This is a genomic window from Paenibacillus diazotrophicus (assembly GCF_042610465.1).
The window spans coordinates 1-57,671 of the sequence record NZ_JBGJZN010000002.1 but is presented as its reverse complement, the minus strand read 5'-3'; the positions used below and the strand labels follow the sequence as shown (position 1 = coordinate 57,671).

Sequence of the window (57,671 nt, the reverse complement as noted above, 5' to 3'; positions counted from 1 at the left end):
CCATGATGGCAATCACTCTTGTGGGCGTCACTATTGCTTATCTTCGTTACAATAAAGCTCCGGCCAAAATTTTCATGGGTGACGCAGGCGCCACCTTTCTCGGCTATATCCTGGCTGTAATTGCGCTGGACGGTGCATTCAAGCAGGCGACGGTCCTGTCGCTATTCATCCCGATTCTCGCGCTGGGCGTGCCAATCTTCGATAATTTGTTTGTCGTCATCAAACGGTTCGTGCAAGGCAAGTCGATCTATCAGGCCGATGCGACCCAGGTCCATTACCGCCTGCTCAAAGCCGGCCTGAACCAGAAGCAGGTCGTTGCCGTGCTGTATCTGGCCAGCGTCTGCCTGTCGCTGTCCTCGATTATTCTGCTGCTGATCCAGACCTGAGACGGCGGGGGTTAGGGCTGGCACAGGTTGGCGGACCTAGTAATAAGAAGGCAAAAACACCCTTGATGTTTGTTCAAGGGTGTTTTTGCAGCTCATGCAGCACGTTTCCGGTCAGAGGGCCGGAATTACGTATTTTCATGAATATACTCATACAACCTGCGGTAAATAGCTACGATCTCCGGCATTGGCATTCGTACCAAGCCGCTGGACGAAGGAGCGACGAATTCCCTCACGCCATCCACGATCGGGGGCTGTTCCTCCTGAAACCCCCAATCCGCCTTTGCTCTGCGGGTGAATTCCGTATAGACTCCCTTGCCTACAAAGCAGGCGATCTCAGGACGGTAACGGGTAAGCTTGTCCCGAAGAATCTGCCGTCCCTCTGCATATTCCTCACGGGTAATGTCCTCCGCTCCACGTGTCGGGCGGGCGACAATATTGGTGAAGCCTAGGCCTAGCCGGAGCAATTCACCGTCCTCTGAAGCATCATAGAGGCGGGGTGTCAGGTCGGAGCGTTCCAGAATGCGCCAGAAATGATTGCGCGGATTGGCGTAATGATGCCCCAGCTCACCGGAACGGGGGCTGGGATTGAAGCCGATAAATACAATCTGCAAGCCGTGGTCAAGGTGATCCGGCACTTCTTCCATGGGATATCCCTCCTGTAAGCTGGAAGCTGGTGGTACCCTTCTACGATTCTTCCCGCAAGGCAATACAAGCAGGTGGAACCGGCTCCGCCAGCCACACTTCATTACCCGCATAATAAAAGGTTACTCCCATATGCGCAGCCTTAACCGTATCCACAGTCAGGAGAACCAGCTTGCCCCTGCGACTCCCGGCCAAGCTGGCAAAATGGAGCCCCTCTGACAAGTGTACATACTGCCGCCCCATCGGCTGTAGTCCTTCTTTTAGGATCGCGGACATTGCGGTTGTATGTGTCCCATGATATAACACTTCCGGCGGGGTTCCCGGCTCATATGCAAGCTTCGCATGGCTATGGCCGTACCGCGCTTTAATACGCTCACCTTCAATGGAGAAACGCTGCTTCTCGCTGTTTCGGACAACTTGACGGATGTCCTCTTCAGAGATTTCCGTCCACTTCGGGGCTGCGGTGATGACACTCAGCAGATCGTCCAGCAGACAAGAGCCGTCCTCAGGATCAAGCAGCAGGCCATACTCTGCCGGGGTATGCCGAAGCAGCTTGGTCATAAATTTGCTGAGTGAAACCTCAGCAGCTTGGTTCAACATTTGTTACACCTCATTTGTCATCTCTACAAGCAAGCAGGTTCAGCTATAAGCCATCCTGATATAGACAACGTTACTTTATTGTCTCTCTACGGGGTCCAGCGGCTTTCCCCGCCCCACACCTCAAGCAGTGCGGAACGGAACAGTTCATCCAGCACGTTGTCCTCTACCCCGTTCCCAGAACCAAACCGGGCCGCAACCTCTTCAAAATGGCTGATCTGCTGCTCAAGATACTTGTTAATAACCTCAAGACGCGGCTCCAGATTCAGTTCCTCTCCTGACATTTTGCGGACCAGCAGCCGGTCAACCGTTTCTCTTAGCTCCGTTCCTTCCGGGATGAGATCTTTCACCAGTACAGTGAATTCCAGAGGCGGTACCTCCTGATACTTCTCAATCCAGGCACACGCAAGCATTGGACGGAGCACGTAGAAGTACTTCTTGATCTTGACCTCGCTGCCCTGCAGGTAAGTCCGGTAATTCCCCCGGGCCATATTCAGATAATGATAAATACAGGATTTGGGCGAGAACCCAAGCGGCGACAAGCTGCGGATACTCTCTGCTACGGTATAGTTCTCTTCATAACGGACCCCTGATTGGAGCCACTCCAGGAGCGGAGGATTCGATTTGCGGAAAAGGGTAAGTCCCTTTTTCAGATCCCATCCGTTAATATCCAGCAAGTCACTGATCGGACGCTCGATGACATCCCGTTGGTCGAAGATCGAGAGATAAGCTTCTGGCCGGCGCAGGTAAAGGAACCGCACATCATAGTCGCTGTCTTTGGAGGGGAAGCCCCAGGCCCTGCTGCCGGACTCACAAGCGTACAGGATACGGACATTCTCTTCAGATTCGATGGCGCGAAGCTCGCGGATAATGGATTTGTGAATTTCAGACATTATGTATCTCTCCCTTCCTTATCCAAAATAATCACAAAAAAGGCCATGGACTCCATCGTCCATGGCCAGGCCGTAGCCTTGTGCATATTCAGGAAGATGATTACCGCATCACCACATTGTGTGATGCTGCCGGCTATCATTTCACCGCTGCTGGGGCTAACCTACCGAACGAGGCAGACAGATAAATTGGAAACAAATTAATATGATTCGGGTACGAAAGTTTTCCTTGTTCATTCATCTGTACTGACCTCCTAAAAGTTTTGTGGGCTATGCTTCATTGAGTTACTACAACAAAACTGGCTTCGAAAGCATCCGCTTAGTTTTGTGGGCATCATAATATTTCCAAAAGCATAATCCATGCTTCCAGGCTCTGTCAAGACGTCCTATGGAAGCAGAGCTAGAAGACCCGGTGTTACATCTTTTTCGCTGAGCGCAGCATAATCTATCGATCCGTCTTTATAGGTCAGCTTCACAAGGTAATCGCCATTCTTCCCCGAGAAGTTACGCTGGCGGCTCAAGATATCATTAATCAGTACCGCGTCCTTAACCATAGCAGAGCGGTTCTTACTGCGTGCCAGCTTCATATGTTGTTCAGCATCAAACCTCGCCCCGTCAGGAAGCTTACCGGCATAATCATCTTTGATCAGTTCAGCGGACTTTACATCCTGTGCTGCAGGACGGACCCTATCGGCATAGCCCTTCTGAACGAGCCAGCTCTCCAGTTCATGAAAGGAAGGCTTCCAGTCGAATGAATAATTGAAACCATAACCTCTTTTGTCCGGCTTACTGTTCATCTGAATGGAAGCAACGGATTTCTGATCACCCGTCTGGTCTTCATAGCTCATATTCAGAATTTCTTTTCTTAATAGTCCTGTAAATTCCTTAACCTCTTGGGGATCAGAGATGCTAACGGCCTTAGATGTGTAATTGGAGCCAAGGCGTATGCTTTCTATGTCCTCGTCTAGCTGATACAGCGTATATTCATTCTGTTTGAAGCCCTGACTTTCCATCACAGATTTCATTTCAGGCTCAAGGCCCTCACCCGGGATCCAGTACTGCCGCACCAGCTTGTGCCCGTTGTCCAGTTGATAGGCAAGAGTGAACATATGGGCTCCAGGAGAATAGTGTCCCGATGAATCCTGGTTCATCGGCTGCATCGTTACAAGGGTATGGTGAAGTCTGCGAACCGCTTCGATGTATTGTTTATCGGAAGTGTAGAAATCCGGCTTGGCCGGAGAAGCATCCTGTTCCGCAGAGGAATGAGAAAAATCCGCATTTGCACTGAAGCTATACACCCTTGGGAATGAATCATCCGTATACATCCGGTAATTACTTCCCGCATACACTCCCGTGACGCGTTCCCCCGCTGGCACCCGGCTCTCATAACCGGTTAATCCGGATACCGGAATGTAGATCAGCAGACCTAGCAGAATTCCATACAGCGTAAACTACAGCGGTACTCTGCGCGTTAGGATCTGCCAGGTTTTACGGATAATCATCTCGGCTGCGATATAACCCAGTATGGCCCCGGTAATATAGCCGCAGACCATCCAGCCTATCTGATGAGGTTTCACAGCTGTAAAATAGGTTCCCGACAGGAGCATGGCACAGAGCATGACACCCGCTTTGAACAGTGGATTGAAATAGGTGAAGGCAATGGCCTGCCCTGTCTTTTCTCCATGGCGTTTGCGGTACAGCACAAAGGATAAGGCAACGAACAAAACCGACAGTACCGAGTAAATCCATAGCTCAACTACGCTGAAGACATCATTGGTATACGTGACCAAACGCAGCAGCGGTGACCACATTAACTGACTGTCGCTGGATCCGGACCCTTCCGGGTAACCATATAAATACGTGCCCAAATGATAATTGACAAGTTGAAACAATACTGCTGGAAGAATGAGCAGAATATATACGATTATTCCCTGGAGCACCGTCTGCCCCGTGCATATGCCAACAAAGGTGCTGAATACAAAAAGAAACAAACTAATAATACTGACGATCAGGCACCAATTCCAAATATCAGCACCAGAATAAATATACATATTGCCGCCCAGCGGAGTTACGATTGCGGTGACCGCTGCCGTCAGCCAGACCGGAAGCAGCAAAAGGCAGAGTCCGCTCGCCATATGGGCAGTAAGCAGCTGCTCCCGGCGCAGCGGCAGACTATGCCACAAATCCGAGGACCTTTTAGACTGCAGATAGCGGAACACGAATAAGCCTGCAGCTACAGGAAATACGATGATGAACAACACCTGCATATCTCCTCCGACGCTGAACAAGCCGTCCACCTTCTGGGGCTCCGTACCAGAATAGCCGCTCATGAACAACTGCAACGGGAGCGAAAATAACAGGCCAAGCGTATAGATGATACCAATCCAGCCGTGCTGGCGCACATTCTGGCGAATAACACCGCTGTTAAAGAAGTATCGGCTGCGCGTCATACCCGGCATCCCCCATTTCATAAATAAAGATTTCCTCAAGCGTCAAGGGAAGCAGATCGAACACATACGGCTCATAGACATGAAAGGCTTGCGAAATCCGCTCCCGTTCGCCTTTTACGATATACAGATTCACGCTGCCCCGCCGCTCTTGATGGAGAATCTGCAGCTTGGCCCCCAGAGCCGCCGCATGGCGCTCATCTCGGAAAGCGACCTGAACCTTGTGCGTGTCCGCCTTCAGATCATCAAGATCCTTCTCGACCAGCATCCGGCCGCCGTGCATAATACCGACATGATCACACAGATCCTCAATCTCCCGCAGATTGTGTGAAGAGATCAGCACAGTCAGCTCCCGCTCGGCGACCTCCTGGAACAGCAGGTTTTTGATCTGGCGGCGCATAACCGGGTCCAACCCGTCAATCGGTTCATCCATGATGAGTACATCCGGCTTACAGCTTAGCGCAAGCCAGAACGCTGCCTGGCGCTGCATCCCCTTCGAGAATCGGCTTAGCTTGCGTGCCGTATCCAACCGGAACACTGTAGCCAGCTCCTCAAAACGCTTGTCGCTCCACCCCGGATAAATCGAGCGGTAGAACGTGGCCATGTTAATGATTGATGCTTGAGGAAAAAAGTACGGGCTGTCCGGCATAAAGATCAGGCTTTGCTTCACCTCCGGGTTCTCAAACACGGGTTGGCCCCCAATGCGAACCGTTCCCTCTTCAGGCCGGTAGATTCCCGCGAGTGTCTTCAGCAGCGTGGTTTTACCAGCACCATTGGAGCCCAGCAGCCCGTAAATGGTTGCCTTATGTACCGTCAGCGACAGGCTGTCTACAGCCTTTTCACCTTGAAAGCTTTTGCTGACTCCGCGAATCTCGATCATAGTTTCTCCCCTCTCTCTCTTTGATCCAGCACCTGACGATACAGCGCTCCTATCTCGCTTTCTGTGAATCCGAGATAGACAGCTTCTGCCATCAGGCGCAGCAATTCCTCCCGAAGCTCCGCTCTTTTACTCTCGTTCTGCCCTTGCTGCGAAGGTGCTACAAAGCTTCCCTTGCCCTGCAAAGAATAGATATAGCCTTCCCGCTCCAGCTCCCGGTAGGCTTTTTGAATCGTATTGGGGTTCACAGTAAGCTGTGAGGATAAGGTTCTTACAGACGGAAGCTGGTCATCGGCCCGCAGAATTCCGTGCATGATCATCTCTTTGACCTTATCGGTCAACTGCTCATAGATCGGTTTGCGGCTGCGGACGTCCAATTCGAACATGACAGTCCTCCTTTCGTATGCTGTCTTCTGGCAAGCATCTCAGTGTATTAACTGTACTACTATTATTAATACAGTCAGGTATTGATGTCAACACAAAGAAACGGCCACAGGGCCGTCCGGTGTCTACCACGGTGAGCCGCTCAGTCGGAGGCCGAAATAACGGCATTCCTGCCGCTTACTTGCCTCCCAGAACTCCCCTTCGTTGACACAATAAAAGAGCAAGCTACGGAGTTCATTCAACTTTGCAGCTTGCTCTTTTTTATTAAATTAATAAGGCCATCAGTTGCCTTTCAAAGTTCCAACCCCAGAGATCGTCACCGTCTGTCCTTCCAGAAATTCACCGGCTCGACATCCTTCGTAATGATCTCGAACGTATAGCCTTCTTTCTTCAAAGTTTCCAGCAGGCGCGGCAGCACCTTGAGGGTTGCTTTCTGGTCATGCATCAGGATCACCGGATTGGTTCTGGATTGTTGCAGCTTATGCACCTGGTCCATGACCGTGTTGTAGATGGTGTCACTATCCTCTTTGTACTTCCAGTCATCCGAATCCACGTTCCAGTCCCACAGATGATAGCCTTCAGTGAGCACCTTGTCTCTGAATACCTTAGTGAAATAAGGCTTGCTGCCGTATGGCGGACGAATCAGCGTTGTGCCTTTGCCAGTGATCTTTCTCAGGATTGTATTGTCCCCGTTCATTTCGGCAAGCGCAGCAGAGGCTGATGCATAGAACTTCTCTTTGCGATGCGTCATGCCATGCAGGCCCAGACCATTGCCCGCCTCAACAATCCTTTTTACTTGGGAAGGATAACTGTTCATATGGGGTCCAAGCATGAAAAATGTAGCCTTGACCTCGTATTTATCCAGAATATCCAGTAGCTCTGAAGTGGTCGCTGACGGTCCATCATCAAAAGTCAGATACAAGGTAGTACCCGGTTTGGGTGCAGGAGCTTTTGCAGGTTCTTCTGGGGCGACAGGCGGCGCCAGTTCGCTCTTGTATTTGCTTAAGAACCCGGCGTCATCTAGTGTTGCCGATGCATCATAGACGCGCAGTAAATATTTCTCCGGTTCAAAGGAAATGATATATCCAAGGTAGGCGCTTATTTTCAGCGGAACCATTAATGATCCATTCTGAAGAAAGGTATCTGCCTTGGCAACTGTTCCATCCTGGAGCTCAGCTCCCCCATTATCCTTCAGCAGCCGGAGCGTACGTCCCCCGCCATCGACCTGAATACCCTCCGGAAGACCAGTAAGCGTCCATTTCAGTTCTGCCGCCAAAGCGCGGAGAGGAACATAATAGGTATCATGTTGCGCAACGGCTGTGATGCCGCTCAAGGTATCGCCCACTCCCAGCTTCAAAGAATGTTTGGCTTCCGTTGCACCCGCTGTTGCCTGCAGGACACCGAAGCACAGGAATAAAGAAATCATTAAGAGGATTACCTTTTTAGTAGTCACCGGCACAATCTCCAATCTATGTATATTTATCTATAACATTAGCATACAAAGATATAACGTAATTTGAGAGATTGTAACCGGAAGCAGAAAAGTTTGTAACCGTTCTGTTGTGATAAATGACATATCGTCATTGTTTTCAGAAAAGACTCAAATTCTGTCGAATGCTGTTATATCAAGCAAAATCCGCTCTTTACGAGCCATTTCCGGCTTTATTATATGTGACGAAAATAGTAACAATTGTGAATTAGTGAACAAATTTTGAACTTTCTTAAAATAACCTTAAGGCGCACCGTTACTGTGATCTTTATCATACGTTAAGGATGTTGTAACAAATTGATCACACATATTTAACTGAATGGACATTTTTAAGGGCGATTCTAGGTTTTATTACAAAATATGTATTTTGCATTATGGGTAAGTAATTCTTACTATAGATACAGGTTAATGTTTGCCCGTAACGTTCGGCGAATGAAAAGAACTATTGAAGGAAGGAGTTCTATATGAAAAAAAAGGGACCGTTATACGCTTTGTTTCTCAGCCTCATCCTCCTCCTGCCGGGATGCAGTTCACTCGCTGTTCTGAACCCGAAGGGGCCGTCTGCACGAACTTTGTCTGACACCATCATCCTCTCCATTCTCGTGATGCTCGGTGTTCTGGCCGTTGTCTACATCTTATATATCTTTGTACTGGTGAAATACCGGGCTAAGAAAAGCAATGAAGGATATATTCCGGAGCATGAGGAGGGCAATAAAGTGCTCGAGGCGATCTGGATTATTATCCCGATCATTATCGTGGCCTTCCTGTCAGTCGTAACGGTCAAAACGACCAACGCCGTCGAGAATCAGGCAGAGGATTATAAGGACCAGACTCCACTGGTCATCTATGCCTCATCTTCCAACTGGAAATGGCATTTTAGCTATCCGGAGGAAGGTATTGAGACTGTGAACTATGTCAATATGCCGGTTCACCGGGCGGTAGAGTTCAGAATGTATTCCTTCGGCACGATTACGAGCTTGTGGATTCCACAGCTTGCCGGACAAAAGTATGCAATGAGCGACATGCTCACTACGCTTCACCTTTCTGCTGATACAGAAGGCTCTTATATCGGTAAGAATGCCAACTTCAGCGGTAAAGGTTTCGCCCACATGGAATTCGAAGCACTTGTTATGAGCAGTAAGGATTATGATGAGTGGGTGAAAGAAGTCAAGGAAACGGCTCCGAAGCTTACGGAAAAGGAATTCAAGGGCCTGCTTGCTACCGATTTCCTTGGACGTAAAACGTATTCTTCCACCCATCTGGAATTCAGCCCTCCTCCGGGAGACCACAGTGAGCATATGAGCGGTAACGGCTCTGAGATGGATATGGATAACGGAAATATGGATCATCAGGATAATAAAGATGTCCATCCCTCACCGGAACCTTCCAGCGAGACCGAGTTCGACAGTAAACCAAATCCGGAAGTCGAACAGCCACTGCCAAGCTCACCTGTAGATGAACAAACGCACAACAGCAATTCTTAATGCATTGCTCGATGAAACAACCTGAAAGGAGCCACCCTAATGGATTTAGACAAATTTAAGGTTCACGGCGAACCCTTGATATACGGAGCCATGGTCAGTATCGCACTCGCTACTATCGGGATTCTCGTCGGACTTACCTATTTTAAAAAATGGGGCTACCTCTGGCGCGAATGGCTGACAACGGTTGACCATAAGAAGATCGGCGTAATGTACATTCTGGCCGCTCTGCTCATGCTGTTCCGCGGCGGCGTGGACGCGATGATGATGCGTCTGCAGACAGCAGCGCCGGAAATGAAATTCCTCGATGCCCAGCATTACAATGAGGTCTTTACCACCCACGGCCTAATCATGATTCTATTCATGGCCATGCCGTTCATTATCGGTCTGATGAATGTTATCGTACCGCTGCAGATTGGTGCCAGAGACGTGGCTTTCCCGCGTCTGAACGCCGTCAGCTTCTGGCTCTTCTTTATGGGAGCCATGCTGCTCAACATTTCATTCGTCATCGGCGGATCGCCGGATGCCGGATGGTCGGCCTACTTCCCGCTGGCAAGTCTGGAGTTCAGTCCGACGGTCGGCAACAACTACTACTCCTTGTCCCTGCAGATTGCTGGTCTCGGAACACTAATCACAGGCGTTAACTTTATCGTAACCATTCTCAAAATGCGCGCACCAGGCATGAAGCTGATGAAGATGCCGATGTTCACCTGGTCCGTATTGATCACTAACATCATTATCGTCTTCGCCTTCCCGGTTCTGACCGTGGCACTGGCACTGATGATGTTCGACCGTCTGTTCGGCTCCCAATTCTTCACTATGGCCAACGGCGGGATGGATATGCTCTGGGCAAACCTGTTCTGGGTATGGGGCCATCCGGAAGTATATATCGTTATTCTGCCGGCGTTCGGTATATATAGCGAAATTATCGCCACCTTCTCCAAAAAGAACCTGTACGGCTATACCTCCATGGTATTCAGTATGCTGATTATCTCGCTTCTGTCCTTCCTGGTATGGGCCCACCATTTCTACACGATGGGTCAAGGCGCAATGGTCAACAGCTTCTTCTCGATTACGACCATGGCGATTGCTGTTCCGACAGGGGTTAAAATATTCAACTGGCTGTTTACACTGCGTAAAGGCCGCATTACCTTCACAACACCAATGTTGTACACACTGGCCTTTATCCCGATCTTCACCATCGGCGGGGTAACGGGTGTCATGCTGGCAATGGCCAGTGCTGACTACCAGTATCACAACACGATGTTCCTGGTCGCGCATTTCCACTATGTACTGATTCCGGGTGCTGTCTTCGCTGTTATTGCCGGGTTCCACTACTGGTTCCCGAAAGTATTCGGCTTCCGTCTTAATGAACGTCTGGGTAAGCATTCCTTCTGGTGGATCGTGATTTCTTTCAACGTCACCTTCTTCCCGCTGTTCTTCCTTGGTCTGATGGGGATGACCCGCCGAATGTATACCTACTCCAAGGAAACCGGCTTTGGTCCGCTCAATATGCTGTCCTTTGTGGGTGCGATAGGATTGGCGATAGGCTTTGTACTGCTGGTCTACAATATCTACTGGAGTACACGCTACATGCCAAGAGATACTACAAGCGATCCTTGGGATGGACGCACACTGGAGTGGGCTACGCATAGCCCTATGCCAGTCTACAACTTTGCGGTTGTGCCCAAAGTACAGACACGCGATGCCTTTTGGTCTGCCAAGCAGGACAAAATGCCATTGTTCGAGGACAAAATTACTAAGATCCACATGCCAAGCAATACTGGCAAACCGTTTATCCTGGGTGTAATCTTCTTCTTCGCCGGATTCTTCCTGGTCTTCAGCATGTGGATTCCAGCGATTGTTGCCGGAGTGGGCATTCTGATTATGCTGGCAGCGATGTCCTTTGACCGGGATCACGGCTACTACATCCCAGTGGAAGAAGTTATTGCAACAGAAAAGAAATTGATGCGGGGTGAGACTGTATGAAAATAGATGCGTCCAAGCCGCTTGAATACTCAACAGAAGAGAACAGCAACAAAATCTTCGGATTCTGGGTGTTTCTCGGAGCTGAAATTCCATTGTTCGCAACCTTGTTTACCGTCTTCTTCGTCATGGTGGACCGCTTCGCCAGCGGTCCTAACGGAAGTGAGCTGTTTGAAATCGGCCCGGTGCTGATCGAAACCTTCCTTCTGCTGACCAGCTCCTTCACGATCGGTCTTGCAGTCCATGCCATGCGTCTCGGCTACAAGAAAGCAATGATGGTCTTCATGGCCCTCACGCTGCTGATGGGTCTGGGCTTTATCGGCATTGAAATCACTGAATTTGTTACCTACGTACATGAAGGAGCTACGCTGCAAACCAGCGGCTTCCTCTCCAGTCTGTTCGTCCTGCTGGGAACGCATGGTGCTCACGTGAGCTTCGGCTTCCTGTGGGGAACAGCGATCATGATCCAACTATGGCGTCAGGGCATTAACCCGGCTACAGCCAATAAAGCATTTATCTTCTCACTGTTCTGGCATTTCCTGGACGTTGTCTGGATCTTTATCTTCAGCTTCGTCTACCTGAAAGGACTGATGTGACATGATGAAGCAACTGTTTCCAATTCGCCATGTGATGGGTTATCTGGCCTCTCTGGTCCTTTCTGCCGCAGCGCTAATTGTTATCTATGGTGATCTGTCCAAGGGCTCTAATATGGCCGTACTGCTGGTTACAGCGATTATCCAGGCTTCCCTGCAGCTATTCGTGTTCATGCACATCGGGGAATCCGAAGATACCAAGAAAGAGCTGTACATTAATATTGCATACGCATTGTTTGTAGGTCTGTTCACCATCTTCGGCACCTTGTTCATCTTCGTATGGGGCTGGTACGCTTAAGACTTGAATTAAACTGATCTTTCAGCTCTGCACCTAAAGCGGTCTGTTCCGGTATTTACTGCCGGGCAGGCCGCTTTTTCGTCCATACAAAATAAAGCAGCCCCCGGGAGTGGCTCCCGGGGGGCTGTCTATTGATCATCCTAAAGTTTAAAACGCGACAATTCCATATGCAAATTCTCGGCCAGCCTGGCCAGATCCCGGGCTGACATGGACATTTCCCCCATAGCAGTCAATTGTTCTTCACTGGCTTCGCTGGTAGCCTGCACATCCCCCGTACCCTTACGCGAGACTTTACTTGCCTGCTCCATAGCCCTGGACACGGACAAGGCCTCAAGAGAAACATGCCCTATAGTCCTCAGGGTCTCCTCTGTCTGATGCGCTGCGGTTCTAAGAGATGCCTGAATCTCCACGAATGCCCGGGATACAGCCTCGCTCTGCAATACACTGCTGGAGATCATCCGTGAACCCAAATTCATCGATTGTATAGCATCCTCAGTCTGTTCCTGAATATGGGTAAGGATATCTGTGATCTGCAGCGTGCTTCTTTCCGTCGCTTCTGCGGTAATAATGTGATTGATCTCTGCCGACAGTCTGTCCAGATTACTGACTATGTCCCGGCTGGCTGAGACACTGGAATCCGCATGCTTCATTTGTGCAAGAATAGCTTCCACTGCACCGGCGCCATGATCGGCGGATGCTGAGGCATCCAGCAGGAGTCCGGAAATTTCATTGCTGCTCCGCTCGACAGCAGCAACATCCTCCACCATCACCTGCACGGATTGCGCAGTACGTTCAATGGTCTCCGTCTGCACCTCGAACCCGGCGGCAATACCACTGGAGGTTTCAGCGATGAATTGCGAAGCACGGGCAGTCTGCTCTGCACTGGCGCTCATTTGCTGCGAGGAGGCTGACAGCATTTCAGCACTCTCCGAAACCCCCTGCATCATCAGCTTCAGGCTTTCCAGCACCCTATTGAACGATCGATTAATTTGCCCGATCTCGTCTCTCGAGTCATAGGAGGCTGCTGCGGTAAGATCTCCTGTCTCTGTACGCTTCATCAGCATTTGTAATTCTCCCAGCGGCTTGGTAATCAGCCTTAAGAGAATGAAGCTGATGCCTGCACACAGAAGCACCGCTGTCATGATCAGAATAATACTCCTTGCCATGGAGCTTTTGGCATTCTGCAATGTCGTTTCATTATGGTCCTGAGCCTCTTGCACCAACAGAGCGGCTGCATCTTCAAGAAGACCTACCATGGTCTTCCGTGATTCATTGAAACTGGTACCCGAAAATATCTGATATCCCTCATTGTTGAAGTTCTTGCCGGCAAGCTTGATGATATTGTCACGCTGTGCCCGGTAATCCGGCAGCAGCGTCAGATATTCGTAGACTTTATTGGAAATTTCTTTATTACCAAAGGAGATGGCCTTCAACTGACTAATCAGCGTATTGTTTATATTAATCTTCTTTTGGATGGCTGCGGCAAGCTCTTGGTTACGGGTATCATTCCTGGTAAGCAGATTCTCCAGAAGGAACGACTCAATCGCACGGTTGTTTCCGCGTATTTCTGTAATCAGATAGAGCGGCTTCAGATTCTGAATGTAAGCTTCCTTCGATCTGTCAGCCATCTGATTGGTGGTAAGCATGCCGTTAGCTCCAATTGCAAAGAGCAGGATCACAAAAACCGTCACCAGCAAACCCATTTTATGTCTAACCTTAAGATGTTTCATATTTCCTGTTCCCGCCTTCTCCCAATCTTGCTGTACCTATTTTATCGGAGATTAAGGTCGAAGGTATGATATTTCGAGTGTGAAATTTGTCGAAAAAGATAACAATATAGAACGTCTTGTGACTATAGGACTAAACCGCTATCCCAAGCAGGGTGCACCTGAAAATCCGGGACTGGTACACCTATTACTCCAGTTTCATTCCTGGAGCAGCCCGTACTTTTTACGAAACCGCTTCAGCACTTTGGTCCAGCCTCCTGCGAGAATGGCCAGGAAAAAAACATTGGACAAGGCATGGGCCAGATCCAGATAAAAGCTGGATGCATATGCGGCAGTGACCAACGCCCAGCTGAATGCGTCAGGAAGACTGATCAGATACCAGATATTCATAATCCAGCCGAACAAGAAACCCCATATGAAACCAAAGGCGAGCATTCCGCCCTTTTTCTTCATCCACCAGGTATTCCGCAACCAGCCTGCCGTCAGGCCGACCATCCCCCAGGCGAACATTTGCCAGGGTGTCCATGGCCCCTGCCCGAAGTAGATATTGGACACCAGTGCAGCCACCGCGCCGATGATGAAGCCAGCTTCAGCACCGAAGACATACGCTGACAGAATGACAATGGCGGATACAGGCTTCACACTGGGCAACGCAGCAAAAGGAATCCGGCTGACCGCAGCGATCGCGGAGAGTACTGCCAGCAGCACAAGCTCTCTGGATTCAAGCGGACGGCGTTCCAGTCTAATGAACAGCGGCAGTAGAGTCACCGCCAGCAGTACAAGGCTTAGCAGCATATAATGGCGGTCTTTCAGCGCAGAGGTAAGCGCCAGCCCAGCCACAAACAATCCGAGTGCAATTAAGAGCGGGAAGCGAAAGCGGACCACGCTGTCATCACATCCTCTATCGTTAATGCCTGCGGCAGAAGATCACGCACCATTCGGTTGACCACTGTCGTATAGAAATAATTACTGCTGAAAAACTCCGCCGGGGCTCCCTCAGAGGTTATCCCCCCGTCGAACAGCATCGCGCAGCGCGAGGCATACCCTGCAGCAAATTCAACATCATGTGTCACCAGGACAATGCTGACTCCTTGACTGCGCAAGTTCCCAAGTAAGGCAGCCAGCCGTTCTTTGGCGCCGGGATCAAGTCCTTTCGTCGGCTCATCCAGCAGCAAAATGTCCGGCCCGAGCATCATAACCATGGCGAGCGCCAGCTTCTGCTGCTGACCGCCGCTGATATCATGCGGATGGCTGAGCAGAAGATTCTCCAGCAGAAAGATTTCGAGAAGCCGGGATATTTCCCGTTCTGCCTCTTCCTCGGACAGCCCGGCATACGCTGCCATATGCTCCAATTCCTCCTGAACCGTGTCATAGCTGAAATAAAGCAGCGGGTTCTGGGCCAGAAAGCCGCTGGTAATGCCTTTCTCCAGTGTGACCTTGCCGCGCTGGGGCTTAAGTAGACCGTTCAGGACATGCAGCAGCGTTGATTTTCCGGCCCCATTGCCGCCCATTACGGCCAGAAGCTCTCCCCGGTACAGTGATAAGGAGAGCTTTTTGAGCACCTCTGCCCCGTCTTTAGTATAGCGGAAGGTCACTTCACGGCAGCTGAGCAACGGCTCGGCCGGAGGAATCTGGATAGAGGCTGTAGATAGAGCCGCAACCTCGCCTTCCGTTATTCCGTCCAGAGCATGCAGCCAGCGCTTGCCTTCCCGCACGGTCAGCGGGGTCTTCTCCCGCGGTGTGTATACCGCCTCCGGTTCAAGCGCGAGGAAGAGACGTGAGGCGGCCGGTAAATAGGCCATATGTGCAGGGTCCGGTGCTTTGCCGGCCTGAAGCACGAAATCACGGGGCGTGCCTTGGAACCGAAGCTCCCCTTCTTCCAACAGCAGCACCCGGTCAGCCAGCGGCAGCACTTCCTCCAGGCGGTGCTCGCTGATGATTATCGTCACCGACAGCTCCTCATTCAACCGGTGAATCGTCTGGATGAATTCCCGTGCAGCCACCGGATCGAGCTGTGAGGTCGGCTCGTCCAGCAGCAGCAGCTTCGGCTGCAGCAGCAGGACAGAGGCCAGGTTCAGCAGCTGCTTTTGACCACCGGAGAGCTCATGTATGGGCCGGTACAGCAGCGGCTCCAGCCCGAACAAGCCAGCGATCTCCGCCAGCCTGCTGCGCATAACCGCAGGGGGATAGCCCATATTTTCCATCGAAAAAGCCAGCTCATGCCATACCGTGTCCATCACGATCTGGGCATCAGGATTCTGGAACACCATCCCGATCTCTCCTGCAGCCAGTTCCGCAGGCAGATCCGCGAGAGGCTGTCCTCTATAAGCGATTGACCCGCTAACCTTACCCACCGGAGCAAGCTCGCGCTTCAAATGGCGCAGGAGTGTGGTTTTGCCGCAGCCTGACGGGCCGAGCAGCACCACAAATTCCCCTTCCTCTACCGTAAATGAGAGCTCATGAAGCGAGTCCCTGCCTTCCTCGGGATAGCTGAAGGATAACCGTTCCGCTGCGAGGATCTCCATAACCATTTCTCCTTTCCTTCCAGGGCCGACGGGGTCAGCACGAACAAGCAGAAGCTGGCATACATGACTGCATCCTGCCAGCCATAATCCATCTTCTTCATGCGGGGATAAATCTCCAGTGTGCCGTAACCCTGCTGCCAGCAGAGTAGTGTAATGAAGCCGCTGATTGTCAGCACCAGCAGAACCAGCTTATCCTGCAAATCAAGCTTGAATATGCTGTACGTGCTGCGTTTGGCCGTACCATAGCCGCGCGCTTTCATGGAATCCGCCGTCTGGAGCGCCTCCTCCAGCGACCAGGTCAGCAGTACCTTCAGCAGCGTCATTCCATCCCTCATTCTGGAGCGCAGGCTGCCTTTGCCTGTATCTACTCCCCGGATCCGCTGGATCAGGGTGATCTGCCGCAACCGCCGCTGAAACAATGGCACGAAACGCATGGTCATGAGCGTAAGCAGAGTCGTCCGGGGTGCAGCCTTAGCGAACAGGTACATGAATTTATCAGTGGTAACCGTGTAATTGTAAGAGATGAACAGAATAAAGACAGCCAGCAGCACCATCATCATCATTAGCCCGTACAGCACGGCCTCCAGTGTAATCGGCTGATCCATAAAATAAAACAGAATATGCGCCCCCCTGTGTGAAAACAAGGGATTCAGTACCGCCACCGAACCGGCCATCAGCAGATAAAAAGGCAGGCCGCGCAGCAGCCCGCGACCCTGACCTTGCAGCACCAGCAACAGCGTTACTCCGGCAATCTCCGTTGCCAGGAACAAGGGATGGAACAGCAAGGTGGCGAATAAAAGCAGCCCTGCATAATAGACCAGCGCTACCGAAGGGTGCATCGAACGAAAGCCGCTGTTCATTGCACACCCGCTCCCACATCCTTGCCGAGATCAAGTGTATACAGCCACTCCACGGTATCGCCCGGCTTCAGTGTGTAACTACCTGCACCTTTGCCGGGAATTTCACCGTTGACCCTGTACATCCAGCCACTCTCCGGCCCATGGTCAAACTCATAAAGATTATCGATTCCTTCCACATACGCGAAGCTTTTGGCTCCCTGATATTCCATCTGAATTTTATTCTTACGGGTGATGCGCTTCAGCAGCTCTAGCGCACTCTCACCGTCCTTAACTTCGACATCGGCTGCTGCAAAAATCGTCCCGTGCTCCTTGTCTCCGACAATGGAGAGCGTCACCGCATTCACCGGCACGGCGGTAGCCGGCGGGGGCGTTGCAGCGGCCGATGGCGCTGCTGCGGCAGGCTGCTTCGTGCCTGCCGGAGTCGGCGCCGGCTTGCCGGCGGATGCTGGCGCGGCGGTGGCCGGCGGGCGCGTTGCAGCGACCGATGACGCCGCTGCGGCAGGCTGCTTCGTGCCTGCCGCAGCAGACGCCGGAGCGGGCGTAACCGTTACGCCCGCAGCATTTGACGGCGCGCGGTCTGTGCCCGCGCCGTCCGGGTCAGCGGGCGGCGTGGCATCCGCCGCCCCTGCCTCTGCTCCGGCGGATGCTGCGCCGGAGGTTGAAGCGGCCATGCCGTCCGCCGGAGCGGAGGGTATGGCCGTGCCCTCAGGCCGCGCAGACGCCGCGGCCGGGGAACCGGCGGTCGGCACAGGTCCGCCGCCTGCGGAATCCGGCTGCGCCTGGGAGCAGCCGGCAAGCAGCAGTGATGTCAGGAGCGGAAGCAGCAGATAGAGCTTCCGCCGCCCTGGTTTTGATAGACTGAACATTACCTTCTACACCTCCACAAAAAGGGAAAAGAACGGGGGCAGTCAGCCTGTTCCCCGTTCCGTCCATACACCTTATGATTTCTAAATCTATACAAGCGAATTGGGAGCATCAGACTCCCTGCTGCTGAACGTGCCCTTCCCCGGGCCTGCAGGAATTCTCCATCAGCTGGTCAGGCACCCGCAGCGTAATCTATCAGCTTCTCCATTCACCCATACCATCCTGCTGGTAAGCTTTCCAACTCCATTAAGGCAATCTGACAGCCACAACTGCAGCCATTTCTCTAGTTACAGCTGCGGAAGGATTGAATTCCCCGCCCGCTCCTGTCATAAGCCCAAGTCCGGTCACAGTGCGTACCGCAGTTACTGCGTATCCGCTAATCTGGTCTTCATCGGTGAATTTACCGGCTCCGGCCGCGGCAGAAGCAGCATCCAGCTTGAACGCTCTCATCATCATCACAGCCATATCCTGGCGGGTAACCAGGCCGTCCGGTTTGAAGGTTGTTCCTGTTACTCCGCTAATAATACCCAATTGCTTCGCTTTATTCACTGCTCCATAATACCATGCATTCGCTTTAACATCACTGAAAGCTTGGGCAGCAGATGCCGGGGACGGCTCATTGCCGGTCAGTCTCAGCAGCAGCGCCGCGAACTCAGCCCGGGTAATCTTCTGCTTCGGAGCAAATATAAGGCTGTTCTTACTGACACCGTCCATCAGCTTGCGGTCATAAGCCGTATACACGGACTCCAGGGCCCAAGGGGAGATCGATTTCACATCGGTAAAAGCAGCACGGTCCGCCGTAGCAGACGCCACGGTCAGCGGCTGCGAATAGCGGACTACCGCAGGTGTGCTGTTTTTGAGATACCCTGTAATGACAATCGTATATTTATTCGCTGGCAGACCGCCGGCAAAAATAGCATTACCCGCTGCATCCGTAACAGCCGTTTTACCGCCGATGGTTACCTGCACACCGGAGGCCGGTGATGTGACCGGATCGGAGGTGAAGGTCTTTTCATTCCACACCCACTGCTTTTGAGTCACTTTTACCGTGAGATCCTGTCCCGGCTTCGGCTGTGCCGGAGATACCGTCACGGATTCCACCACCTGTGTGTTATCCCCGCCATAATAGACGAGTACGCGGTCATTCGCCTCCAGGGTAAAATCGCCCATGCCTACGCTTGGATAAATCCACGCTCCGCCGCGGGCTACCACATACATCCAGCCGTCATAGCCGCCAAAAGCACCGGCAGTCACGCCGCCGATCCCCGTCACGTAATTGCCTGCTTCGTTAACCAGGGCCACACCCTTCTGCGCTGCCGCTTTCTCCAGCGCATTAAGCACATTGCCTGCATATACAGTGCCCTCTCCAAGGGTTCCACCCGGTCCTTCAATGGCAACGGACACGAGAACCTGAGGATTCTTCACAGGCGCACTGCTGAGATCATACAGTTTGCCGCCTGTGCTGTACAGGCTGTAAGCTACCAACGCTTCCAGCGCCTGTTCGGTTGAGAGCTGGTTGTAGCTTCCGCCAGCCGTATGGGTGAACCCGCCGCCGGCTGTGCTGAAGCTCAGCAGCTTACCGATCAGATTCACATTACCACGGGTATACTCCGCTCCCGTAGGGTCTACACCAAAGGAAGACAGTCCGATGATCGCCTGAGCAACACTTTCACTGCTGTCACCGTAGCCGCCATTCTTATCCTGTGCGGTAGCGAGCCAGGCTGCTGCCCGCTGTCCGGCGGTTTTCGCTGCCGGATCATCCTTATGTCCAGCCAGCACCGTCAGCACCATCGCCGTCATATCCGGATCACTTGCACCCGTAGTCAGGGTGAAGCCGCCGTCTGTATTCTGCTTAGCCAGAATCTCCGCCAGCAATTTGGCCGGTGTCCATTTGGCATCAGCAGGAATGTTATAGCTTCCGGAATCCAGAGCCAGCAGCACATAAGCTGCGTTGTTCAGCGTCTGGCCGGTGATTTTATCGTTATTGTACAGCTTCTCAATCAGGTTGTAGCCGCCAACATTAGCCGGATCGCCTCCAAGTGCCTTCACGGCAAGCGTAATCCGCGCATATTCCGTAGCTCTGGCGAATACGCCCTTGGCTGCGGTTACTTTGCTTTCAAGTGCTTTTAGATAGCTGTCCGGGACCTTGTAACCGGCTTGGGCAAGGCCGATGGCCTGCCAATCCGACTGTACCCCGTTCTTCAGCACAAACTCAGAAGTCGCATAGACCGCATCAGCTACGCTGGCTGCCTGTTTTGCAGTTATAGTTGAGGCGGCACTTCCGGAGTTCGCGGCAGCTGCAGTACCCGTCTCCGCAAAAGCTTGTCCTCCCGGAGCTACAGCCGCTCCCAGAACCGCGAACAGCATGATTACGATCAAACCTAGCCGTGTAAACCTGGATGATAGATTGTTCTTCATAGCTAACCTCTTTCTTTGGATAAAATGGATGAAGCCTTCGTCCTCCGCTAGGCGCGGCAACACAAGCAGATACGGCTGCGCCGTCCTTATAAGGACGGTATCCGTTTCTGCGGGAAATATAAGGATAATCAATGGCGTGATGCGTATAAATCCTTATATTCACATAAAAGACCGCCCTGTACAGGGCGGCCGGGGAAGGATACAAAATGCGCGGCGGCTATACGATATTACTCTTAAGCAGCCGTCTGCTTGTATTGCACCTGTTCCGCATTCTTACCCCCGAAGAATAGAAACAACAGCGAAAAAGGCAGGTCTCCTGGCTCATGCTTCATTGCTTCCCTTGCCTTCCCATCCTAACAGCAGACAGTGGCATTTCAAGAGTTGCTCCGCATTTACAGTGGCGGGACCGCGCCGGACTTACACCGGCCTTCCCTTTTAAGCAGATTACATACAAAGAAACCGCTTTGCCGCCATATAAAGGCAGAGCTCGTTTCTAAGAAAATCCGCACCTTTTTCTAAAGCTTATTAAATTTTAATATTCATAATCATATCTACTATTTCCCTGTATGTCTATAGACAAGCTGTTTCAATTCTGTGCCGCCCCTATCCCTTCACTTCAAAAAAAACTGAACAGCGTGATATACCGGGCTAGTACGGCATATCACGCAGTTCAGGATTGTAATTAGTTATTCTTAACTGCCAGTGAGAACCAGCATTTGCAGGTTGATTGTATTCTGTACAGCAGAATAGGAATAAAATTTCCGTGACTTCTTATACATAACAGAATCTAATCTGCTGTTTATTTCCCATCCGCCCCCGGGCTGGCTGAAGGAGTAGGCTCGATCCCAGTTGTAGCCTCTGGCGTACTATCTGGATTACTATCTGGAGTACTATCCAGAGTACTCTCCGAACTAGCCTGCAGCTTCAGCGTATAGCCTCCGGCGGTGATTACATCACCTTCCGCCAGCTTCGCTCCAGACTCCAGCTCCACCGTCACCTCATATACGGGCGCAGGAGTTCCCGCGCCCAAAGCTCCCGCTGTCGGGGAGGCGGCTGCCTCACCCATGCCGCCGCTGTTCCCTGCGGCAGCTTCACCCGTGCCGCCGCCGTCCCCTGAGGCTGCTTCACCAGCGCCGCCGCTGTTCCCTGCGGCTGCTTCCCCAGTCCCGCCGTCAGCTCCGGCGGCCAGGCAACTGCTCGCAGTTGCTACAACCTTGTAAGTGTCCGTAACGTTGTTACCGGACATCACAATGATCTGCGCCGGCTTGAATGCGATACAATCCGCCTCATCGGCAAAGCTGAACACCAGCTTGGCGTTTTCATTTCCGCCGCCTGCTGTTCCGCTGCCTTCGTTCCCGCTGCCGGCAAGCCGTACAGAGGCTGGGGCTTGAACTTGTCCCCCCGCATCCGTGGTGGTGCCCCGAACCGGGCTCAGGGTCGCAGCCGGCGCAGCGGTATCCCCGCTGCCGCGCAGCATGCTCATTGCGATGATGGCAATAATCAGTATGATACCCAGGATGCTGCCGGAGATCAGGATCTGAAATCGGCTGCGGCTAACCCACCGCGCCAGCGGCGAAGCCAGCTGGGAGCGCGCTTCGTTGTATACATTTTGCAGTGCCGGGCCTGCGGCGGCGGCATAGCTTTTGCGGAATTCGCGGCTTTTGAACGCCTCGCGGTCACTGTTCAGGAAGTACTTCAGAACGGCCCGGCGATACCCGGGCCAGAGCTTTTTATTCGAAATCGAAAATAGCGGATTGCCCTGCGACCAGGCTAGGAAACGGTAGATCGTCTCTTTATCCCCGCCCGCCTTGCGCTTCAGCAGTTCCATCAGCGTCTCATAATCCAGCGGTCCATCCTGCCGCTCACTATTATGATAAAAGGCCAATGGCACACGTTCGAATGGCTCAATACTGTGCGATTCCTTCAACCAGCGCCGTCCGAGCAGCTGCACATCATCCAGCTCTCGGGGAGACAACCCGGCAAAAATCTCCTCATCCGGCTTCTCCTCTCCGAACCAGCGGTACGCAGCGCGCAGAGCATTAGCTTTACGCTTCGCTATAGCATCCAGCGGGGGCTGCCAGTCTGCCGTATCCCGGTAGCGCAGGAAAGAAATCTCCAGCAGCTGCTCCAAGGAGAGCTCGTCCAGCGAGATCCGGTTCAGCAGGAAGCGGTCAGCAGCCGTTCCCAGCTCCTGCAGCAGCGACAAGGCCTCAGGATGGATTCCGCCGCCTTTGCGCCGGTCCTTCTCCGCCTTCTGGATCGACTCATGCACCATGGCTACCGCAGCAACCGGATCATTGTCCCGCTGCAGCATCTCCAGCAAATATTCCTTAACCATATCGCGTACAAAAACCTGCTGCAGCACCTCCGGCAGAAGCCGGCCGAAGTGGGCTACTATACGCAGCACATCTGCCGTTCCGGCTGCCGCGGCAAGTCTGGATTCCAGATACGGTTCAAACAGCGCTTTGCGGAAGATCGTCTGAGGCAGTATTCTTTTGAAGAAATCCTCACTCAGCGCATCATCGCTCTCAATTATACCGTAGGCCGCAGCCAGCACATCTTCTCGGCCTGCGTTCCGGCAATTCAGCATCCCGTTAATGAAATAATCGATGACTTTGACCCGGTAGTTATGGCCCGGCAGCGCAAAATACTCCTTGAACCGTTCCAGAATCTCCGGCGACGGAATCCCGTTCTTGCGGATCAGATCATATTCGCGGTCAAACCGCTCCAGGAACATGTCGTTCAGCCGGACCCGGGATTCCAGCGCCCCTTCCGGCTTCAGGTAGGACAGCAGGCCGCCAAGCACAGCATTCTTATTCTCTGTATATAAGGCTTCATTGCCCTGTTCAATCTCATAGAATACAGCCAGCTCATTGTAGAGTGCCAGTGACAACTTGCGGTCCACACTTTCGCCAGGCAGCAGGGAATCGGCAAATCTGGCGAAATCTTTGAGAACGCCGCCCTTTTGCCCAAGCGCCTTCCACGCAAGGTCTGCATACGTCTGCCGGGACTCGCCGAAATCGGCATTAAGCACCCGCCCGCTTGCCAGATCGAAGATATAATCCTTCTCAATATTGCGGTCACCCGGGCGTAAGGAGCCCTTCTCCACAAAGGTCAGGTGAATATATTTGCGGCTTTGCGGCTCTTTGGCATAAGTGATCACTCCCAGCCTGCGGCGGAAGTCATACGGCAGGGAAGCATAGATGACCTCCGTCAGCTCCACCGCACGCTGCGACAACTCACTGATCGGTACATCGAGCGCCACATAGATCTTTTTCTTCCCGGCTACAGACAGCATGACCGCCTGCAGTAAGGCTTTGAACAGCTCCTCGGTGAAGCCGAGGCTGCCGAGCACGGTCAGCGGGTCCGCAGCATGCACACGGCCCTCTACCGGTATAGCTTCCAGTTCAGGCAGTATCCCGCCTGGCTCTCCCTCATAGCTCCGCGCAAACCCGGCATTCAGCCATTGCCCGTATCCCTCGAGAATCTCCTCAGAGCGGATGGGCGGCACCACGAAATTATGGGCAAAAAAAGCGCTCCGCTGCCCTGTGAAATCGGCTACCAAATACCGGCTCTGCCCTATCACGGTATCATTCGTTTCCGTATGAAACAGATGCAGGGCGGCAGGGTACTGCGTTTCATCCTTCTCGCCGCGCGCCGTCAGCTCTGCCGGAGCATCGTAGAGGCAAAAGGGATGCAGTATTTTTTTGATGAAATTATTGTCCAGGCTCTCCGACTTCGCTACCGTATCAAATCCTTCTGTCGTCCGGTACACGCCGCGCCGCTCCCGGGTATACATCTGCTGGGTGATCATGGACCCTGAAAATCTGTTCACGGCCCGTCGCTCCCCTCAATATAGTTCAGTTTGTGCAGCAGCCAGATGAAAGGCTCATCCACACGGATTGGGCTGACTACACCTTCTATCCTTTGATTCACGGGATTGCTGCCCAGTGCGGAGACGGCAAAATACCCCGTATTCGCAAAATACACATCCATCGTATCCTTGAACGGACGGTCCACCTTCTCAATGAAGCGGCGGATTTCACCGTCAATGTTGTGGAACTCATCCAGATTGAGCGTTTTGCGGTGCACATAGTTGTTGAATACATTGCTGTTGGACTTGATGTAGTCGCCGTCCTCATCCTTAAGGGAATGCAGCATGTCGCTTTTGGCGAGCACTACAGCGGTAGGAATATCGGTTTTGCTCTTCTCCTGGTAGGCGATGAAATCGCCGAACATGGTCAGCACCACATCCCGCGGCTCGTCATACTGCGAGACCCATTCACCCGGACGGTCCCCGAAGTTGATGCGGATCTTCTCGCGGACCGAGCGGATCTGCAGCGGATCGACCATGAACAGGATGCCCGCGGAGTTCTTGATATGCTGGCCGTGCAGCCCAAGATAATCCTGATCCACCATCCCTTCACCGGCAACATCGAAGAATACCAGTGTCAGCGGGGGTTTGGATTCATCCTTGAATACAAATTGGAAAATAAACGGCTCCTGCATTTTCTCCTTCTGGGTTGAAGCCAGCAGATCGCCCCGTTCAAACAGCGGTTCTTCGTACAACGTACGGAATTTGCGGCTGATCTCGGCATTAAGCGGCATGCAGGCCGCGTCAAAATGCCCCGCCGTCGTATGCTGGAGCGTATGGATCAACGAGGTCATATACACCGACTTCCCGACCTGGGAAGCGCCGATGATCGAAATAATATTGCTTGGCACCTTGCCTGCCGTCACGGGCAGCTCATTGTGGCAGGACGGGCAGAGCCGTCTGCGCGTAAGCACCCCATAGCGGTCGGTGATGCCGGTCAGTACATGGTCCGTATAATGGTGGTACTCCTCCGGAATATCTGCCGGATTCAGAATGGCTTCCATATCGTCAACCGTATCGAGGCCGAAGCGCTCACGGTATTTATTCAGCGCATCGTCTTCGCCCAGCGCATAATTCTCGTCATCCTCGCGGCTGTGCATAGCCCGAAAGACAACATCCTCCGGCTGGAACCGGGTGAAGCAATACGGACAGACAATATCATAAAAAAGCGGCCGCACCTGCGGCTGATTCTTTTTTTTAAACCGGTTGAAAAAAGACATCTCTTGTCCTCCTGTATGTGTTTGTTGAACTTGCTGATGAGCAGCGACCCGCTCCCGCGAGCCCTCTCAACCAAGTATCCGTCCTGCTCACTCCGGCACCAGTTCGTAATACAAACCGTATTTGCGGCCATCCGTAAAAAAGATGCGGACAGTGTCCTCCTTGCCGATTTCAATCGGCGGCAGAACGTTGCGTCCGGCGGCGAAATCCTGGACAAACGGGAAGAGCACACCGTCCTCTTTGGATGCCGGAAATCCGCCCCTTTTTTTCACATAGCACAGTACGTCTTTGGATACGGGCACTTCGGCCGTAAGCGTCATATGTACTGTTTTTTGCTTGCCGAACAAGCTTTTTCTCTGCTGGATGGAGTAATAGATTCGCGCTTTGCCCGCACTGACCAGTGTCCGGTTCGCACCATCACGCTGGCGTACAAGCAGGGTGTCCCCTCCATCCGTAAGCCGGGCATACACGGTATATGCAATCAGTCCGATGTCGTCCAGCCGGTCGCGGTATCCGTTATTGGCCTTATACTCCTCCCGGGTGTATAGCTTCATGCCGGAAGGCGGAAGCTCTCCGCTATCCGGCGCTTCCGCAGGTGCCTTATGAATGTAAACCGCCTGCACACTGTCCGGCCACCGCCAACGCAGCGTACAGAACCTGTCCTCCACCCGGGAGGTCACCTCCGTAATTGCCGATGTGGAGGAAACAACTTCGGCGTACCTCATGCTGTAGGCTCCTTTCGCCGTCTTTATCAACTTCTTTTTTCAATCTGCCAACCCTTTGACTTCACAACTGTTACCCAAGCTCTTCTCCCGATTATTCGAGCTGATTTTCTGGCAACCGCGTTAAAACCCTTTGCTGCCCCGATTTCTACGCGGGGATGGTAAGCCTTTCGTCGTTGATCCGGGGCCTTCTGAACTTCTTCCTCTTTTGCGGGAAAGTCGTCCTTCTCCGACAGGAATCACATAGGTGAACAAGGCAATCACAGCCGTTAGAACAAGCAGTGCCAACAGCCGGGTCATGGCGTCCCCGAAGGCATGGCCGTCCAGGCCAAATTCCAGAATCAGCCCGGCGAACAGGCCGGATACTGCGCCGCCTACTCCAAAGCTCCGCGCCAGATGACGGTTGTCAAACACAATGCCAAGTCCGATCCCGAGAGCCGTACCTATAAGCAGCAGCGCCAGAATGCGCACCCCGGCATAATACGGGCTGTCTGCCGTTGAATCACTGCGAACCGTCAGCAGCGTCCGGTCGCCCAGCCGGTCATAGATTTGTTGAAACACACCGCCCAGGAGCTCCGCATTCGTCACATCATAATACTGCCCGCCGGTGGTGGTTGCGATATCCTGAAGCAAAGCTGCTCCCGAAGGATCATCCAGTGCAAGACCAATAGTATTGACCTTAATCCCGCGGTCCACATACTCCGCAAGCTCCTTCGAGGTATCCAATTGGCTGAAACCGTCGGACAGCATAATAACCATAGCTCCACGCCCGGATGGATTGTCACTGTTAATGACACCCATAGCTTCCGCAAGCGCACCTCTGAAGTTCGTACCGCCTTCTGTAGTCTGCAGACTGCGGATGACTGAGGTTACCTTTTCCCGGTTCGCTGAGCTGGATAGCGGGACCAGCGGCTGAACCACCGAGGCGTCTTGACTGAACGTTACTACTGCCACCCGGTTATCTTCATCCATGCGCTGTACCAATGCTTCTGCAGCCGTGTAGCGGCTGTTGCCCGGATCGCTCTGCATCATGCTGCCAGAGTCATCAATGACCATGACTACATCTTTTACCGGTCGCACTCCGCCGAAGTTCAGCTCGTACACGAATTCGGTTAGTGTACCAACCGCGAACAGCAGCACCAGCGTCAAAGGCAGCAGCTTCCAAGATAACCCCAGATATCGCTGCTTCCACGACAAGCCGTTCAGTCTGGGTGAAATGATCTCTGCAAGCAAGCTGCCCACTCCGACCCCAAGGGCCACAATAGCAAAATAGATGCCGATCAGTACAATCGACGGCAGATCATAAGGCCTGCTGTCCAGCAGCAGCTCACCCAGCACAAAGGCAACCCCACCGCCCAGCAGACTGAAGAGGAGCAATAGCAGATTGATTTTTCGCTGCATCGATACCATCCTTTCCCGGAAAAGCTTGAATTGAGCAGATATGACTTCTTGTGGCACTATTCAATTGCACCTTCAGCAATTGAATGCCCGCTACACCAGTGGAATTCTGCAATAAGCACTCAGGCCCTGCCCATCCCGATCTGCTTCCACTCCATCTATCTCAGCTCTGGTAACTGGTCCTCGGCTACTCCGTGCAGCCGGTAACCGTTGCTCGCGTAGGTCTCATAGTAGACTTTGCCGTTGCGGTAGTAGAGCAGATCCTCCAGATGGAAGCCGCCCATCAGGTTCAGCTTCTCGACACCGCTTCTGCGCTGTTCATGCACCAAACCGAGACGGTATATGCGAGTCGTCTCATCGGCACTGAAGGCATAACGCAGGAATTCGGAGCCGCTGTCACCGAAGAAATATTTCTCCTCATGACGGTGCTCCTGCGTATATTCGAACAAGCGGACGTTGATGCTCGCTTCTTCCTCCAGGCTGCGGTAGAGCCGTTTGAACAGCTCCTCCTTGGAGACAATCTCACGGTTCTCGTAAGCCGCCGCGACATTGGCGCGCCGCAGCAGTTCTTCCTCAAACGGCAATGCGAACGGCTCCGCCGTCAGCAGCTCGCGGCGGCACAACTCAATCAGCCGTTCAGCTACTGCGGCCTCTCCTTGGCGAAGCAGCTCGGAGACACTCCCCAGGAAACGCTCGCTGAAGAAAACACCGGGACCCCGCCGCGCTTCTATATCCCGCATAACTTCTTCCGTGACGGTCCGGTAATACTCCATAATGTTCTGTTCCACCGTCTCGCTTGTGCGGCCGATGCTGGCAAGCGCCAGGCTGCGCAGCTCCTCATCCAGCGCCTCCATGGTTGACACCTTGGCTTTGCTGTCCGCATGCAGTTGCTCCAGCGCCTCATCGTAGCGCAGGCATAGCGCGAGCTCACTCTCCATGCGCAGCAGCTCATATTTCCTGCCATATACACTTGCGAATAAATAATGAATGAAATTGCGCACCGTCCGTTTGTCCAGCAGCGGCACACGCTGGAACGGCTGGCGCTCCACGCTCTCCGCGTAGAGCTGGTCCAGCTCCTCCTGCGCGGAGAGAATCGCCGACCGGAGTCCGGCCATATGCTGGCGCAGCGCATGCAGCACACTGCCGCCGCCCTGCTCGGCGGTCCATTCCGCCAGCTGGTAGAAGGTCAGCGGCGGAACCGTCTGTTCCTGACCCGCCAGTACAGCGGCCCACTCGCGGGCAGGGTCCAAAGCCGCTGCCCGCCGCGATGCCACCTCCGCAAAGTTGCTGCGGAAATAGGCCTGCCCGCCGTCTCCGAACAGCAACACTTCGGCCTCGCGCAGCGACAGCGGCTTCAGCTCACTATAAGAGGGCCGGCCGTGACTCATCAGCCCGGTCATCTCTTCAATTCCCGCCTCATCCGGTAGCAGCGAAGCTGTCCGTTCCCGCAGGGAATCGGCGCTTAGGCCAAGCAATGCCTGCCGCTCGCGCAGACTGACGTTCCCGCCTTCCTTCAGGGCTTCGGCCAGATAATGAAAAGCATGAGCCAGCACCGCGAGAGCGATTTGCCGGTTCGGCCTGCGCACTGCCGAGAACCCGGCGGAGGCATACCCCTGTCTTCCGGAGCTGCCCCGGATACCGCTTTTGAAGGTCATATTATTGTAGCCGCCGTGTCCCGTAGCCGTATCTGTAGCCGGACGTACACGGTTCTTGAGCAGGCTGATATGAGCGATGATTGCATAGTTGTCGTCCATGCCATGAGCGGACATCATGCCCCGCTCATTCTTGTCTGAGAGCAGATAGACGAGATCGAACAGCGGAGAAGGATTATGGGCCACCGGTATGGACAACCCGTCCTCTGTGACCAGTAATGGAGCACTGAAGGCATAATCCGGCTGCTGCATCCCGTCCAACTCACGCAGAAAAGCCAGCCCGACCGAGCTGGAATAGCCAAAGTTGTCCCCCTGCTCCCGCTCATTGATCAGCGCGTACAGGTCGGTCTGCACCGACTTGAACGATTGGCTGAGCACAGCGCGGGCCAGCAGGGCAACCTCCGGCAGCAGCACATTAAGCGGGTCATCAACCCGTGTAATAATTGTGAGATGGATGACGTCAAATGAAGAATAGAGCCGTCCATAATCGGCTATGCTGTTGCTTAAACGCCGCAGGATCCGGTTCATTCCGGCCAGGAACCGGCGATCTTCCTGAAACTCGCGATAGATATCCTGACGAACGGTGCGGGGATCACGCCCCGCCGTTTCCGGCAGAGCCATGGCCAGAACACGCTCTCTTCTGCCGCTTTCAGACTGCACCTGATCTCCGTAACGGGCATTTCCGGCTTCAATCTGAACCTGACCGTGAGCCTCAGTGCCACCGCCAGTCTGTCTTGTGTCCACACCGGACGCGGCATGCAGCGCCATAATACCGCCCGCATTGTCCCATTTCCGCTCACAGCTGTCCAGCACCGGGCCGATGGCCGGAGCCACCTTGTCACCCAGGAACAGGAACAGGGCAGGATAATGAATACTGCTGCGCCCGTCCCCTTTACTGCGCTGCGCCTCTTCCTGCGCCGCATATTGCTGTGAATAGGTTAACGCCTGTGCTTTGATCATAGGGCTACTTCAGCTTTCTACGGATGCTGCCAAGCTTGCCGGTCAGGCTCTTGTAGAAGCTGTACATTTCATCGCCGTCCGCATACTCTACCCGCTCATATTCCAGACTGTCGCGTGCTTCCAGGAAGGTGACATACAGACCTTCCAGCTTATACAGCAGCGGAGTCACATCCTCCGCTGCAGTCATTTCCCCGGCACGGCGCGCCGCCTTGCGCAGCAAGACGCTGCGGCTTTTCTCATCCAGTCCGCGGAAATGGCGGTAGACGGCATACTCCACATAGCTGCGTTCCTTCATTAAGTTGGCGAACGGCTCCCAGGCATCCTCGTCCTCGTCACGGTCATAGACGTAGAGGGCACCCTTTTTGGTGATGGTATCCGTATATAGAGCTTCCATAAACTGATCGATCCACTTGTCTTCATCGAGATATTGATGGAGCAGTCCATCCAGCTCGGTCGCCTTCGCTGCCAGCGCATCATATTTGGCCAATTCCTCCCGGACCCGCGTAATCAACTGCGGCGAACGAATGAGATTTTCCTGGGCCAGATCCTTATTGATGCTGCCAAAAATGTCTTTAACCCCTTCGCGTTCCAGTCCGCTTACCCGCAGCGACTTCAGCTCATCGGCCGCCTTTTTCACTTCGCCAAGATTCGGACGCGACATACCAAGCTGCAGGTCGTAGCCGCTAAGCATTTTATCCACATCAAACGACTTGGTGAAGACGACTGAGAAGCGGCTGCTGGTATTTTCGTCGAGGCCTTTTTCAATAATAACCCCGATCTCCAGCGCTCTGGCAAAATCAGCCCGGATTCTGGCATTATAATCCCGGACACGGGTATTAATGTAGGTATCGCCCCATGATTTCTCCGGAATCGGCGAAGGCAGATAGGTCCAGTTGTCCTTGTCAGTCATCACCAGATGGCGGCCGATGCCTTCCTTGTCCAGAATCGTCCGTTCATAATTCTCCTCGAATACCCGAAGAGGCGTATATACGAACAGCGGCACCCCATTACGCGTATTGAGCCAGAATATCCGGTTCTTGACTTCGCTTTCCTTAATTGTAAACTGCGATTTGCCCAGCGCATTGTTCTGGTAATTCCGGATTCCCTTAAGAATGCCCGGTGCCTTAACCGGTACAGAGACAAAACCCCACGAAGGAAAATGCAAACTGCCGGAGCTGTTACTGAGGTGGAAGATCGGCACTGCATCCTCATCCAGACGTCCGGCGATAATCCGCTCCACGAATTTGTCCAGCGGCTCTTCACGGCCATATTTCATCACCAGGAATTCTTCCATGGAACGGGTAATCAGGTCACCGAATTTATCACTTAGGAACTCTGAAATAGAGCGTACGATGTCGATTTCCTGCTCCTTGACCCAGCGCCCGGAATGCTTCAGCATCTCCCGTGTGAAGTCACGGATCAGATCGTCGCCATCCTTTTGATCCATCACTTTGGAAATGGTAGAGGCAATATCCGGCACGTTAACGATATTCCAATAGTAGGTTTTGTTGCCTTTTTGGTCGGCCTGCTCTTCGCCATTAATCAGAATGTCGCCATTCTTCTCGAAGATCGTGCTAAGCGCACTGAGGATCTCTGTGAATACACCGTAAATCCGGTTATTCTCTTCATTCAGCAGCTCAAACAGGTCTTCATAGAACTCAATCATCTGCTCAGTGCGTTCCACGTCGGCATGAAGCCAGTACTCATTGATCTTGGCTTCAATATAGGCATTCTTCTTCTTCTCTTTGGAGACAAAAGCGCTCCGCGCATCGCCCAGCTTCTCCTGCGCGCTGTCCTGCGCTGTCTCAATATCGCGCGGCAGACGCAGCAGGCTCTCGCGCAGCGCCTCAATATAGGACTGAATCAGCTTCAGAATACAGAAACCCTTCTCGGTATAGAGCAGCCGTGACACATAGAACGGACCTTGCTCGGGATGCAGGAAGATACGCTCCAGCTCCTCGCCGAAGCGTGCGGTAATCTCTCCGGGAAGCTGCTTCTTGGACTTGATATATTCCTCACGGGCACGGGCCAGAAAGTTCTGCTCCAGCTCCGTATCCATGTCCACCACCTGGTGCTTAATGACATTGCTGTGGCTCAGGCGTTCACTGTTCTCATAGCCGGGCAGCGGCTCTGGCACACGGGATTCGAAGGTCTTGATCATGCTGTCGAGATCAATCCCAAGCTTGCGCGCAAGCTTCTCCACATCCTCCTGTCCCGGAGCCTGCTGGAACATTTTGTCCATCTTGTCAAACAGGCGGAATGCCAGATACGTTGTCATTTCCTCAATCGGCAGTACTGCAGACGAAGCACCGATGATGTTGTATTCATAATTGGCAGGATACGTCTTGTTCATCTGCGCAATATTCGTGCGGATGTTGCTGATATAGTCGTGGATGGCGAATTCCTCACCCGACTGCTTTTCCTCGCTGGCCATGAAGTTCGTGATATTCTCCGCAGTTACATTCATGCAGTAGTCATAGGCATTCTCCAGCAGCTTGCCTTCGGTATTAGTCGCGGAGATCAGATGGCACAGGTTGAACGGAGGCAGCGGCGAATTCACGGTCAGGATATTGCCGTACTGCTGGCGGAACCGCTCCCCCCGGCTATCCACGTTCATCCAGTAGTCCAGCTCTTTGAGCGCCGCATAGCCATTCTTGCGGATATATTCGCGGGTATGCTCGCTCAGGCTTTTGTTCGCCAGATTCACATCCGGTGTAAACAGATATCCAAGCGTATTCACACGGTCGATACCGGCTGAGCCATAGTCCCGTTCAATAATCCCGCGTACGATATAGGCGATATCCAGAAAAGCACCGCTGCCTGTTCCGCCGGACAAGCCGGTCAGCAGGAATACCATCAGCTTCTTGCTGGTGCCGACAGACAGCGTCTTAATCTTCTTGTCGATAGCCGCTACAACCTGGTTGATCTTCGTGAACAGCAGCAGGCGTCCGGCCTGGCGCACTCCGGCAGCTCCGTTCATGCCATCGGTAATACTCAGCTCCGGCGACAGCCAATCCGTAATGTAAGGCTCCAAAATACTGCGGTTCTGCAGCAGTCCGCCGATTTCTGCATTAGCCAGCAGCACAAATTCATTCTGCGGGTCGAGGCCGATGCCCTTGTACCTCTTCCCCCGATCCTGCTCATTAGTCTCGAATGCAAGGAACTCCACATTATCGGGCTTATCCCGTTTCTTCTTGGACAACGGATCCTCCGGCAGCTTGAAGCGTCGGTTAATCTGATATTTCAGCCGCAGCAGGGCGTCAATGCCCGTACCGCCAAGGCCAATAATGAGGATAGGGTTATCAATCGTATCTACCCGGATTTTGTCGCTGACGATTCCTCCGCCCAGCGATACGTCAAGCTGCTGAATATGTTCTCTAACTACCGGTTTCATAAGTGCTCCCCCTTATATCAAATACTCCAGTAAAATCGTCTTGTCCACCGTAGCCAGGGCTACGGAAATACGGTCGCCGCTCTTCAGTTCCAGGCCGCGCGTCACATCGGCTGCGCGTCCTGATTTTTCGACCGAAATCCCCTCGCTGCCGCGCAGCATGAGACGGTCATTGTTGCCCGGCGTAAATACAAGCTTCTCGCTCTCTTTCAGCTCAGGCGCCAGCTGCAGCAGCTGATGCAGGGTGAATCTGCCCCGGAAAGCTGAGAGCTTCTTGTACTGCGGATAGGTTTTCTCGCCGGTATTGCCGTCCAGAACTTCCACTATCATCTGCCCTACGAATCCGCGGTTTGACTTTTGGCGGAGCATCCACAGCACCACTGCCGCCGCCAGTACCAGTACAACACCGCCGATAATGTAGTAGAGCGTTTTATTAGAAGAGTTATCCTGTGCAGGCTCAGCGTTGCCCGTTCCTGCTGGCGGGGCGGTAGCCACCGTCCCTGTCTTGGCATTGATCGCAAGCACATCACTTTCGCGGTAGAAGCTGCTCTCCTCCGCCCGCACCTTCAGCTCATACTTATGGTTCTCGGCAATCTTATAAGAACCCTTGAACACCGCACCGGTGTTATCCATCGGAAGCTCCAGCACTTGACCCGTATCGGTATCCGTGACAAGCAGCACCGCCTTCATATCTTGATACAAATTGCTGAGCGTAACCTGAGTCCCATTGCTGAACAGATGGGATGAGATATCTACAGTATCGCCTTTCTGGTAGGTTTTGGATGAAAGTGCGTCCAGCTTCAGCTCGAGATCATAGTTGAATACAAGATTAATATCGATCTTATCCTTCGGCACACCCTTGACCTGAAGCTTCCAGTCCCCTTGCTCCGGGGACAGCAGCTTGATCAAGCTGTACGAGCTGGACTTGGAGAGCAGCACATCTTTAGACGGAATAGCCACTTCCTTGCCGGAGGGATCACTAAGCTTCGCCGTAACCGGCTGTGCAGACATAATGGAGATATTCGCCTCCAGCACGCTTCCATTAGGAACATTTACTGTGACCTCCTGGTAGCTGCCGTTGGCTGTGATGGATTGTACCGGAACCACCTTCAGTTTCAAATGGTCGGCAAAAATTTCGCTGAGAATCTGCGGAAGGTCATCCGCCGAATCGGTGGTGAACGCCTTGCCGCCTGTCTGGTCGGATAGCCCGGCCAGAATCTCCTTATTCAGCTTTCCATCAGCATTAAGACCTATAGTATAGACCGGGTAGCCTTTCTGCTTGGCGGTTGCTACCGCAGCGTCCAATTCCTGATCCGACTGGCTCTGCGTGCGGCCAGTTGCTTCATTAAGATCATTGTTGCCGTCAGCCAGCATGACGATCATCGGCTCATGTGCCGGGTCGCTGCCGTTCTCCAGTACCTTTACAGCCTCTTCCATCCCGACGGCAATATCCGTATAGGCGCCCCGGTCCAGACCGTCAATGAAATCTTTCAAATCCTGTTTGTCGGCAGCGGAGCCGATTTGCAGCAGGGCCTTCTCCCGCTGCACCTTGTCGGTATAGGCCACAATTCCGACCTTATCCCCTTGCGCGGATAGCATATCTATGAACATTTTCATCGCTTCATTTGCAATCTTGTTCTTGTCACTCTTATTCATTGAATTGCTGACATCAATCAGCAGTACAGCATCAATATGGGAAGGTGCGGGTGATGCCGCGCGGGCTGTCCCGGCTGCAAACGGCGCAGCTGCGATGCACAATACCAGCAGCAGCGGGAGAACATGCCGCAGTATGTTCTTGGCTGTTTTTGAAATATGAATCGGTGTACGAAGCATAAATAGGGCTCCTCTTGTGTTAAATTAGGCAAATACGGCAGGGTTGTCGGTATAGCTAAATTCTGTCAATAGCATGCCATTATGATATAATTAAACCTTGCAAACTTCAACTTTAGGGCGGCCAGCTTCCAACCAGAAAGGAAGAGTTACATGATTTCATACGCCATTCTCGGCATTACGTTTCTTTATGCAGTTATTCAGATGATTATCTATGCCTTCCGGCAGCGAAAACCGCTGACCCGTGATGATATTGAGGAGCGCTTGCTCGCTGCGCTGAACGGAGGCGACCATGCCGGTAAATAAGAAGAAACCCGTGACGTTCCGGCCCTTCAAGACTCCAAGGTATGCCTTTGACAAGCTGCGTATCTGCCGCCGGTGCGGCCGTTATACTGCGCTCGGTGAAGAACGGTGCAGCAAATGCGGCCATGCCTCGCTGACCCCGGTGGAGAAGCAGTCTGTTTCCCTAGCGGGACGCAAAATGCATACGCGGCTTCTGCTCGTTCTGCTGCTCACCCTGGGATCGGTCTATTTCGGCCAAAGCCTGCAGCAGATGGCCTTGTGCGGTGCCGGTGGCATCGTTCTGGCCGGTCTGCTCTTGTTCATGCAGCGGAAAGTGCGGCAGAACGAAAATCTGTATGCCCTGAATGAGCTGCTGGGCCGTAACATAGACAGCATCAGGGAAGGCCTGGAGATCAACCGCCAGGAGGCAGTATCTGTACTGCGTGAGAACGATGTGCTGGCCTATGAGAAGCTGCGCGAACTCTCGGTCCTGCTGCGCGGCGACCGGGTCGCCCGCCAGCGTGTCGCTCTGCTGCACGGTTTCCAGCTACGCAAGGATATGAATCTGGAGCTAGAGCAGCTGCTGCTTAAGGACTTCGAACCGCTACTCGCTGAATATATCGGCGAGATTGCCAAAGTGCGTCCGGAGCTTATCAAGGACCGCACACTGCGCTATGTCAAAACCTACGAAGTACAGATTCTTCAAATGGATAAAGGCGCAGCCATTCTGGCTGCTGTAGCTGGAGCGGCAGTGCGGCTGAAGCGTTACGCACTGCTCTACTCCGGCATGATCGGGAGATACATACAGGATCTGCCTAAGGACCGTTTTTTGCGTCTGAGCAGAATGATATCCGCCAGTCCCTACGAGGCCTGGAACGGGCTCGACCTCAAGGTGGCGGAAGTCCGTGAAGCCAAATACCGCTGGGACCCCGATTTCTAAATAGAGTACTGCAAGCCGGATAAGTACTGGAATTACAAAGGGGCTGCTATAGTATGACGATCAAACAAGCCTTAACCCTGCGGAATATTATGATCATTTTGTGTATGCTCATGCTGGTGCTGCTGGGGCAGAAGGGCCTCAGGCTCCAGAACAAGATAGAGACCGTGAGGGAAGCGGAGCGACTCTATGCCGCCGGTGACCTTATTTCCGCAGAGAATCAGTACCGCCTGGCGGCATCGAATGCTTCCATTCTCTACAAAGAAGGACAAATTGCCGCAAGGCTTAAGGAGCTGGCTCCGATTACGGCCATCCGCAGCGGACTGAGCACTCTGGTACTTAAGATTAAAGACCAACTGGTGACCAAGGATTTTGGCGGCTTTATGGAGAGCTATGCCTCTCTGGTGAATCTGAAAAGCCAATATTTGAAACCAGGCGGACCCTATGAAGCTTTTTATCGCCAGCTGTCAGCGGATTCAGGCATTTCGGATCAACTGGGGACAGGTTTTCAGCAGTTCAAGGGACAGTTCATTGCCGAGCTGCAAGCCAGCCAGAGCAATACTGGTAATGACGATGACAGCTTCAAATGGAATTTGCTTCGGATCCCCGATGTATATTTAGGCGGAGCTGATGCCAAAAAAGAATTGCTGGATACACAATTCCAAGTGCATGACTCCACCCGGCTCAAGGCTCTAGCAGCAGCAGGCAACTTCTCTCCCATGCTGGATTTCGCGTTGTCCCTTAACAGTGCCTACAGCAGCCACAGCTACACAGCACCTTGGATAGCCAGCCAGGTTGAGAAGAGCGCCAAGATCATTCTGGACAAAGATGTGGATGGTGACCAGATTGCCGCCTTCTCCACTCATGCTGCAGCGTACCGCCAATATGCCGCCTCAGCCGGTATTGCTTCCTCCAAAGTGATGACTCTAATCGACAGCACCACCTCCAAGCTGCTCCGAAGCGCCGCGCGGCTGGTGCGCAGTGGCGGGTACGCGGAGGCCATTCAGCGGTATAGCGACCTGGCTCCCCTTCAGGATACAACGGCAGAAATCGCCGCAGCACAGCTCGCATGGAACATTGCCGAGCCAGTCCGGCTCCTGCCCGGCGGGGAGGAGCCGGGTAAATATACGCATGTTGTCTCCGTTAGCGGGCGTTACGGTGCACGGATTGCTGTAGCCGGAACGGACAGCAGCGGACACATTTACTATGCGGATTTGAGCAATGACGGCATCGTTTCTACACGGACCGGAGATGCTGTGCCGGACTTCGAAAGTCTCAGCAGCCTTACTTTTGATGACCCATTGTCCGCCTACTCCGAAGTACCCGTGGTAGTGGCTGCAGGCAGCCGTGAAGACGGGCGGACCTCCTTCACGGGCTATGCCGTCAAGCCTGAAGGAATCTCCCTGCTGTTCTCGTTTGCCGGTAACAGCTACGAGCTGCAGCCGGACGATGCTTCCATCCGTGTCGCAAATGCAGATATGGGTGACGGTTCCGAGGGCCAGACTGCCATATTCCGTCAGACCAATGGAGCTTACCAGTTCTCCGAAATCTATCAGGAGTATCCGCTTATTGACGCCTCTGAGCTGGAGCTTCATCCCCTGGAGACCGTTACCCTGAAGGTGGATATTTATATCGATTCCACCGGACGGCCCGTAGCAAGCGCGAATGGGCGTTTGCTGGCCCTGCAAGGAAATGTGGGCACGGTTACCGGGCCAGCCTTGGCAACCGGCCAATTCCAGTATGGCTACGACTATGCAGGAACCGATGCAGGAGAGCAGTACGTGCCTGTATTTGCAGTAGAGTCGCTCGGGAGTCTGAATCCCATTCCCTGACCCCCTCTAATACTATTGTTGGAGCAGCGTAGTGATGCACGCTGCTCCTTTTGGTGTCTGCAGTGATTTCATTATTTTTTCATGATTACAGGATATAATGAGCCATATATAGAGCTCCTGAGGAGGCAACCATGCGCATTCTATTAGTAGAAGACGATACCAAACTCGGGTATATGATCCAATACAAGCTGCAGCTTGCAGGACATCTGGCAGAATGGGCCCGCAACTCGGATGAAGCGGAAGTGTTCTTCTCTTCCGCAGAATTTGATCTCTACATTCTGGACTGGATGCTTCCCGGCAAGACCGGCCTTGAGCTGTGCAGACAGCAGCGCCGTCTGAATGACAACACGGCCATTCTAATGCTGACCGCACGCGGCGAGGTTGAGGACCGTGTCAGCGGACTGCTCACCGGGGCGGATGATTATATGATCAAGCCCTTCGCCTTTGAAGAATTACTGGCCCGCATTACTTCCCTGGACCGCAGAAAACAAACGCAGGGATATGTGAACCAATATGCGGTCAGCGGCCTGCGGCTGAACCCGGCGACACAGGAAGCAGAACGTGCCGGAGTCACTTTTACCCTGACCAATCGCGAGTTTCAGCTTCTCGAGTTTTTGGCGCGCCATCCCGATGAGGTGCTGTCCAGAGAGCGGATTCTTAATTATGTCTGGGGCAACAATGCCGATGTTACGCTGAATGCGGTGGATGCGGTGATCAAGCTGCTGCGCAAAAAAGTGGATGACCCCTTCCCCGTGAAGTTAATAAAGAGTGTGCATGGAAGAGGCTACCGCCTGATAGATACCGGAGCTAGCCATGATACCTAATACCCGCAGGCAATTAACCATCTTTTACAGCACCATGATTGGACTGATCCTGCTCCTCATGGCGGCTTCCTTCTATTGGGTACTAACGGATGTGCTGCATAGGGATGAGCGTCATAATCTGGAGTCCGCCGGGCAAAAGGCCGTAAACGAATGGCTCCATCCATCCCTGGAGCCGCAGGAACAGGAGGAAATACGGGAACAGCGCCAGGAAAACAGCCAACGGATGGAATGGGAATATCTGCAGAGTGACCAATTTGCTGTGATTACAGATCTTTCATGGACCATCTTCGTTCATTCACCAGGGGAAAATAACCAGCTGCTCAAACCTTCCTTCCAGCGGCTGCTGGATGCCCAAGGAATTAACAACTATGTTCATTTAAGCATCTCTTCGGGGGACAGCAGAGCGAATTATGCGATACTGCGTGTGATGACAGGTGATAATAAGCACCCTGTTCTCTTGCTCGGGGAAGAGGTGAGCAAACAGGAACATGTATTGAAGGAGATGCGGCTGCTTCTCATCGGGATCACCCTTCTCCTCCTGGCGGTGGCCACCATCGTAGGATATATACTGGCCGGCCGGGCTATGGTCCCCCTTAACCATGCGTTCACAAGACAGCAGAAATTCACGGCTTACGCCTCTCATGAACTAAGGACACCTTTAAGTGTACTTCAGCTGTCGGTAGATATTCTGGAAGAGGAGCAGCACAAGCTTTCACCGGTCCATCAGACGGTACTTCAGGATATGAAAGAAGAAATACAGCGTATGACCCGTTTAACCGGACAACTGCTTACCCTGGCCAGAAATGATGCCTCTCTGCAGCAGATGAGACAGGAGGTATTCGACCTGCAGCATAGCCTTTCTTTTGCAGCCGCAAGAATGCAGCTTATGGCTCAAGAGAAAAATGTGAAGCTGCAGCTCCACATTGCGGCTACGGAAGATGCCTTTACCTGTATGGGTGACAGCGAACAGATTGACCAGCTTCTATATATTCTTTTGGACAATGCCATTAAATACTCTGCGGAAGGAGGCACGGTCACGCTGGGGATTTCCCGGAATGACAACAGCACTGTAAATGTAATCATTCAGGATACGGGCTGCGGGATTTCCGCGGAGGATCTTCCCCACTTGTTCGAACGGTTCTACCGGGTAGATCAAGCCCGAACAAGAGAGCATGGCGGCACTGGGCTGGGGCTCGCAATTGCGTACGAGATCGTCAGCAGGCACGGCGGCAGAATCGTCGTAACCAGCACTTTGAATCAGGGGAGCACATTTACGGTGATCCTTCCTGAAGCCAGACGAATCCTTAGACAACCACTCAAGTAGAAACGGCTACGCCGACCGATAAGGACGGTATCCGTTTCAGCGAGAAAGATAAGGATAATTGTTTGCGCGAAGCATATAAATCTTATCTTTTAATAAAATGGAGGTTTTACTATGTTTTCTGAAGTTTTTAACCACATCCACCCGATTGTCGTACATTTCCCTATCGCGCTCATCATCATCGGTTTTGGGTATGATCTGGTAATCGCCCTGAAAAAACGCACTTTGAATCCTGCCGGAGGGTTATGGATGTGGCTTCTTGCTGCAGTGGGCTCCTGGATCGCTATAGCGACCGGACCGGAAGATGACGCCCGCGGCGTGACTTCATTCTTTGAGTCCCACGAGACACTCGCCACCCTGACTGCTTGGGCCGTTTCTCTGATCGTTGTATGGAGATTGCTGATGTTCTGGAAAGGCAAACGTGCTTTTGTAAAGGTTCCGCTTGTGCTGTACTTGGTCCTCTCTCTTGTCTCTTGCGGCCTCGTGCTCGGAACCGGATATTACGGCGGGAAAATGGTGTATACAGATGGTGTAGGCGTATCCGCTAACGGTGCTGCGGTCAACCCCCCTGTACAAGGAAACCATAAATAATCTACACAAGAAAGAAGCCGATGCTCACCTGAAAAGGGAGACTCGGCTTCTTTGGTTTATCCGTCTGATCAGATAAGCTGTACTTTAAAGGCTATTCTTTAACAGCACCGACCACAATCCCGGTTACAAAATACCGCTGTAAAAAAGGATACACCAGCAATATCGGCAAGGCACTGATGAATATTTGTGACGCCCGGATCGTCCGCTGCGACAGATTGGCAACGGCGGTCGGATCAAGCTTCGACATGTCGGCCTGCACGATAATGGTCTGCATAAAGGTCGCCAGCGGGAGCTTGGATGCATCCCTGATATAGATAATCCCGTCAAAATAGGAATTCCAATGCCCCACCATAATAAACAGGGAGACTGTGGCCAGTACAGGCAGGGAAACCGGCAGATACACGCTGTAAAAGGTCCGGAACTGCCCAGCCCCGTCAATAAAGGACGCTTCTTCGAGATCCTTTGGCACCGTACGGAAGAAATTCAGCAGCAGGATAATATTGAACACAGCGACCAGTCCCGGAAGGATCAGCGCCATCAGGGAATCCATCAGCCCAAGCTTCAGTATCAGAATGTAGCCGGGAATCAGCCCGCCGCTGAACAGCATGGTGACGACAAAGTACCAGAGATAAATATTCCGTGCCCGAAATACACGGGTTTCCTTGGAGAGCGCGTAAGCAGCTATGGTATTCACAACCAGGGCAAGCGCCGTTCCGAGCACAGTCCGTTCTACAGACACCCATAAGGAGGAGAGAAAGTTGCTGTTGTTAAATGTTTTTGCATAAGCCTCAATTGTAAATCCGATAGGCCAAAAGGTTACCAGACCTGCGTTGGCCGGAGCCGTCGAACTGAGGGATACCATCAGCAAATGATACAGCGGAAGCAGGCACAGCACGGAAATAACCGTCAGGAAGACATTATTGAAGATACTGAATATGCGGTAAGACGCCGTTTTGTGATACATAGAATGTCATCCTTTCTAAAAGATTCTGTAGCCGGCAAACCGGTAGGCCAGACGATAGGAGATCACGATCAAGATTAGGCTTATCGCCGATTTGAACAGATTTACCGCGGTGGCAAAGCTGAACTGTCCGCTGAGCAGGCCTTCTCTGTACACAAAGGTGTCAATAATATCGCCCTGCTGATAGATCAAAGGACTATACAGGTTAAATACTTGGTCAAAGTTCGCGTTCAGCACGTTGCCCAGTGCCAGTGTGGCCACTACGATGGCAATCGGAATCAACGCCGGAATGGTAATATACATCGTCTGCTTCCAGCGTCCAGCCCCATCCACTTCCGCTGCTTCGTACAGCGAAGGATTAATGCCGGATAACGCGGCCAGGAAGATAATCATATTGAAGCCGAATTCCTTCCAGACATCACTGAAAATAATTGTGAACCGGAACCAGTTGCCGTCGCCCAGGAAGAAGATCGGCTTAACACCGAACACACTGGAGATGAACTGGTTGATCAGGCCCGTCTGGGCAAGCATATCAATCAGAATCCCCGACAGGGTAACCCAGGATAAAAAGTGCGGCAGATAGACCAGCGTCTGAATGGTTCGTTTGAGCGCCATCTTTCTGACCTCGTTCAGCAGTAAAGCGAAGAAGAACGGAATGACCAGGTTCATGATCATCTTGGAGCAGGCAAAGAATAGCGTATTCCATGTAATCTGCAGGAAATATTCATTCTGCCACATGTATTCGAAATGTTTGAGTCCTACCCAAGGAGAATCAGCGAATCCGAGCGCCGGCTTATAATCCTGAAAAGCCATAAGAATCCCGCCCATGGGGATATAAGAAAAAATAAACACCATAACTGCCGCCGGCAGCACCATAAAGTGGAGCACCCACGGCTGCTTAACCCTCTTTTTCCTCGATAAGCGCGGCGTTTTTCCAGGATTCACCTGCTGTATAGTGTTAGCTTCCATCGCTCTCTCCCGCTTTCAAAAAATTATTTTGTGTGTTGTATGAATCTCTGCTATAAATAGTAGCAAGCATTTCTCAGGTTTGACTATATTACTTTATTAGGCTCGTATAGGGATTTATTAGGGCTTCGTCTGGGGGGACAACGATGGGTCTAAGTACAGCTATTCATTTCGTTAAAGAAAAATCCTGGAGCAGATTTAGTTTGTTCGCCAAAATGAACAGTCTGATTATTGTGCTGTTTATTCCAATCATCATCGTATATACGTATTCCAATAACGTTACCTTCGATGTAGTCAGTAAAGAGCTGCAGGAGTCCAACACCAAACAGCTGACTTTTTTGTCCAGTCAAATTGATTCACGGATCAACCAGATGATGGATTTCAGCCTGGTATTCTCCAAAGATCCGAATGTCAGGAAATTCAATGGTCTGAATATGTGGGAAGACCGTTACGACCACATGCAGACCCGTTATGTCATTCAGGAGAAGATGATGCTCCAGTCCGGGTTAACGGATATCTGGCCTTCCAGATACGCTGTATATTCCCAGCAGAATAAGGATGTCATTTCCAATTACGACAAGCCCACAGGTTATGATGAACACTACTTGAAGCAAAATATGAGCGGTAAATGGACATACAGCGACGGCAAATCCGGTTATCCGGGGCAGACCAAGGCCTTTTACTGGTTCTATAGCGATTCTATTGCTCCGCAGGGAACGTTCACGGGAAGTGATCTGGTGGTTGAAGCCAGCTTCAGCTATGAGAATATCCAGAACATGCTGGATACGTATAAGGCAGGGGGACAAGGTGATCCGTTCTTCTATCACAAAGGGAATGCGCCGATCCTGAACCGCAGTGCAGACCAGCAACTGACGGGTGAGCTGATTACTTATCTGAACGAGCATTCACCGGACAACAGCACACAGCATGTAGTGAAAATGAAGAATAAAAATTATCTGGTCAGTTCGGTGAAATCCTCCAATCTGGACTGGTACCTGGTTGACGTTGTACCGCTAGACCGTATCCTCGGGCCCATATCCGGCAGCCGTAATTTATTCTATGTATCCATGCTTCTGCTGTTTGTTGTTGGAATCTCGGCTTCTATCCTGCTGTACAGAAATGTTCAACAGCCCATCAAAAAGCTCATCAAAGGGCTTAGACGTGTGCAGCGGGGAGACTACACGGTACGCCTCCACTCCGAGGAACAAAACGAATTTTCGTTTCTCTTCCACCGGTTCAATGATATGTCTCATCAGATTCAGGATCTGATAGAAAATGTATTCAACGAAAAAATCCGGGCCCGTGAGGCTACCCTGAAGCAGCTTCAAGCCCAGATCAATCCGCATTTTCTGTACAATTGCCTGGGATATATTATCAACATGGCCCAAATGAAAGATGAAGAAGCCGTGGTATCAATGGCCTATAACTTAAGCGCTTACTATCGCTATACCACCCGCATGGAGCGGGATACAGCCACCCTGGACGACGAAGTCAAACTGCTGGTCAACTATTTGGATATTCAAAAGCTGCGCAATGGCCGCATTGAGTATCATATCGATATCCCCAAGGAGATGCTGACCCAGACCATACCTCGTCTCCTGCTACAGCCCATTGTGGAGAACTCCGTCATCCACGGGGTCGGAAAATCTTACAGCTCCGGTGAAATCCGGATCAGCGGCGAGTGTGCCGGAGGCTTCTGCCGGGTGTATATTGACGACGACGGGCCGGGTCTTAGCCAGGACCAGCAGGAAGCGCTCAACCGCAAGATGCGGGAGCCGCTGCGCGAGGAAATGGGCTGCGGTCTTTGGAATACGAATCAGCGGCTTATTCACCAGTTCGGCAGCCTCTCCCGTCTACATTTCAGGGAATCTCCGCTAGGCGGTTTCCGGACAGAGATTATCTGGGAAATTCCGGCCCTGGAAGAGCAGTATCCGTACACTAACCTACAAGGAGCCACACTTCATGCAAATGATCATCGTTGACGACGAAGCCCACTGGGTAGATAACCTATCCATGACCAAACCCTGGCACACGCTGGGCATCGAACAAGTACACAAGGCCTATTCCGCTACCGAGGCGCTTCAGATCATCGAAACGCACCCTATCGATATTGTGATCTCAGATATTCAGATGCCTGAAATGACGGGACTTGAACTAATTGAGCGAATACGGAAACGGGACAAGAAAATCAAGTGCATCATCTTAACCGGGCATTCAGAGTTCGAATTCGCCAAAACAGCCATCCAGCACAGTGCAGTGGACTACCTGCTTAAGCCTCCGACAGACCATGAATTACTCGGTGCCGTCCAAACCGCCATTGATCAATTGAATGCAGAATGGGAGCTGGTCAGTTCCCTGGAGCGTACCCAATATACGCTGAGAGAGAACCTGCCCCTGCTGCGCGGACAATTGCTTCTGAGCGCACTGCAGGGGCAGCGGATGTCAGCCGACGAATGGGAACGCAAGCTGGGGAGCTATGGTCTTCCCTTCATCCGCGGGGACGGTGCCTTGATGCTGGTCAGGCTGGAAGAAGAATTCGGACAGTACAAGAATAACGGGCAGCCCCTCATTGAGTATGCAGTCATCAATATGGCGGAAGAGATTATTGGCGAATTCATGGAGGTCTGGGGCGTTAAGGAAGAGCATGGCTATCTGGTCTTTCTGCTTCAGCTGAAGGAGCGGGCAGCAGATCTGGGGAAGGAAGGCCTTCTGGAGCAGTTGTCTGTACAACTGCAATATAAGGTCAAACAATTCCTGAAGGGTTCACTGTCTATAGTCATCACAGAATGGTTCAAGTTCCCTGAGCAGCTGTCTGACCGGTTCCGCCAGGCTTCAGCCTACTTCCGCCAGATTGTCGGGGATGAGCGGGAATTCGTGATGCGGGTCAGTGAACCTGGCGAACAGGCAGAACAAGGACCACTGGATGCCCTCTACACGCCGCCTTCCCTGATTCATCTGCTGGAATCCGGACATTGGGAAGCTGCCGAGACCAAGCTGATGGATGTATGTGCAGAACTGGATGAGAAATGGCCTGAATCCTGGGAGCACTGCATGGAGGCCGGGTTCTTAATCTCGGCGGCCTTCTCTAACCTCGCACACCGGAATGGACATACGCTCGGCAAGCTGCTGGGGACAGATATTGAAGCGCTGCAGAGCGGGGAAGCCTTCTCTTCCATCAACAAGCTCAGAGTATGGTCCGTGAGCGTGCTTGGCAAGCTGAAAGAGGGAACCTCCAGCGAAATCAAAGACATCCGTTCCCTCTACGTGAAGAAAATCCAGGAGTTTACAGATAAGAATCTGCATCTGGATGTGTCCTTGCGGGTGCTGGCAGACCATGTCAACCTGCATCCCACCCATCTGTCCAAGATCTACAAGATCGAAACAGGTGAAGGCATCAGTGAATACATCTCGCGCCTGCGTATGGACCGGGCCTGCCATATGCTGAAGACTACCGCCAAAAAGGTGTATGAGATCAGCACAGACATTGGGTACATGGACCCCGCCTACTTCATCAAGGTATTCAAACGCCAGTTTGGGGTAACACCGCAGGAATACAGGGACGGAAAAAAATAGCATGATAGAGTCCTATCGAAACTAAGAAACTCATATAGATGCCTTCCCCTCAAAGTTGGTACAGTACACATGTAAGCATCATACACAGTAGGGGGACATGATGAATGAATACATTCCAAAAATTTGGCTCGTTGCTCGCTGTTACAGCTCTCGTCACACTGACAGCCTGTAGCGGAACATCCAATGACAATGCATCAAAAGGCAATGCCGCTTCTAATTCTGATAGCGCCAATAGTGCCACTACCTCTGAAGCCGACGCAGCCTTTGCCAAAGGCAAATATGATCCGCCGATTGAGATCAGCTCTGTCTTAATGCCGAAGAAGTACGTGCAGGGCGACACGAAGGAAAACAATGTACATGACCGCTGGATGCTGGAGACCCTGGGAATCAAGCATAAAGATACCTGGTACCCTGCAAATGACGACCAATACAGACAAAAGCTTCAGCTTGCGATCTCCTCAGGCGAGAAGCTTCCCGATTTCGTATCGGTACCTACCAATCCGGTATTGACTAATCAATTAATTGATTCCGGCCAGTTCATTGCGATTGATGAGCTGTTTGACAAATACGCCAACAAGACGCTGAAGGATCACGCCGCAGCGCACCCTGAGCTCTGGTATCCTTTCATGAGAGACGGCAAGAAATATAATATGCCGATCATGGAATATACGGACAATGACGATACCCTTCTCTGGCTCCGCGAGGACTGGATGGAGAAGCTGAATCTTGAGGCTCCCAAGACCATTGCCGACTTAGATAATATCATGGACAAATTCAAGAACCAGAACCCTGACGGCCTGGCTCCTGATAAAGTATTTCCACTGGCTATTTCACTGAAAAATAATACGAATACCTGGATGGGTTCGCTGGACTGGCTGTTCGGAGCTTACGGCACCATCGAGGAGCAATGGAACAAGGATGCGGACGGCAATCTGGAGTATGGCTCCGTGAACCCGGGTGCCAAGCAAGCCCTGGCGAAGCTGAAAGAATGGATGGATAAAGGATATATCCATGCGGACTCCGCTCTGTGGGATGAAGGAAAATCCGCTGAGAGCTGGACCAAAGGCACGGCAGGCATTTTGCCAGGGGCCCAATGGGTTCCAGACTGGCCTGCTCCCGATCTGCTCAAGAATGTGCCGGGCTCCAAGTACAAAGCTTATCCAGTTCCCGCAGGACCGGATGGCAAAATCGGCACCAAGTGGCAAAATTCCGGTGTCAACGCCAGTATCATGATCAACAAAGATGCCAAGCACCCGGAAGCAATCTTCCTGTACTATAACTATTTGCTCGATAACGTGGCGAATCCGACCGCAGGCAGCCCTTATGAATATGGCTTTGCCAAAGGGTATGACTGGGATATTATTGATGGCCAGCCTACCAGTGATAAAGAGAAGATTAAGGACTTCAACAATGAATTCCCGTTCCTGACTGGTCCGGCCCGTATTCCTGATCTGTACATGAAAACACTTGTTAAGCTGGCAAACGGCGAAAAGCCGGTTACCCCTTATGAGAAACAAATGGCTGAGTTCCGCAAGCCGGAGAACTGGGCAGCCGCCAAGATCGTAATGTCGCAACTGGATATCCGCAAGCAGAACTATTTCACAGGAGCAGCCACGCCGACTATGGTCTCCAAGTGGAATCTGCTGCGCCAGTCCGAGATGGAAACCTTCAACAAAATCATCTACGGCAAATTGCCGGTTGATGCCTTTGATGAATTCGTCACCAACTGGAAAGCTAACGGCGGCGACCAAATCACGAAGGAGGTCAACGATTGGTACAAATCAGTATCAGCCAAATAATTAGAAATATGGGGATGACTCCAAAGCCAGCAATCGGCTTGGGTCATCCCCTTCTGTTTTTGAGGGGAATCCCTGTATACCAGCAACTGATTATGCTAAACTGGCGAATGGAGCCGCAGAAACTCCCTATGAACCACAGCAGTCATCATACAGCAGAAGGAGAGATGATTTCGTTGGTAGATGTAAAAGGAAAATGGGCATTGATTACAGGCGCAAGCAGAGGTGTAGGTTATCAGACCGCTTTATTTATGGCGGAGCAAGGCTGCAATCTTATACTTCATAGCAGAGACCTGGCACATACCGCAACAGTGGAGCAAGAAGTTAAGGCATTAGGGGTTGAAGCCTATTGTGTGCAGGCCGAGCTTGGCAAACATGAAGAAGTGGTTGCCATGCTGGATGAAATTGAGGATAAGCGTACGGTTGTGGATATTGTATTTAACAATGCAGCTGTCCAAATTGCCTATAGAGCAGATTACTGGAACACGCCGGTTGATGATTATGAACAAAGTTTCCGGATTAATTTCATTTCCGTTGCCACCATTTGTAACCGTTTTATTCCAAAAATGATCGAGCGTGGTTTCGGGCGGGTAATCAACACCACCAGTGGCATCAAAAACGAGCCTGAGCAGTCAGGTTATGCAGCCAGTAAAGCCGCCCTCGACAAATTCACCAAAGATCTGGCATCCCGGCTGGATGGAACTGATGTCATCCTTAGCTTAACCGATCCCGGCTGGTGCAGAACGGATCTCGGTGGACCGAACGCCACCAGCCCGGTAGAAAGCGTAATTCCCGGGATTGCAGTGGGCGCTTTTGTGGATGACAAGAAAAGCGGACGCTTCCTGCATGCACAGGCTTTTACGGGCATGACCCTCGCGGAGGCCGTAACCAAGGCTGAAACCATGGAGGCTACCCCCTACGTTATCTAGACCAATCACCTTCATAGCCTTAAGACAAGGGTGCTCTGCTAAGGAGCACTTTTTGTGATTATCAATGAACTATAATGCAAGGTCAAGCGGTTACTGGCCCAGCTTTAATAAAAAATTAATCTGCAACTGATACTATGAAAGCAGAATGAAAGCAGAATGAAATCAGAGGGGATTCGGATGAAAATACTAATTGTTGAAGACGAACTTCCATTGCTCGAAGCGATCATTGAAATCTATGATAATGAATCCTTTGAAGCAACAGGGGCTTCGAATGGGGATGAAGGTTACTACTTGGCAGAGAACGGAAGCTATGATCTTATCGTGCTTGATATCATGCTGCCGGGAATGAACGGTCTTCAAATCGTCAAGCGGCTGCGGGAGAAGCAGGTGGCGACACCCATCATTATGCTTACGGCAAAAGACAGCGTCGAGGACTCTGTGAGGGGACTGGATGCCGGGGCAGATGATTATGTGACAAAACCCTTTGCTGCAAGCCTGCTGCTCGCCAGAACAAGGGCCGTATTGCGGCGCCGGGGAAACGTGAATCCGGAAGGTAATATGACCTGCGGCGAGATTCAATTGATCTCTTCTTTGAGAGATGCCTATGCCGGTGAGGAAGCTTTGAAGCTCACCCCCAAAGAATACGAGCTGTTGGAATTTTTGCTGTGCAACAAAGATCAGATTTTATCGCGGGAACAAATCTTCGAACGGATATGGGGCTTCGATTCAGAATCGGCTTCTTCTGCCGTGGATGTCTATGTCCACCATCTGCGCAAGAAGCTGGCTCCGTATGGAGGCGATCTCTATCTGAAGACCATCCGCGGAGTGGGGTATCTGCTGAAAGGAGAAGCCCATGTTCAGTAGAACCCGCCGTCAGTTAGTACTGCTGAACTCAGCAGTTCTTGTATTCATTTTACTTGTATCAGGCTTCGTCCTGTATATCCATCTCCGCTACCGGTTATATCATGAAGCAGATGAAGCGATCCTGAATACAGCCAAATCTATGCAAAGGGCTTCCATCGACCAGATGCTTCAAGAAGACCACCCCGAACCGGATGCCGACCGGAGAACCTCCTATTTCTTCTGGGACCGGCAAGGAAAGCTGATGATTCAATATCCGAAGCAAGGCTTCACCCGTGAAGAGGCCCAGCGATTCAAAGATGCTGCCGCCGGGAGTTCACCCAGGACTGTGGAGACCGGCGACGACCGGGAATACCTGACCTTGGGTTTTGCTAACCCCTCTGAAGTAACGGCTGGATCCCCTGCAGCCTTTCATGCCGCTTATGTAGTTGTGGTCAGAAATCTGGAAGATGAGAACAAAATGCTCGGCTCACTCCGTATGGACCTCGCTATAGGATGCGCCGCAGGCGTACTCTTTTCGATACTCATCGGCTTCTTCCTGGCGGGGCATGCCCTTGTTCCGATCCGGCGGTCTTGGAACAAGCAGCAGCAGTTTGTTGCGGATGCCTCTCATGAACTGCGCACGCCAACTGCTGTGATCCAGACCCGCACCGAGCTGTTGTTCCGTCATCCCCAGCATACTATTGAAGAGGAGAGCCAGAACATTGCGCTGATCCTAAAAGAAAGTAAACGCATGGGCCGGCTGATTGATGATCTGCTGACCCTGGCAAGAACCGACTCCAACCAGCTTCAAATTCACGCTGCCCCGGTTCCGCTGCATCTCCTCCTTCAAGAGATCACCGAGCAGTTCGGGCTCTTGGCCGAAACCAAGTCTGTTCAGATTCATTCCCATTTCCAGCCTGCCGAGATCGAGGGTGACGACAACCGCCTAAGACAATTGTTTATTATTTTATTGGATAATGCGCTGAAGTTCACTCCCCCGGATGGATTCATCAAGCTTACCTGCCACACTTCTCCCCACTCTGTCCGTGTCCTCGTGAAAGACAGCGGCTGCGGGATCAGCCCGGAAGATCTTCCGCATGTGTTTGAACGCTTCTATCGCGGAGATAAGAGCAGATCCCGCACCGAAGGCGGAACCGGCCTTGGCCTGTCTATCGCCGAATGGATCGTACTTGCCCATAACGGGACAATCCGTGTCACCTCACAGGAGGGGAGCGGCACAGAATTCCAGCTCATTTTCCCCAAAAAGTTGTAGTGTTCTCTCCGGCTGTGTCTTTTTAAGAAAATCTCAATAATCCCTTCTTATACTTAGAGTATTCACACGAGCATTCTATTGGAGGGATTAATCGATATGGCGAAGATGAACAGCAAATGGGTTATCCTGTGTTCCGCCGCAATTGGGGCGATCTACACTGCAGGATATTATTCAACCGACACGCTGGCGGCTATTCAGCAGCCCGTACCCTATAGCCAGGTAAGCGGCTCATCCGGGAATCAGAGCAGCAAGCTGGATAGCCAGCCGGTTGGCAGTCAGGTCAGTGTTAAAGTCAGCAAGCCAACCAGCAATCCGGCCAGTACTAAGGTCAAGCCCAAAGCTGCCACTGCTTCCCCCGCTCCCACGGTCAAAAGCAAATATAAAAGTGGAACTTTCTACGGCGCAGGAAACAACCGGCGGGGATCTATTCAGGTAGCGGTGAGCATCAAGAATGATAAAATTACGGACGTAGAAGTCACTAATTACAGAATGCGCTACTCCCAAGGCTATATAGCCGGCTTACCCCAAGAGATTATACAGAATCAAAGTGCTAAGGTTCACAATGTATCAGGCGCAACCTACAGCACCCGGGCATTCAGAGACGCTATCCAAAATGCGCTGGACCAAGCGTTGAACGCTTAACGGAGGGTATCATGAAGCGGACCAAATTGTATATGGATACCACTGTGGAAATTCAGGTTATTACCGGCAGCGCACAGGAATCAGCTGCTGCTGCAGCGTTGGACCGGGCGTTCGAAGCCTTTCACAAGGTTGAGCAGGCCTGCAGCCGGTTCAGCCCGGATAGTGAGCTGATGCAGGCTGCACGGCAGATTCAGACCGCCGTACCGGTTAGCCCGTTTTTATACGAACCTCTGAAGTTTGCCCTGGAGATGGCTGAATGGACAGATGGCTTATTCGATCCCACCGTGGGACAAGCGCTGGAGAACTTGGGTTTTAATGAGCATTATTTAACCCGGCAAGCGATGCACAGCTCTACCTCTTCTTCCGCCTCCTACCGGGATATTATCCTGGACGAGGAGAAGCATACGCTATATTTACAGAAACCGCTGGTCATTGATTTAGGAGCTGTTGCCAAAGGATTTGCCATTGATTTAGCCGCACATGAGCTGCGGGCTTTTGATGGCTTTGTCGTCAATGCGGGGGGCGATCTGTATGCCGGAGGCTTGAATGAAACCGGGAGCAAGTGGCGGATCGGCATTCAGCATCCTGTGAATCCGGAACAAATTCTTTACACGATTGAACTTTCCAATGAGGCCATCTGCACTTCCGGAAGCTATGAACGCAGAAGCCCCATCCACCCGGAGACTCATCATATTATTGACCCGAGCAGCACAGAATCACCACAGGAAATGGTTAGCTGCAGTGTGATTGCCCCTTATGCCATGATGGCGGACGCCTTCTCGACAGCCAGCTTCTTGTCTGGTGTGGAGCACGGGACGGCGCTCATTGACCAGGTGAAGCTCAAGGGACTCTTCATCACTTCCGATTTAACATCAGTTACGCTTGGAGGGATACACATTGAAAAAGGTTAAACAATGGATCAAAACGCCCAAAGGGTATGTCACCCTGTGCATGCTTGGCTATGTACTTCTGGCTTCAGCCGGGTCCATGGATATCAAAGGCATCATCAACGCGGGCATTGCTGTCAGTATATCCGTAGCCGCCGATATGCTATGTACATCTCTGGTCAAAAAGAAACGGACTCCGCCCTATAGTGCTATCATTACAGGACTTATCATCGCTCTGATCTTAAGCACTAGCGCTTCATGGATCGTTGTCGCTGCGACTTCCCTGCTCGCTATTGTACCGAAATATGTGTTTGTGAATAAGAAAAAAGCCATTTTTAATCCTGCGAGTCTCGGCCTGCTGCTATCGAGTCTGCTCTTTCAAACCGGGCAGAGCTGGTGGGGGGCTTTCGGCGACCTCCCGGCCTGGACCTTGATTTTCCCCTTGATCGGCGGTTATCTGGTGACGAACCGTGTGAATAAATTCCCTTTGATCTTTTCTTTTCTCGGCACATATTTCGCCCTGCTGCTGATCATGGGAATATTCCAGTTCGGTGACGCCACGGATGCCCTGCGGATTCCATATATCAATGCCAGCCTGTTCTTTGCCCTGTTTATGCTTACGGACCCGCCTACCTCACCGGCCAAGTATAAGGATCAAATTATTTTTGGTATTCTATGCGCTGTTGTGGGAGCTCTGGTGTATGCATACTTCGGCGGTTTGATCTACTTATTTGTGGGGCTGCTTGCCGGGAACCTGTATCACTACGCAAGAACAAGACCTTCTTATCGTACACAGTCCTCAAGAGCTTCGTTATCGTGATGTTGAACTTGCTCATAACACTCCCCGGAACGATGGGGCCCGGGCTATACGTTGAAGAGTGGAGGTAACTTTAAGAAGCTATCCTTCCACTTCTTCAAGATAGGCTGCCGCTCCCTCAGCGGTCTTCATTACTTAGCACCACGGATGTCTCGATCTGCCGCTCCGGGATATTCCAGTATTTACTCAGCAAATCCCGCTTCTTGTCTGCCTGGACTAGCTTGAACCCATTCTTCATGTAAAAGGAAATGGCCCAGTCTGCCGCTTCCCAAGTACCGATGAGGATGGGCTTATCTGTACGTTCTGTAATGTGCATTAGCAGTTTCGTTCCAATCCCGCCTTGGCGCTGGGCTGTTCGTACATAAGCATGTCTGATCAAGGCGACTTCACCCTTATCCTGAACTCCCATCACACCGCACAGTTCTCCGCCGTCTTCGAATCCCCAAAAAACGACCCCATCCTCCATCTCATGAACAAGTTCAGCTCTGCTCATATACGGCTCATGGTACCGGTCCTCCGGAATAATACCTTGATATGCCTTGGCAGCATCGTTGATAATCCGGTACATGTTGTCCTCGTCTTTCTGCTCACACAATCGAATCATCGGGCGTCTCTCCTTCCTATGGATTCTTTTCTTTTATAAAAATAAGCTGCATTCGTGTTCACTTTTATAGTATGGATGTTCAGCTATTCGCCTGCTTCTGCCAAATCAAATAATTAAGGGAAATTATACCATGTATGCCTGAAAAAAATAAGTCGTGAGACGCTGACGGTTCGCTCTATATGACGGCATATGCGCCGAGCAGGCCAGACTGTTCTTTGCGGCTTACGCTCTCAATGTCCGTTGGTATTGGACAGCCTTCCAGCAATCCGTTGCCCATTGAACCAGTGGCTGGGAGCATGATGCAAAAAAAATCCAGGACTACGCGAAGCACAAATGACCAAAAACGCACAGCAGCGATTCTCCAATACGCGAGAATCGCTGCTGTGCTCACTTTTGTGGATTTTATGAAGAAGAGAACTGTCTCCCGTCATAGAAAATCTAGATCCATAAGATATCCAAGTGCCATTTAGTTGATTAGTTGTTCAACCTGAAGCAGCCTTCTGATCATCACGGTCGTCTCTGCACGGGTAACATGACGCATTGGTAAGATTTCATTATTGCTGCCCTTAATAATTCCAGCCGCTATCATTTCTGCCATGGCGTCACTGGCCCATACGGGAACCTCGGACCGGTCACGATATTGCTCTGGTATAGACAAGTGCTGATTATATGCCGGGTTCTCCAGCCATGCTCTGATCCGGTTCATGATCACTGCGCTTTCGGCGCGGGTAATAGGCTGATCCGGACGTATTGTATGATCTCCGTACCCGTTAAGGAATTTATAGTCAACTGCCGCCTGAATAACTTTACTATACCAGTCCTGCGCGCGTACATCTTGAAAGTCCTGCTTCAATAATCTGGGCTCAATCCCCAGAGCACGCACGGCAATTGCTGCAAACTCCGCTCTTGTGATAGACCCATCAGGGTCAAACCGGCCGGCCCCTTTACCTTGAACAATCTGCCGGTTTGCCATATCCTCTACGTCCACCCGGCTCCAGTGACCAACCAAATCATCCATGGACAAGGAGGATTGCACCAGCATAAAAGTTCCGTTAGACAGACTCTGTATTATAACTTTGAATGGCTCCTGATCGGTTACGACTCGCGTCGGCACAGGGAGAAAACTTCCGTCGTCCCGGAGCAGGACAGCTGTAGTGACAGAATGCGGGTCGCCCCCCGCTGGAAGGTTGATGCTGAATTCTGCATACTTATTGAAATCATTTATAGTTCTTGTATCGCCATGATACCCAGCCTGCACCGTATACTGGACGTGCTGGAGTACCTTAGTGCCGGGACTGGGTTCTGCAAGAAGCGATATACCCGGTGAGGGCTTGCCGATCGATACATCCACTGCGATGTCCTTCAGATCTACCTGAGATCCGAAGGAGGCCGCTACATGGTCAATATTGATCTGTCCTGAGTCCAGTGTGTACGATCCGTATGATGTTTTTAGCTGAATACGTTCCTGCTTGTACTCCATTTGTTTTATCATCTGACCGGTTAGATGAAGGATAACCCGATCTCCGGGTTCCTTAACCGGAACCGTTAGATCGATATTCTCGTGCTGTGCTATTACCGATAGCAACTGCTTGCTGTCCATTACAATGCGAATTATTTTCTCTCCTTGTTCCTGCTCAATCTTTTGCACACCCATCGGGAAGTATTTATGATCACCTACAAAGACTTCAATCTGACTTGTCTTAACCGGATCGTCTTCGGCTGCAGAGAAGATCTCTGTGTTCTGCCCCGGAGGATCAGAGAAGACTGCGCGAAAAACGGTTACTCTGTACTCTTGTATAGCAAGCCCGCCGGGAGTTAGGACTTGAATCACAATGGTGTTCCATCCCTCATACAAAGGAAGGATCGTACCATTGACGACATGGACGGGTGTGCTGCCGTTAATAGACAGGTAACCAGCGGGATCCTGGAGAGCGGCATGAACTATGGCAGAGCTTGTCTGATTCCCTACGCTTAACGTGTATTGCAGGATACCCGGTGAAAAACCCGGACTTAATATTTGTCCTTCAAGTGATAAATCCGCCAGATTGGCATTGAATGCCGGTATTCGATAGATATGAATGGAATACTCCTTGTACAGTGAGCTATCCGTATTGGTGACCCTGATGCTTACCGTTGTCTCAGGGCCGGTTAATGGAATCTCCATCTCCACGGAATGGGCCGGGCTCCCATTATTGATAGATATCAACCCATGGTTGTGGGCAGCTACAGCTTTAAGGGGAACCGAAAGCTGTGAGTTTCTCACCTGAATAGAATAATTCATGATACCTGGATCAAAGGCTGGTTCCAATGTCCCCTCTCCTGCCTCCAGCGACTGGAGTTCCACAGAAGCGGGATCGGGGGCGGGGGACTGCGGCTGCGGCTGCGGCTGCGGCTGCGGTTGCGGTTGCGGTTGCGGTTGTGGCAGCGGCTGGCTCTGTTTCAGCACAGTAAGGTTAAATGACTTGGTCTGCTCCTCCGTGCCCCTGGTCACTTTGGCGGTCAGTGTGACCATACTGTCCACAGCGCTATATGCAGGACGGCTGACCGTCCCGTCCGGAGCAGCCAACCCCGCGTTGGTGCTGCTCCAGGTTATCGCCGTACCGTTCGGCCCGGTTCCAGATAAATTCACATTCTGGGTCACGCTGGACGCAGTGTCTCCGGGGGCGTAACCCACCTGCAGCCACGCCAGATCATCCGACACTGCCTCCGCGTCTGTAATGCTCTGTTTCAGCACAGTAAGGTTAAATGACTTGGTCTGCTCCTCCGTGCCCCGGGTCACTTTGGCGGTCAGTGTGACCATACTGTCTCCAGTGCTATATGCAGGACGGCTGACCGTCCCGTCCGGAGCAGCCAACCCCGCGTTGGTGCTGCTCCAGGTTATCGACGTACCGTTCGGCCCGGTTCCAGATAAATTCACATTCTGGGTCACACTGGACGCAGTGTCTCCGGGAGCGTAACCCACCTGCAGCCACGCCAGATCATCCGACACTGCCTCCGCATCTGTTATGCTCTGTTTCAGCACAGTAAGGTTAAATGACTTGGTCTGCTCCTCCGTGCCCCGGGTCACTTTGGCGGTCAGTGTGA

The 57,671-nt window shown here is 52.1% G+C and carries 47 protein-coding genes and 1 riboswitch (1 of these 48 running past the window's edge); of the genes, 20 read left to right on the top strand and 27 right to left on the bottom strand.

All coding sequences use genetic code 11. From position 1 onward, the window contains the following. Positions 1 to 386 carry the end of an MraY family glycosyltransferase gene (locus ACAN54_RS11530; protein ID WP_379154346.1) on the top strand. 589 nt of this gene lie to the left of the window's left edge, so only the last 386 of its 975 coding nucleotides appear in the window; the start codon falls outside the window, past its left edge; it ends in the stop codon at positions 384 to 386. A gap of 125 nt (positions 387 to 511) precedes the next feature. Here the strand turns inward: ACAN54_RS11530 and ACAN54_RS11525 are convergent, their stop codons facing one another. The 9 genes from ACAN54_RS11525 to ACAN54_RS11485 all read right to left on the bottom strand — a co-directional run bounded on the left by ACAN54_RS11525 (position 512) and on the right by ACAN54_RS11485 (position 7,649). Further along, positions 512 to 1,030, bottom strand: a complete 519-nt coding sequence (locus tag ACAN54_RS11525; protein ID WP_379154344.1) for a mismatch-specific DNA-glycosylase — start codon at positions 1,028 to 1,030, stop codon at positions 512 to 514. Between the two features lie 40 nt (positions 1,031 to 1,070). Then, the gene (locus tag ACAN54_RS11520) at positions 1,071 to 1,628 is read right to left on the bottom strand and encodes an RNA 2'-phosphotransferase (protein WP_379154342.1); all 558 of its coding nucleotides are present in this window, start codon (positions 1,626 to 1,628) and stop codon (positions 1,071 to 1,073) included. An 86-nt stretch (positions 1,629 to 1,714) separates the two neighbouring features. Then, positions 1,715 to 2,518: a nucleotidyltransferase domain-containing protein gene (locus ACAN54_RS11515; RefSeq protein ID WP_379154340.1), complete on the bottom strand. Its 804-nt coding sequence runs from the start codon at positions 2,516 to 2,518 to the stop codon at positions 1,715 to 1,717. Then, positions 2,518 to 2,658, bottom strand: a complete 141-nt coding sequence (locus ACAN54_RS11510; RefSeq protein WP_379154338.1) for a hypothetical protein — start codon at positions 2,656 to 2,658, stop codon at positions 2,518 to 2,520. Before ACAN54_RS11510 ends, ACAN54_RS11515 begins: the two co-directional genes overlap by 1 nt. 243 nt (positions 2,659 to 2,901) lie before the next feature. Further along, complete coding sequence (locus ACAN54_RS11505; protein WP_379154336.1) at positions 2,902 to 3,891, bottom strand: DUF6449 domain-containing protein; 990 nt, start codon at positions 3,889 to 3,891, stop codon at positions 2,902 to 2,904. A gap of 75 nt (positions 3,892 to 3,966) precedes the next feature. Further along, positions 3,967 to 4,965, bottom strand: a complete 999-nt coding sequence (locus ACAN54_RS11500) for a hypothetical protein (protein WP_379154334.1) — start codon at positions 4,963 to 4,965, stop codon at positions 3,967 to 3,969. After that, positions 4,940 to 5,842 (bottom strand): ABC transporter ATP-binding protein, encoded by a 903-nt coding sequence (locus ACAN54_RS11495; protein ID WP_379154332.1) that lies wholly within the window; start codon positions 5,840 to 5,842, stop codon positions 4,940 to 4,942. Before ACAN54_RS11495 ends, ACAN54_RS11500 begins: the two co-directional genes overlap by 26 nt. Next, positions 5,839 to 6,225, bottom strand: coding sequence for a GntR family transcriptional regulator (locus ACAN54_RS11490; RefSeq protein ID WP_379154330.1), 387 nt, complete (start codon positions 6,223 to 6,225; stop codon positions 5,839 to 5,841). Before ACAN54_RS11490 ends, ACAN54_RS11495 begins: the two co-directional genes overlap by 4 nt. Before the next feature lie 314 nt (positions 6,226 to 6,539). Further along, entirely contained in the window at positions 6,540 to 7,649 is a 1,110-nt protein-coding gene (locus ACAN54_RS11485; protein ID WP_379154328.1) for a polysaccharide deacetylase family protein, read from the bottom strand. Between the two features lie 527 nt (positions 7,650 to 8,176). On the opposite strand from ACAN54_RS11485, the gene qoxA reads away from it, so the two are divergent. From qoxA to qoxD, 4 genes are read left to right on the top strand one after another with little or no spacing between them, the layout of a single operon-like run. Continuing rightward, the gene (gene qoxA, locus ACAN54_RS11480) at positions 8,177 to 9,196 is read left to right on the top strand and encodes a cytochrome aa3 quinol oxidase subunit II (protein ID WP_379154326.1); all 1,020 of its coding nucleotides are present in this window, start codon (positions 8,177 to 8,179) and stop codon (positions 9,194 to 9,196) included. Between the two features lie 39 nt (positions 9,197 to 9,235). After that, positions 9,236 to 11,182 carry a cytochrome aa3 quinol oxidase subunit I gene (qoxB, locus tag ACAN54_RS11475; protein WP_379154324.1) on the top strand — a complete coding sequence of 649 codons (1,947 nt, stop codon included), beginning with the start codon at positions 9,236 to 9,238 and terminating at the stop codon, positions 11,180 to 11,182. Next, positions 11,179 to 11,775: a cytochrome (ubi)quinol oxidase subunit III gene (locus tag ACAN54_RS11470; RefSeq protein ID WP_379154322.1), complete on the top strand. Its 597-nt coding sequence runs from the start codon at positions 11,179 to 11,181 to the stop codon at positions 11,773 to 11,775. The genes qoxB and ACAN54_RS11470 overlap by 4 nt, the downstream gene beginning before the upstream one ends. 1 nt (position 11,776) lies before the next feature. Next, a complete protein-coding gene (qoxD, locus tag ACAN54_RS11465) occupies positions 11,777 to 12,070 on the top strand; it encodes a cytochrome aa3 quinol oxidase subunit IV (protein ID WP_379154320.1) in 294 nt (97 codons plus the stop codon). Between the two features lie 140 nt (positions 12,071 to 12,210). On the opposite strand, the gene ACAN54_RS11460 is transcribed toward qoxD, so the two are convergent. The 13 genes from ACAN54_RS11460 to ACAN54_RS11400 form a co-directional block, all read right to left on the bottom strand. Then, positions 12,211 to 13,800: a methyl-accepting chemotaxis protein gene (locus ACAN54_RS11460; protein WP_379154318.1), complete on the bottom strand. Its 1,590-nt coding sequence runs from the start codon at positions 13,798 to 13,800 to the stop codon at positions 12,211 to 12,213. A gap of 195 nt (positions 13,801 to 13,995) precedes the next feature. After that, positions 13,996 to 14,682, bottom strand: a complete 687-nt coding sequence (locus ACAN54_RS11455) for an ECF transporter S component (protein ID WP_379154316.1) — start codon at positions 14,680 to 14,682, stop codon at positions 13,996 to 13,998. Beyond that, positions 14,655 to 16,322 (bottom strand): ABC transporter ATP-binding protein, encoded by a 1,668-nt coding sequence (locus tag ACAN54_RS11450; RefSeq protein ID WP_379154314.1) that lies wholly within the window; start codon positions 16,320 to 16,322, stop codon positions 14,655 to 14,657. The genes ACAN54_RS11455 and ACAN54_RS11450 overlap by 28 nt, the downstream gene beginning before the upstream one ends. Beyond that, positions 16,238 to 17,182: an energy-coupling factor transporter transmembrane component T gene (locus ACAN54_RS11445; protein ID WP_379154312.1), complete on the bottom strand. Its 945-nt coding sequence runs from the start codon at positions 17,180 to 17,182 to the stop codon at positions 16,238 to 16,240. The genes ACAN54_RS11450 and ACAN54_RS11445 overlap by 85 nt, the downstream gene beginning before the upstream one ends. Further along, positions 17,179 to 18,048: a DUF4430 domain-containing protein gene (locus ACAN54_RS11440; protein ID WP_379154310.1), complete on the bottom strand. Its 870-nt coding sequence runs from the start codon at positions 18,046 to 18,048 to the stop codon at positions 17,179 to 17,181. The genes ACAN54_RS11445 and ACAN54_RS11440 overlap by 4 nt, the downstream gene beginning before the upstream one ends. A 244-nt stretch (positions 18,049 to 18,292) precedes the next feature. After that, complete coding sequence (locus tag ACAN54_RS11435; RefSeq protein WP_379154307.1) at positions 18,293 to 20,464, bottom strand: S-layer homology domain-containing protein; 2,172 nt, start codon at positions 20,462 to 20,464, stop codon at positions 18,293 to 18,295. Between the two features lie 289 nt (positions 20,465 to 20,753). Then, a riboswitch (cobalamin riboswitch) is annotated at positions 20,754 to 20,943 on the bottom strand. A gap of 320 nt (positions 20,944 to 21,263) precedes the next feature. After that, a complete protein-coding gene (locus ACAN54_RS11430; RefSeq protein WP_379154305.1) occupies positions 21,264 to 24,299 on the bottom strand; it encodes a GAP1-N2 domain-containing protein in 3,036 nt (1,011 codons plus the stop codon). Next, positions 24,296 to 25,558, bottom strand: coding sequence for a hypothetical protein (locus ACAN54_RS11425; protein WP_379154303.1), 1,263 nt, complete (start codon positions 25,556 to 25,558; stop codon positions 24,296 to 24,298). Before ACAN54_RS11425 ends, ACAN54_RS11430 begins: the two co-directional genes overlap by 4 nt. Before the next feature lie 87 nt (positions 25,559 to 25,645). Continuing rightward, positions 25,646 to 26,281, bottom strand: coding sequence for a beta-mannanase (locus ACAN54_RS11420; protein WP_379154301.1), 636 nt, complete (start codon positions 26,279 to 26,281; stop codon positions 25,646 to 25,648). Between the two features lie 120 nt (positions 26,282 to 26,401). Then, a complete protein-coding gene (locus tag ACAN54_RS11415; RefSeq protein WP_379154299.1) occupies positions 26,402 to 27,679 on the bottom strand; it encodes a vWA domain-containing protein in 1,278 nt (425 codons plus the stop codon). A 155-nt stretch (positions 27,680 to 27,834) separates the two neighbouring features. After that, positions 27,835 to 30,288 (bottom strand): FtsZ/tubulin family protein, encoded by a 2,454-nt coding sequence (locus tag ACAN54_RS11410; RefSeq protein ID WP_379154297.1) that lies wholly within the window; start codon positions 30,286 to 30,288, stop codon positions 27,835 to 27,837. 4 nt (positions 30,289 to 30,292) lie between these two features. Beyond that, positions 30,293 to 33,682: a tubulin-like doman-containing protein gene (locus tag ACAN54_RS11405; RefSeq protein WP_379154295.1), complete on the bottom strand. Its 3,390-nt coding sequence runs from the start codon at positions 33,680 to 33,682 to the stop codon at positions 30,293 to 30,295. A 12-nt stretch (positions 33,683 to 33,694) separates the two neighbouring features. Next, positions 33,695 to 35,512 carry a vWA domain-containing protein gene (locus ACAN54_RS11400; RefSeq protein WP_379154293.1) on the bottom strand — a complete coding sequence of 606 codons (1,818 nt, stop codon included), beginning with the start codon at positions 35,510 to 35,512 and terminating at the stop codon, positions 33,695 to 33,697. A gap of 150 nt (positions 35,513 to 35,662) precedes the next feature. Here ACAN54_RS11400 and ACAN54_RS11395 point away from each other — a divergent pair, with 150 nt between their 5' ends. The 6 genes from ACAN54_RS11395 (at position 35,663) to ACAN54_RS11370 (ending at position 41,296) form a co-directional block, all read left to right on the top strand. After that, positions 35,663 to 35,815, top strand: a complete 153-nt coding sequence (locus ACAN54_RS11395) for a hypothetical protein (protein ID WP_379154291.1) — start codon at positions 35,663 to 35,665, stop codon at positions 35,813 to 35,815. Then, positions 35,802 to 36,731 carry a hypothetical protein gene (locus ACAN54_RS11390; protein WP_379154289.1) on the top strand — a complete coding sequence of 310 codons (930 nt, stop codon included), beginning with the start codon at positions 35,802 to 35,804 and terminating at the stop codon, positions 36,729 to 36,731. Before ACAN54_RS11395 ends, ACAN54_RS11390 begins: the two co-directional genes overlap by 14 nt. A gap of 53 nt (positions 36,732 to 36,784) precedes the next feature. Continuing rightward, positions 36,785 to 38,560 (top strand): hypothetical protein, encoded by a 1,776-nt coding sequence (locus tag ACAN54_RS11385; protein WP_379154287.1) that lies wholly within the window; start codon positions 36,785 to 36,787, stop codon positions 38,558 to 38,560. A 131-nt stretch (positions 38,561 to 38,691) separates the two neighbouring features. Then, complete coding sequence (locus ACAN54_RS11380) at positions 38,692 to 39,384, top strand: response regulator transcription factor (RefSeq protein ID WP_379154285.1); 693 nt, start codon at positions 38,692 to 38,694, stop codon at positions 39,382 to 39,384. Continuing rightward, positions 39,374 to 40,708 (top strand): sensor histidine kinase, encoded by a 1,335-nt coding sequence (locus ACAN54_RS11375; RefSeq protein ID WP_379154283.1) that lies wholly within the window; start codon positions 39,374 to 39,376, stop codon positions 40,706 to 40,708. Before ACAN54_RS11380 ends, ACAN54_RS11375 begins: the two co-directional genes overlap by 11 nt. 111 nt (positions 40,709 to 40,819) lie before the next feature. Then, positions 40,820 to 41,296, top strand: coding sequence for a DUF2231 domain-containing protein (locus tag ACAN54_RS11370; RefSeq protein WP_379154281.1), 477 nt, complete (start codon positions 40,820 to 40,822; stop codon positions 41,294 to 41,296). Positions 41,297 to 41,387: 91 nt separating this feature from the next. Here ACAN54_RS11370 and ACAN54_RS11365 read toward each other — a convergent pair whose 3' ends face one another. Next, complete coding sequence (locus ACAN54_RS11365; RefSeq protein WP_379154279.1) at positions 41,388 to 42,260, bottom strand: carbohydrate ABC transporter permease; 873 nt, start codon at positions 42,258 to 42,260, stop codon at positions 41,388 to 41,390. Between the two features lie 15 nt (positions 42,261 to 42,275). Further along, positions 42,276 to 43,226, bottom strand: coding sequence for an ABC transporter permease (locus ACAN54_RS11360; RefSeq protein ID WP_379154277.1), 951 nt, complete (start codon positions 43,224 to 43,226; stop codon positions 42,276 to 42,278). A 143-nt stretch (positions 43,227 to 43,369) separates the two neighbouring features. On the opposite strand from ACAN54_RS11360, the gene ACAN54_RS11355 reads away from it, so the two are divergent. The 9 genes from ACAN54_RS11355 (at position 43,370) to ACAN54_RS11315 (ending at position 53,986) form a co-directional block, all read left to right on the top strand. Then, the gene (locus ACAN54_RS11355) at positions 43,370 to 45,205 is read left to right on the top strand and encodes a cache domain-containing sensor histidine kinase (RefSeq protein WP_379154274.1); all 1,836 of its coding nucleotides are present in this window, start codon (positions 43,370 to 43,372) and stop codon (positions 45,203 to 45,205) included. After that, on the top strand, positions 45,186 to 46,796 hold the full coding sequence (locus ACAN54_RS11350; protein WP_379154272.1) for a response regulator transcription factor: 1,611 nt from the start codon (positions 45,186 to 45,188) through the stop codon (positions 46,794 to 46,796). Before ACAN54_RS11355 ends, ACAN54_RS11350 begins: the two co-directional genes overlap by 20 nt. A gap of 104 nt (positions 46,797 to 46,900) precedes the next feature. Then, on the top strand, positions 46,901 to 48,595 hold the full coding sequence (locus ACAN54_RS11345; RefSeq protein WP_379154270.1) for a type 2 periplasmic-binding domain-containing protein: 1,695 nt from the start codon (positions 46,901 to 46,903) through the stop codon (positions 48,593 to 48,595). Positions 48,596 to 48,702: 107 nt separating this feature from the next. Next, complete coding sequence (locus ACAN54_RS11340; protein WP_379154268.1) at positions 48,703 to 49,521, top strand: SDR family NAD(P)-dependent oxidoreductase; 819 nt, start codon at positions 48,703 to 48,705, stop codon at positions 49,519 to 49,521. Positions 49,522 to 49,698: 177 nt separating this feature from the next. Then, positions 49,699 to 50,385: a response regulator transcription factor gene (locus ACAN54_RS11335; RefSeq protein ID WP_379154266.1), complete on the top strand. Its 687-nt coding sequence runs from the start codon at positions 49,699 to 49,701 to the stop codon at positions 50,383 to 50,385. Beyond that, positions 50,375 to 51,637 (top strand): sensor histidine kinase, encoded by a 1,263-nt coding sequence (locus ACAN54_RS11330; protein WP_379154264.1) that lies wholly within the window; start codon positions 50,375 to 50,377, stop codon positions 51,635 to 51,637. Before ACAN54_RS11335 ends, ACAN54_RS11330 begins: the two co-directional genes overlap by 11 nt. A 96-nt stretch (positions 51,638 to 51,733) precedes the next feature. Next, a complete protein-coding gene (locus tag ACAN54_RS11325) occupies positions 51,734 to 52,279 on the top strand; it encodes an FMN-binding protein (RefSeq protein ID WP_379154262.1) in 546 nt (181 codons plus the stop codon). An 11-nt stretch (positions 52,280 to 52,290) separates the two neighbouring features. After that, complete coding sequence (locus ACAN54_RS11320; protein ID WP_379154261.1) at positions 52,291 to 53,190, top strand: FAD:protein FMN transferase; 900 nt, start codon at positions 52,291 to 52,293, stop codon at positions 53,188 to 53,190. Next, entirely contained in the window at positions 53,177 to 53,986 is an 810-nt protein-coding gene (locus ACAN54_RS11315) for an RnfABCDGE type electron transport complex subunit D (RefSeq protein WP_379154259.1), read from the top strand. The genes ACAN54_RS11320 and ACAN54_RS11315 overlap by 14 nt, the downstream gene beginning before the upstream one ends. A gap of 115 nt (positions 53,987 to 54,101) precedes the next feature. On the opposite strand, the gene ACAN54_RS11310 is transcribed toward ACAN54_RS11315, so the two are convergent. The 3 genes from ACAN54_RS11310 to ACAN54_RS11300 form a co-directional block, all read right to left on the bottom strand. Continuing rightward, on the bottom strand, positions 54,102 to 54,587 hold the full coding sequence (locus ACAN54_RS11310) for a GNAT family N-acetyltransferase (protein WP_379154257.1): 486 nt from the start codon (positions 54,585 to 54,587) through the stop codon (positions 54,102 to 54,104). Positions 54,588 to 54,762: 175 nt separating this feature from the next. Beyond that, positions 54,763 to 54,978, bottom strand: coding sequence for a hypothetical protein (locus tag ACAN54_RS11305; RefSeq protein WP_379154254.1), 216 nt, complete (start codon positions 54,976 to 54,978; stop codon positions 54,763 to 54,765). A gap of 75 nt (positions 54,979 to 55,053) precedes the next feature. Beyond that, a partial coding sequence (locus ACAN54_RS11300) for an immunoglobulin-like domain-containing protein (RefSeq protein WP_379154252.1) occupies positions 55,054 to 57,671 on the bottom strand: 2,618 nt, incomplete at its 5' end.

Bases quoted from the DNA above. Each gene is read 5' to 3' on its own strand.
- ACAN54_RS11525 (WP_379154344.1), bottom strand. From the start codon at position 1,030: ATGGAAGAAGTGCCGGATCACCTTGACCACGGCTTGCAGATTGTATTT.
- ACAN54_RS11520 (WP_379154342.1), bottom strand. From the start codon at position 1,628: ATGTTGAACCAAGCTGCTGAGGTTTCACTCAGCAAATTTATGACCAAG.
- ACAN54_RS11515 (WP_379154340.1), bottom strand. From the start codon at position 2,518: ATGTCTGAAATTCACAAATCCATTATCCGCGAGCTTCGCGCCATCGAA.
- ACAN54_RS11510 (WP_379154338.1), bottom strand. From the start codon at position 2,658: ATGATAGCCGGCAGCATCACACAATGTGGTGATGCGGTAATCATCTTC.
- ACAN54_RS11500 (WP_379154334.1), bottom strand. From the start codon at position 4,965: ATGACGCGCAGCCGATACTTCTTTAACAGCGGTGTTATTCGCCAGAAT.
- ACAN54_RS11495 (WP_379154332.1), bottom strand. From the start codon at position 5,842: ATGATCGAGATTCGCGGAGTCAGCAAAAGCTTTCAAGGTGAAAAGGCT.
- ACAN54_RS11490 (WP_379154330.1), bottom strand. From the start codon at position 6,225: ATGTTCGAATTGGACGTCCGCAGCCGCAAACCGATCTATGAGCAGTTG.
- ACAN54_RS11485 (WP_379154328.1), bottom strand. From the start codon at position 7,649: ATGATTTCTTTATTCCTGTGCTTCGGTGTCCTGCAGGCAACAGCGGGT.
- qoxA (WP_379154326.1), top strand. From the start codon at position 8,177: ATGAAAAAAAAGGGACCGTTATACGCTTTGTTTCTCAGCCTCATCCTC.
- qoxB (WP_379154324.1), top strand. From the start codon at position 9,236: ATGGATTTAGACAAATTTAAGGTTCACGGCGAACCCTTGATATACGGA.
- ACAN54_RS11470 (WP_379154322.1), top strand. From the start codon at position 11,179: ATGAAAATAGATGCGTCCAAGCCGCTTGAATACTCAACAGAAGAGAAC.
- qoxD (WP_379154320.1), top strand. From the start codon at position 11,777: ATGATGAAGCAACTGTTTCCAATTCGCCATGTGATGGGTTATCTGGCC.
- ACAN54_RS11460 (WP_379154318.1), bottom strand. From the start codon at position 13,800: ATGAAACATCTTAAGGTTAGACATAAAATGGGTTTGCTGGTGACGGTT.
- ACAN54_RS11450 (WP_379154314.1), bottom strand. From the start codon at position 16,322: ATGGAGATCCTCGCAGCGGAACGGTTATCCTTCAGCTATCCCGAGGAA.
- ACAN54_RS11445 (WP_379154312.1), bottom strand. From the start codon at position 17,182: ATGAACAGCGGCTTTCGTTCGATGCACCCTTCGGTAGCGCTGGTCTAT.
- ACAN54_RS11440 (WP_379154310.1), bottom strand. From the start codon at position 18,048: ATGTTCAGTCTATCAAAACCAGGGCGGCGGAAGCTCTATCTGCTGCTT.
- ACAN54_RS11435 (WP_379154307.1), bottom strand. From the start codon at position 20,464: ATGAAGAACAATCTATCATCCAGGTTTACACGGCTAGGTTTGATCGTA.
- ACAN54_RS11425 (WP_379154303.1), bottom strand. From the start codon at position 25,558: ATGTCTTTTTTCAACCGGTTTAAAAAAAAGAATCAGCCGCAGGTGCGG.
- ACAN54_RS11420 (WP_379154301.1), bottom strand. From the start codon at position 26,281: ATGAGGTACGCCGAAGTTGTTTCCTCCACATCGGCAATTACGGAGGTG.
- ACAN54_RS11415 (WP_379154299.1), bottom strand. From the start codon at position 27,679: ATGCAGCGAAAAATCAATCTGCTATTGCTCCTCTTCAGTCTGCTGGGC.
- ACAN54_RS11410 (WP_379154297.1), bottom strand. From the start codon at position 30,288: ATGATCAAAGCACAGGCGTTAACCTATTCACAGCAATATGCGGCGCAG.
- ACAN54_RS11405 (WP_379154295.1), bottom strand. From the start codon at position 33,682: ATGAAACCGGTAGTTAGAGAACATATTCAGCAGCTTGACGTATCGCTG.
- ACAN54_RS11400 (WP_379154293.1), bottom strand. From the start codon at position 35,512: ATGCTTCGTACACCGATTCATATTTCAAAAACAGCCAAGAACATACTG.
- ACAN54_RS11395 (WP_379154291.1), top strand. From the start codon at position 35,663: ATGATTTCATACGCCATTCTCGGCATTACGTTTCTTTATGCAGTTATT.
- ACAN54_RS11390 (WP_379154289.1), top strand. From the start codon at position 35,802: ATGCCGGTAAATAAGAAGAAACCCGTGACGTTCCGGCCCTTCAAGACT.
- ACAN54_RS11385 (WP_379154287.1), top strand. From the start codon at position 36,785: ATGACGATCAAACAAGCCTTAACCCTGCGGAATATTATGATCATTTTG.
- ACAN54_RS11380 (WP_379154285.1), top strand. From the start codon at position 38,692: ATGCGCATTCTATTAGTAGAAGACGATACCAAACTCGGGTATATGATC.
- ACAN54_RS11375 (WP_379154283.1), top strand. From the start codon at position 39,374: ATGATACCTAATACCCGCAGGCAATTAACCATCTTTTACAGCACCATG.
- ACAN54_RS11370 (WP_379154281.1), top strand. From the start codon at position 40,820: ATGTTTTCTGAAGTTTTTAACCACATCCACCCGATTGTCGTACATTTC.
- ACAN54_RS11365 (WP_379154279.1), bottom strand. From the start codon at position 42,260: ATGTATCACAAAACGGCGTCTTACCGCATATTCAGTATCTTCAATAAT.
- ACAN54_RS11360 (WP_379154277.1), bottom strand. From the start codon at position 43,226: ATGGAAGCTAACACTATACAGCAGGTGAATCCTGGAAAAACGCCGCGC.
- ACAN54_RS11355 (WP_379154274.1), top strand. From the start codon at position 43,370: ATGGGTCTAAGTACAGCTATTCATTTCGTTAAAGAAAAATCCTGGAGC.
- ACAN54_RS11350 (WP_379154272.1), top strand. From the start codon at position 45,186: ATGCAAATGATCATCGTTGACGACGAAGCCCACTGGGTAGATAACCTA.
- ACAN54_RS11345 (WP_379154270.1), top strand. From the start codon at position 46,901: ATGAATACATTCCAAAAATTTGGCTCGTTGCTCGCTGTTACAGCTCTC.
- ACAN54_RS11340 (WP_379154268.1), top strand. From the start codon at position 48,703: ATGGAGCCGCAGAAACTCCCTATGAACCACAGCAGTCATCATACAGCA.
- ACAN54_RS11335 (WP_379154266.1), top strand. From the start codon at position 49,699: ATGAAAATACTAATTGTTGAAGACGAACTTCCATTGCTCGAAGCGATC.
- ACAN54_RS11330 (WP_379154264.1), top strand. From the start codon at position 50,375: ATGTTCAGTAGAACCCGCCGTCAGTTAGTACTGCTGAACTCAGCAGTT.
- ACAN54_RS11325 (WP_379154262.1), top strand. From the start codon at position 51,734: ATGGCGAAGATGAACAGCAAATGGGTTATCCTGTGTTCCGCCGCAATT.
- ACAN54_RS11320 (WP_379154261.1), top strand. From the start codon at position 52,291: ATGAAGCGGACCAAATTGTATATGGATACCACTGTGGAAATTCAGGTT.
- ACAN54_RS11310 (WP_379154257.1), bottom strand. From the start codon at position 54,587: ATGATTCGATTGTGTGAGCAGAAAGACGAGGACAACATGTACCGGATT.